Source organism: Paragemmobacter ruber (assembly GCF_009908315.1).
Classification (GTDB): Bacteria; Pseudomonadota; Alphaproteobacteria; order Rhodobacterales; family Rhodobacteraceae; genus Paragemmobacter; species Paragemmobacter ruber.
Genome location: NZ_JAAATW010000001.1, coordinates 735869 through 792832 on the forward strand (window position 1 = coordinate 735869; position 56964 = coordinate 792832).

Genomic DNA, 56964 nt, shown 5'->3' on the forward strand with positions numbered 1-56964 from the left:
GCCTCGCTTGCCGCCGGAAATGGCTGCATCATCAAGCCCGCGCCTGCCACCACCCTATCCACGCTCATCTTCATGGAGGTGTTCGCCGACCTGCCCCGCGGCCTTGTCGCCTGCCTGCCCGGCGGGGCGGATTGCGCGCAGGCGCTGATCAAGTCGCCCCGCACCCATGCCGTGGCCTTCACCGGATCGATCGCCGCCGCGCGCCACGTGGCCATGGCGGCAGCGGGCGAGATGAAACCGGCCGTGATCGAGGCCGGGGGATCGGACCCGATGATCATTACGCGCCATGCCCCCCTCGACGTGGCCGCTGCCGGCGCCGTGACGGCCGCCTTCCACATGTCGGGGCAGGTCTGCACCTCGGCCGAGCGGTTCTTTGTCGAAGACGCGATCCATGACGATTTCGTTGCCCGCTTCGCGCGGGAAACCGCGCGTCTGCGCATCGGCCATGGCCTGAGCCGGGCCGAGATCGGGCCGCTCGTTTCAGAGGCGGCAAGGGACAAGGTCATCCGTCTGGTGGAAGACGCCCGCGCCAAGGGCGCCACCGTCATCACCGGGGGCCGCATCCCGCCCGACCAGCCCGTGGGTTGGTTCTACGAACCCACGATCCTGACGGGCTGCACCCCCGACATGGATATCCTGCGCGAGGAATGTTTCGGCCCCGTCGCCGCCATCTGCCGCGTGCCGGATTTCGACACGGCCATCACGATGGCGAACGCGTCGGATTTCGGCCTTGGCGCGTCGATCTTCACCACCGCGCTGGACGAGGCGATGGACGCCGCCGAACGGCTGGAGGCGGGGATGGTCTGGGTCAACAACCCGCTGATCGACAATGACGCCCTGCCCTTCGGCGGGTGGAAGAAATCCGGGATCGGGCGCGAGCTGTCGCGCCTCGGGCTGGACACGTTCCGCCGATCCAAGATGGTGGTCATCGACCACAAACCCACGATCCAGGGGTGGTGGTACCCCTATCCCGACGACTGGTTCCACGATTCCGTCGGGCGCAGCCATGTCTGAATGGCGGCGGGGGGGCGCAAGCGCCCCCCCGCACCCCCCCGGCCCTTCGGATCAGCGGGTGAACTTCTTGTACTTCACCCGCTTCGGCTCTACCGAATCCGGGCCGAGGCGGCGGATCTTGTCTTCCTCGTAATCTTGGAAATTGCCTTCGAACCATTCCACATGGGCATCGCCTTCGAAGGCGAGGATATGGGTGCAAAGCCGGTCAAGGAAGAAACGGTCGTGGCTGATGATCACCGCGCAGCCCGCGAATTCCTCGATCGCCGCTTCCAGCGCCTGCAGCGTTTCCACGTCCAGATCGTTGGTCGGTTCGTCCAGCAGCAGGACGTTGCCGCCGGATTTCAAGAGCTTGGCCATATGCACCCGGTTGCGCTCCCCGCCCGACAGGATGCCCACCTTCTTCTGCTGGTCTGATCCCTTGAAGTTGAAAGAGGAACAATAAGCGCGAGAGTTCACCTCGGCATCGCCCAGAACCACGATATCCAGCGCGTCGGTGATCTCTTCCCAGACGTTCTTGTTGGGGTCCAGCGCATCGCGCGACTGGTCCACATAGGACAGCTGCACCGTATCGCCCAGCGTGATCGTCCCGCTGTCGGGCTTTTCCTGCCCGGTGATCATCTTCATCAGCGTGGATTTCCCCGCGCCGTTCGGCCCGATCACGCCCACGATCCCGCCGGGGGGCAACGAGAAGCTGAGGTTCTCGATCAGCTGCTTGTCGCCCATCGCCTTGGACACGTTCTCGAACTCGATGACCTTCGATCCAAGGCGCGGACCGTGCGGGATGATGATCTGGGCCTTGCCCACCAGTTCCTTGACCGATTCATCCGCCATCTTCTCATAGGCCTGGATACGGGCCTTGGATTTGGCCTGCCGCGCCTTGGCGCCCGCGCGGATCCATTCCAGTTCCTTTTCCAGAACCTTCTGCTTGGCCTTGTCCTCGCGCGCTTCCTGCGCCAACCGCTTGGCCTTGGCATCCAGCCACGACGAATAGTTGCCCTCATGCGGGATGCCGCGCCCGCGTTCCAGTTCCAGGATCCAGGTCGTGATGTCGTCCAGGAAATAGCGGTCGTGGGTGACCGTCAGGATCGTGCCCTTGTATTCGATCAGGTGCTTTTGCAGCCAGGCGATGGTTTCGGCATCAAGGTGGTTCGTCGGTTCGTCGAGCAGCAGCATGTCGGGCGCCTCAAGCAGCAGCTTGCACAGCGCCACGCGGCGGCGTTCCCCGCCCGACAGGGTTTCGACATTCGCATCATCGGGCGGGCAGCGGAGCGCCTCCATCGCGACGTCGATCTGGCTGTCGAGATCCCAGAGGTTTTCGGCGTCGATCTCATCCTGCAGACGGGCCATCTCTTCGGCGGTCTCGTCCGAATAGTTCATGGCCAGTTCGTTGTAGCGGTCGAGCTTGGCCTGCTTTTCGGCAACCCCCAGCTTGACGTTCTCGCGCACGGTCAGGTTCGGGTCGAGGTGCGGCTCCTGCGGCAGATAGCCGACCTTGGCGCCTTTGGCGGCCCAAGCCTCACCCTGAAAATCCTTGTCCCAGCCGGCCATCACGCGCAGCAGAGTAGATTTCCCCGCCCCGTTCACCCCAACCACGCCGATCTTGACGCCGGGCAGAAAGTTCAGGCGGATGTTTTCAAACACCTTCTTGCCGCCGGGATAGGTCTTTGACACGCCATCCATGTGATAGACGTATTGATACGAGGCCATCGTGCCGCTCCTGCGTGAATCCTTGGGAATGTTGGGGGGACATGTAGCGATAATGCTGGACAGTGGCAACGTGAGGTGATTGGGGCGGAAGGGATTGGGCAGTTGCCCGGATTTGCAGCGGAGGGCGGCGTGCGGGCAGGTTTCCCCGTGGCGCGGAAGGGCATGGTGATCGGGCTTCTGGGCGGCAGCTTCGATCCCGCGCATGGCGGACACGCCCATATCACGCGCGAGGCGCTCAAGCGGATGGGGCTTGACCGTGTCTGGTGGCTTGTCAGCCCCGGCAACCCGCTCAAGGTGCAGGGACCGGCCCCGCTGCCCGACCGCATGGCGCGGGCCCGGGCCGTGATGCGCGATCCCCGGGTGGTGGTCAGTGATCTGGAGGCACGGCTCGGCACCCGCTTCACGGCGGAAACGCTCACGCGGTTGCGGGCGATCTATCCCGGCGTGCGCTTCGTCTGGCTGATGGGGGCCGACAACCTCGGTCAGTTCCACCGCTGGGAACGGTGGGAGGATATCCTGCGCATGGTCCCCGTCGGCGTGCTGGCACGGCCCGGCTGGGGCGTGCGCGCGCGCATGTCCAAGGCCGCCCGCATCTACGGCGGCGATCTGGTGGATCGCGGCGAAGTGCTGCGCAGCAAGCGCGCCCCCGCATGGTGTTTCGTGAACCTGCCCATGGATTCGTCTTCCTCCACCGCGATCCGGGCGCGCGGGGAATGGCGGCGCTGATGTCTCCCTGATGCGGCGCGGCGTTTCTTCCGCTTGCCGCAGGGGCAAGGCTTTGGCTAGGGTTTGCCCCGCAACATCGGGGGGTGGAATGGTATCGCGACGGTTCGTTCTTGGGGGCGTTCTCGCCGGTCTGGCATCACCCGGTCTGGCCGAGGGCCTGCTGCGCAGCCCCCGTCCGATGCCCCGCCCCTCGGGCCAGACCACGCTCTCCACCTCTGGCCCCGAACCGGGCGCGTTGATCGAGGCAGCGGGTCTGGGCGGCGTGGTGGGCTACGCCGTCGCCGATGCCCGCAGCGGCCAGCTGCTCGAGGCGGTCGCAGAGCGCGAGGCGCTGCCACCCGCCAGCACGGCCAAGGCCATCACCGCCCTCTACGGGCTTGAAAAACTGGGAACGGGCCACCGCTTCACCACCCGCATCCTCGTGACCGGCCCGGTCCAGGGCGGGCGGGTGAACGGCGATCTCATCCTCCTTGGCTCTGGCGACCCGGAGCTTGACACCGACCGTATGGGTGACCTCGCCGCGCAACTGGCGGCGACTGGCATCCGTGGCATATCGGGCCGGTTCCTGATCCACGATTCCGCCTTGCCCGCCATCAGTGCAATCACCTCGGACCAGCCGGATCATGTGGGCTACAACCCGGCGATTTCGGGCCTGAACCTCAACTACAACCGCGTGCATTTCGAATGGAAGCGCGCGCAGGGCGGCTGGGGCGTGGCCATGGATGCGCGCGGCGAACGCTTCGCCCCCCCGGTCCGCATGGCCCGGATGGAAGTGGTGAAACGGCAATCGCCCCTCTTCACCTGGCGCGAACGCGCCGGGGCCGAGGAATGGACCGTCGCCAGCGAAGCCTTGGGCAAGGGCGGCAGCCGTTGGCTGCCCGTGCGCAACCCCGGTGCCTATGCGGGAGAGGTGTTCCAATCCCTCGCTCGCGCGCAGGGGATCGACCTGCCCGATCCCGCCCGCACCCCCCGCCTGCCGCAAGGGGCGCAGGTCGTCGCGCAACTGACGGGCGATCCCTTCCCCGATGTGCTGCGCCGCATGCTGCGCTGGTCCACCAACCTGACGGCCGAGGTGGTGGGCCTCACCGCCTCTGGTGCCGGGGGCCTCCGCGCCTCTGGGGATGCGATGTCGGATTGGGTCCGCGCCCGGCTTGGCGCAGACGGGCGCTTTGTCGATCATTCCGGTCTGGGCGGCAACAGCCGGATCAGCCCGGCTGAAATGGTGCGTGCGCTGGTCGCGGCGCAGGCCACGCCCGCAGGCAGCGCGCTGAAGCCAGTCCTGCGCGACATCGGCATGCGCAACGGCGATGGCGAGGAAATCGAAAGCCCCGTCACCGTGATCGGCAAGACCGGGACGCTGAACTTCGTCTCGTCGCTGGTGGGCTATGTGCAACCGCCATCAGGGCGCGAACTGGCCTTTGCCATCTTCTGCGCCGATGCGGCGCGGCGCGACCGCCTGTCGGTCGCCGAACGCGAAGAACCGCAGGGCGGCAAGGCCTGGACCCGCCGCGCCCGCCGCCTGCAAGGCCAGCTCATCGCACGCTGGGCCGGGCTTTACGCCTGACAGGCGCGGCTCAGGGCTTCATATGGCGCACCCTCGCGCCCCATTCGATGGCGGCGGCGTGCAGGCGGTCCACCTTCAACTCTTCCCGCACCTCTTCCAGCATCCGCAACTCCACCTCGTTGTGCTGGCCATCCGATGTCACCACATCGCAGGCCAGCGCATAGGCCGTCTCGTTCAGCCGTTCGGGCAACGCCTCGCGGATCAGGCCGAACAGCGCGTCAAGCCCATCCTCCTCTTCGAACAGGTCAAAGACGATCTGGCTGATGCGGCGGATGCGGTCGGTGTCGTAATCGGCAAAGACCGGCATATGGTTCACCATGCGCTGGATCGCCACCAGTTCGGCCATGCGCATGTTCTGGTCGGATGCCGAACAGGCCACCATGACGGCGATCAGCGCGTCCTGCGGCGACATGGGGGCGGTATCGGACATTCCAAAGCATCCTTGATGTTCGCAGCCCGCATCCCGGGCCTATCTTGTCGCACATTATTGACGTGATGCAGGGGCGGCAATAGAGGACGGGGGTTTGCGGGGGCATGGGGCCCCGGGCAGATGCCAAAGGATGTGAAGCCATGTCTTCCCTGCGCGATGCGGCGATGAAATCGAAAGCCTGGCCCTTTGAAGAGGCCCGCGCCATCCTGAAACGGTATGAAAAGAAGGATCCCGAAAAGGGGTACGTCCTGTTCGAGACAGGCTATGGCCCCTCCGGCCTGCCCCATATCGGCACCTTCGGCGAAGTGGCGCGCACGACCATGATCCGCCGCGCGTTTGAGGTGATCAGCGACATCCCGACCCGGCTCATCTGCTTTTCCGACGATCTCGACGGTATGCGCAAGGTGCCCGAGAACGTGCCTCAGCAGGACATGCTGCGCCAGCATATGCAAAAGCCGCTCACCAGCGTGCCCGACCCTTACGGCGAATATGAAAGCTTCGGCCACCACAACAACGCCATGCTGCGGCGGTTCCTCGATACCTTCGGCTTCCAGTACGACTTCATCTCGGCGACCGACTTCTACGGCTCGGGCCAGTTCGACGCCACGCTGCGCCTTGCGGCCGAGCGCTATGATGCGATCATGAACATCATGCTGGCGTCCCTGCGCGAGGAACGCCAGCAGACCTATTCCTGCTTCCTGCCGATCCACCCCGAGACGGGCCGCGTGCTCTATGTGCCCATGAAGAATGTCGATGCCGCGCGGGGCGAGATCACCTTCGACGATGAGGATGGCCGTGAATGGACCCTGCCGGTGACAGGCGGCCATGTGAAGCTGCAATGGAAGCCCGATTTCGGCGCCCGCTGGGCCGCGCTCGGCGTGGATTTCGAAATGTACGGCAAGGATCACAGCACCAACACGCCGATCTATGACGGCATCTGCGAGGTGCTGGGCGGCCGAAAGCCCAACCACATGACCTATGAGCTGTTCCTCGACGATCAGGGGCAGAAGATTTCCAAATCCAAGGGCAACGGCCTGACCATCGACGAATGGCTGACCTATGCCGCCACGGAAAGCCTGTCCTATTTCATGTATCAAAAGCCCAAGACGGCCAAGCGGATGCATTTCGACGTCATCCCGCGCGCGGTGGATGAATACCACCAGCAGCTTCGCGCCTATCCGACGCAGGATGTGGAGGGTCAGGTCAACAACCCGGTCTGGCATATCCATGGCGGCAACCCGCCGGAATCGAAAATGGTCGTCCCCTTCGGCATGCTCTTGAACCTTGCCAGCGTCGCGGGGGCCAAGGATGCCAAAGGGCTGTGGGGCTATATCCACGCCTATGCGCCCGAGGCCAGCCCCGAAACCCATCCCGATCTGGACGCGGCGGCGGGCTTTGCCGTCCGCTACTTTGCCGACCGCATCGCCCCCACGCGGCAGTTCCGCGCCCCCGACGCCCGCGAACGCGCCGCGATCGAGGATCTGCGCACCCGCCTTGCGGCATGGGATGGCGGCCTTGATGCCGATGCGCTGCAAAGCATGGTCTTCGCCGTGGGCAAGGATCACGGCTTCGAACCGCTGCGCGACTGGTTCAAGGCGCTGTATGAAGTGCTGCTCGGTGCCAGCGAAGGCCCGCGCTTCGGTGGTTTCATCGCGCTCTATGGCGTGGATGAAACCATCGCCCTGATCGACAAGGGGCTGGCCGGCGCACTGCCCGCCTGATCCTCGGCGCGCTTTGCAAAGGGTCAATCCTGCCCTGCGGGATTGACCTGATCCCGCATCGGTCTAGCCTTGGCATTGGGGACGTTTCTCAGCGAGGCCGCCATGCGCCGTACCGCCTTTGGACTTCTGACTGCCCTCTGCCTTGCCCTGCCCGCCTTCGCACAGGAAGATCCGGTCCAGCAGACCATCCTCAACCAGATCGAGGCGTTCAAGGCCGACGATTTCGCTACCGCCTTCACCTTCGCCTCGCCCACCATCAAGTCGATCTTCATGTCGCCCGAAAATTTCGGGATGATGGTCAAGAACGGCTATCCCATGGTCCACCGCCCGGGCGCCGTGCAGATGCTCGAACAGCGCGAGATCGCAGGAAGGCTGTGGCAGAAGGTGATGATCACCGATCAATCCGGCCGCACCCATATCCTCGATTACCAGATGATCCAGACGGAGGAAGGCTGGCAGATCAACGCCGTCCAGCTGCTGCCCGAACCCGGTGTCGGGGCCTGACGGGCTGGCCTCTCGGCGCACGCTCGTCTGACATCCCGTTAACCCTGCCTTGCTACCCGTTTGCCCGTTGTTAACCGGCGAGGGGACAAGATGAACAAGGCAGTGACGGACGGGCTGGTGCTGATGCCTCCGGCTTTTGAGGCGGGGCTGAACCTGTGGTCGCGCGAAGACGGGCTTCCCGGTCAGGGATCTTGGGCCAATCAGCCCAATGCGGCCTTCGTCCCCGCCGATCAGGACTTCAGCGGCTGTCTTGAGGTGCAAAAGACCACCGCCACGCTGAAGCTGCGCAGCTTCCAGCAGATCCCCTGCCGCCCGGGCATGTATCTGCGCGTGACCGCCCGCGTGAAATGCCTCTCCGGTCCCTTTCCTTCGGTGCGCATCGCGGCCTTTGCCGCAGCGGCCAACGGCGCGAATGTTCCCACCGCCGTCCAGATCGGGCCGACCGTCGCGCTGGATCAGTATGGCGAGGTGGTCACCGTTCAGGCACTGGTCGGTTCGGGCAACCGCAGCGGGGTGGACATGGTCTGGGGCACCGCACCCGCCTATGGCCATTTCGGGATTGATCTGACGGGTCCCACCGGCGCAGTGGTGCGCATCGACGACATCACCATCGAAGACGCGACCGACGTCTTCCATCGCAACATGATGACCTGGGTCGATGTGCGCGACTACGGCGCCCGGGGCGATGGCATCACCGACGATACCGCCGCCTTCGAGGCCGCCGATGCCGCCGCAGGACAGCGCTCCGTCCTCGTCTCGGCGGGCACCTACAGGCTGGCGGGCAACGTGACGTTTGAAAGCGATGTGCGCTTCGAAGGCACCGTCACCATGCCGCCCGAGATCCGCCTCACCTGCACCCGCAATTTCGACCTGAACACCTATGCCGCCGCCTTCGGCGGCGAAGAGGCAGGCTTCCGCAAGGCCGTGCAGGCCCTGTTCTTCTTCACCGATCATGTCGAACTTGATCTGTCCGGCCGCCGCATCGCGCTCTCTGCGCCGGTGGACATGGCGGCCCTGTCGGGGCTTATGACCTTCAACCAGCGCCGTGTCATCCGCAACGGCCAGCTTGAGGCCGCCGCCGGCCCGGCATGGGACACCACCACCGTCACCTCCGTCGCCACCTATTCCGTGGCACAGCCCGAAACCCTGACGGGGGTTGCCAACATCGCCAACATCCCTGTTGGCGCACGCATCTCGGGCACCGGCGTGGGGCGCGAGGTCTATGTCCGCGCCGTCAACGTCGCCGCCGGAAGCCTGACCCTGTCGATGCCCCTTTTCGCTGCTGCCGGAACGCGCACCTTCACCTTCCAGCGCTATCGCTATCTCGTCGATCTGAGCGGTTTCGAAAACCTCAGCCGGCTGGAATTCCGCGAGATCGAGTTCGGCTGCGCAGGCACCGCCAGCGGCCTGATCCTGCCCCGCGTCGGCATCGCGCTGCGGGTGGATAACTGCGTCTTCAACCGCCCGCGCGACCGGGGCATCACCTCCATCGGTTCGGGCTGTCAGGGGCTCATGGTCGATCTCTGCCAGTTCCTGTCGAACGAACAGGACGTCCCCGCCCAGAACCGCACCACCATCGCGCTGAACGTGAATGCCAATGACGCCAAGCTGCGCGAGAACCGCATCGTGCGCTTTGCCCATTTCGCGGTGCTGGGGGGATCGGGCCACCTCGTCGTGGCCAACCACTTCTTTCAGGGCGATGATCAGGTCGCCGGTCTGCGGCGCGCAGGCCTCATCTTCACCTCGACCCATGCCCGCAGCGTGGTGACCGGCAACTACATCGACAACTGCTTTGTCGAATGGTCCAACGAACACGACCCCGAGCCGGATTTCAGCAACGAGCTGTCCTTCGGCGGCCTCACGATTTCGGGCAATATCTTCATGGCCATCGACGTGAGCAGCGCCTTCCGCTGGATCGTGGTCACCCCCCGGGGTCCGGGCCATTTCATCAACGGGCTGGTGGTCACCGACAACGCCTTTCGCGTGGTCAATGGCAGCGTGGAGCGGGTCGAGATGGTGGATGACACCTTCGCCACGCTCGATTTCGGGCGGATGCGCAACATCACCTTCGATGCCAATGCCTTCCACTCCGTGTCGCAGATCACCGTGAGCCCGGTCATCATCGAACATTCCCAGACCACCGCCTCTGACACATGGGTTGTCTCGCCTGGGCCCTTCCTGCCCTTTGGCGGCAGGGCGCGGGTGGTGTCGGGTCTGGTGCCTGAGGGCCCGGTGCAGAACGCCGCGAATGTCGCGCAATATGTGCAGCCCCACGTTCTGGTGGAACAGGGCAGCGCGCGCAATCAGGTGCATGTCCGCTGGCCCACGCCCGTGCGCGGGCGCGTCCTTCTCACCGTGCGCGCGGACAATCCCACCTGACCGCCCCCGAAACGGGGCGGCAGATGGGGCCGCCCCGGTTACAGAACGCCCGGTTACAGATCGCCCGGCTGCAGTCGAAACGCCCGCGCAAAGCCGCCATTCAGCAGGGCGGAACGCGGCGTGAAGCAGACAAAGGCGAAATCCGCAAAATCGACATAGAGCTTTGCCTTGGGCTGGATCCGCAGCCATTCCTCGCGCAGCGCCGCATGGCGCGCCTCGTCGCGCGAAACGAAATGCGCCACCGCCTTCACCATCAGCCGGGGATGGGTCAAGGGATCGCCCTTCGCCCCCACCTCGCCCACCATCAGCGCGCAGTCCGGGTTCTGCCGCAGCGCCCCGTAATGCGGCGCCAGCGCCGAGACCAGCGATACCATCTCGCCCGCCTCCGTCCGGCCAAAGGCGATGCGGCTGATCCCTGGCAGGCCATCCGCCGGATCGGTCACCGCCAGCGCCGCCACCCGTGCCGCCTGCAACAGCCCCCGCGCCAGCGCGCGCGCTTCGTCATCGGCGGTGGCAACGGGGTCGGGGCGTTCGGGCATGGCGGGATGATCCGGTGATTGACAGGGGGCAGCAGCGGGCGTTTCCTTGCCGCATAGGCCAATCTGGCTAGCACCGGGATCATGCCCAACACAACCCGCTCCGCACCCGAGCCCGAGTTTCTGCCCAAGATCCTGACGGTCCTGGGCGAAGGCTATCGCGCATCCGACCTGCGCGCCGATGCGCTGGCCGGGCTGACCGTCGCCATCGTGGCGCTGCCCCTGTCCATGGCCATCGCCATCGCCAGCGGGGTAGAGCCGGAACGGGGCCTCTACACCACCATCATAGGCGGCTTCCTCGTCTCGGCCCTTGGCGGATCGCGGTTCCAGATCGGCGGCCCTGCCGGGGCCTTCATCGTGCTCGTCTCGGCCTGCGTCATGGCCATCGGGATCGACGGGCTGATCCTTGCCACCTTCCTGTCGGGTTTCCTGCTGATGGCGGCGGGGGCGCTGCGCCTTGGCACCTATATCCGCTTCATCCCCTATCCCGTCACCGTGGGCTTTACCGCGGGCATCGCCGTCATCATCTTCGCCAGCCAGATCCGTGATCTTTTCGGCCTCACCCTCGCCACCCCCGAACCGGGCGAGATCGTGGAGAAGGTCCACGTCCTCTGGGCCGCGCGCGACACCGTCACCCCCGCCGCCGTTGCCGTGGCGCTGGGGGTCATCGCGGTAATCCAAGGGATCAAGCGCTGGCGCCCCGGCGCGCCGGGCATGCTGATCGCCGTCGCCCTCGCCTCTGTCGCTGTGGCGGCCCTTGCCCTGCCGGTGGAAACCATCGGCACGAAATTCGGCGACCTGCCCCGCACGCCCCCCGCCCCGGCGCTGCCCGTCCCGACGGCCGATGCGCTGTGGCAGGCGCTCCCTTGGGCGGTCAGCTTCACCCTGCTGGGCGCCATCGAATCCCTCCTCTCCGCCGTGGTCGCCGACGGGATGAGCGGCGCCCGCCACCGCAGCAATGCCGAACTGGTGGCGCAAGGGGCCGCCAATGTGGGATCGGCGCTCTTCGGCGGCTTCTGCGTCACCGGCACCATCGCCCGCACCGCCACCAATGTCCGCGCCGGATCGCGGGGGCCGGTCTCGGGGATGCTGCACGCCCTCTTCGTGCTGGCCTTCATGCTGATCGCCGCGCCGCTTGCGGCCTATATCCCGCTGGCCGCGCTGGCCGGGGTGCTGGCCGTGGTGGCATGGAACATGGCCGAGAAAGAGGAATTCTGGCACCTCCTGCGCGCCTCGCGCGCCGATGCGATGGTCCTTCTCGTCACCTTCCTGCTCGTGGTGTTCCGCGATCTGACCGAAGGCATCATCGTGGGCTTCGCGCTGGGGGGCCTCGTCTTCATCGCCCGCATGTCCGAGGCGGCCGAGGTGACCGATGCCGCCGACATGGCGATCTCCACCGCCGATGACGACCGGGTGGTGATCCGCCTGCGGGGCCCGTGGTTCTTTGGCGCGGCGGCGCGGCTGGGATCGGTGCTCGAACGCATCGCCGACCGCCCGCGCGAGTTTGTCATCGACCTGACCGATGTGCCGATGATCGATTCCTCGGGCGCGCGGTCCTTCCTTTTACTCGCGCGGCGCATGGCGCGGCGGGGGGGTATCCTCACCGTCGTGGGCGCCCGCCCGGCCGTGCGCGACACGCTGGAACATCAGGGCCTGCTCCAGCAACCCGTCCGCTTCCTGCCCGATCTCGCCGCGCTGGAACAGGCGTGATCCAAAGGCGCTCACGCGCATGTCTTTTGCCTCGCCTGCGCGCCTGCGCGCTCCGGCGCAAGTGTGGGGGCGCTGCCCGTCAGCCATCGGCTCTTGAACCGATGGCGATCCGATGTCTGACCCCCCGGGGTATTTTTGCCAAGATGAAGCGGCAAGACGATCAGGGATGCCCCACGGTCTTTACGGACCAAACGGATCGTCGGGATAGCCCACCCCGGTCAGATACAGCCCCTGCGGCGGGCAAACCGGCCCGCAGGCCGCGCGATCGCGCGCCGCCAGCGCTGCGGCCACATCCCCGGGTTGCCAGCCGCCCGCCCCCACCCGTTCCAGCGTTCCCACGATGGAGCGCACCTGATTGTGCAGGAAACTGCGCGCCCGCAGCGTGAAGCGGTATTCCACCCCGCCCGGCACCGCCTGTTCGGTGATCGTGATCTCGTCCAGCGTCTTGACCGGGCTTTTCGACTGGCACAGCGTGGATCGGAACGTGGTGAAATCATGCAGGCCGATCAGATGCGCGGCCCCAGCGCGCATCGCCTGCAAATCGAGCGGGTTCAGCACCTGCCACACCCGCCCGCGATCATGCGTCACCGGCGCCCGCCGCGCCACCAGCCGGAACAGATAGCGCCGCTTCACCGCGCTGAAGCGCGCATGGAAATCCTCCGCAACCCGCACCGCCCGCAACACCGCCACCGGATCGGGCTTGAGGTGAAAGTTCAACGCCTCTGACAGGCGGAACGGATCCCAGTCCCGCGTCAGGTCGCAATGCGCGACCTGCCCCGTGGCGTGAACGCCCGCATCCGTGCGCCCCGCCGCCGCGATCGTATGCGGCCCCGGCTCCAGCCGGGCCAGCGCGGCCTCTACCGCCGCCTGCACGGACGGCTGGCCCGCCGCCTGCCGCTGCCACCCGTTGAAGGGCGACCCGTCATAGTCGATCAAAAGGGCATAGCGTGGCATGCCGCCCGGTTAGCAGCAGCCGGGCGGCCCTGTCCAGCCTTCCCCATCCGGCACGGGGCTGGGCGTGGCTACACATCCGCGCGCCCAACCCTTATGTTGGGGGGATAGTCAGGGGAAGAGATTGGTTCTTTCATCCATCACCGACAGCCTCTCCCGCGGGATCGAAGGCGCCACCGCCAGCCTGTCCGAGGCGCTGTTCGAACCCGTGATCCGCTTGGGCGTCACCGGCCTCAGCCGTGCGGGCAAGACCGTCTTCATCACCGGCCTTGTCGCCAACCTGCTGGATCGCGGGCGCATGCCACAACTGGCCGCTCAGTCCGCCGGAAGGATCGACTCCGTCTGGCTGCAGCCGCAACCCGATGTGACCCTGCCGCGCTTCGATTACGAAGGCCACCTCGCCGCCCTCACCGGCGACAGCCCCCGCTGGCCCGACAGCACCCGCGCGGTATCGGAACTGCGCCTGTCCTTCCGCATCCGCCCCGATGGCTGGCTCTCGGGTCTGACCGGCCCGCGCACCGTGCATCTGGACATCGTCGATTACCCCGGCGAATGGCTGATGGACCTTGGCCTTCTCGACAAATCCTATGCCGACTGGTCGGATGAGGTGCTCACCCGCCTGTCCAAACGGCCCGAAGCGGCCGAATTCCTCGCCACCGCCCGGGCGGAGGATGGGTCGCTGCCGCATGACGAACCCCGCGCGCAGGCGCTGGCCGCGCTGTTCACCGCCTATCTGGCCGGCGCGCGCACGGCGGGCTGGGCCGATTGCACGCCCGGTCGCTTCCTTCTGCCCGGCGATCTGGCGGGATCGCCCGTCCTCACCTTTGCCCCGCTGCCCCGCCCCGCCAGCACCCCGCGTGGCAGCCTGTGGCACGAAATGGAACGCCGCTTCGAAGGCTATAAGTCAAAGGTCGTCCGCCCCTTCTTCCGCGATCATTTCGCGCGGGTGGACCGGCAGATCGTGCTGGCCGATGTGCTGGGGGCCATCCATCAGGGACCGCAGGCGCTGGAAGACCTGCGCCGCGTCATGGCCGACGTGCTGGCCACCTTCCGCCCCGGGCGGAACAGCTGGCTCACCGCGCTTCTGGGCGGCAAACGGGTGGAGCGGATCCTGTTTGCCGCCACCAAGGCCGATCACCTGCACCACAGCCAGCACCCCGCGCTGACCGCCATCATGCAGGCCATGCTGCGCGAGGCGCGCGATCGCGCCGAATTCGCGGGCGCCCTGACGGGTGCCATGTCGCTGGCAGGCTTCCGCGCGACGGTGGAGGAAACCGTGATGCGCGACGGCACCCCGCTGGATTGCGTGCGCGGCCGCCTGCCCGACGGGCGTGTGGTGGCCCTCTATCCCGGCCGCCTGCCCGACGATCCCGCCCGCCTGCTGTCGCCCGCCCGCCAGGGGGCCGACCGCTGGCTAGATGCCGAGTTCGGCCTGATGTCCTTTGAACCACCGCTGAAGATGACGCTCAGGCCCGGCGATGGCCCGCCGCATATCCGGCTCGACCGCGCGATGGAATTCCTGATCGGAGACAGGCTGTGACCGCCGACAAACCCTTCCTCGTCGAAGTGACCGAAAGCGCAGACCCCGCGCTCGCCCCTCCCGTGCCGGACCTTCTGCCGGATGGCCGCGCCATGCAGGCCGCGCTGCGCCTTGGCGCCAGCCGCCCGCGCTCTGCGCTGGGGCGCTTTGCCATCTGGTCCTTCGGCGCGCTGTTCACCTTCGTCCTGTCCGTGGCGGTGTGGGACTTCGTCACCGGCCTTCTGACCACGAACACCCTTCTGGGTTCCGTAGCACTCGCCGTTGTGGCGGCGGCCAGCCTTGCCGCCCTCCTCCTCGCCCTGCGCGAAGCCGCCACCTTCGCCCGCCTTGCCAAGCTCGACGGTCTGCGCCAGCGCGTGACTGGCGCCACCACCCTCGCAGAGGCAAAGAAGGCCACAGCCGAACTCACCGCCCTCTATGCACGGCGCCCAGACATGGCCTGGTCGCTCGCCCGGTTCAAGGATCGCAGCGGTGACGTTCTGGATGCCGACGCCACCCTGCGCCTGGCCGAGACGGATCTCATGGCCCCCCTCGACACCGCAGCCCGGGCCGAGGTAGATGCCGCCACCCGACAGGTCGCCACCGTCACCGCGCTGGTGCCGCTGGCGCTGGCCGATGTCGCCATGGCGCTTTTCGCCAATCTCCGCATGATCCGCCGCATCGCCGAAATCTACGGCGGGCGGTCTGGCACGCTTGGCTCCATGCGGCTTCTGCGCCGGGTGTTCGGGCATCTGGTCGCCACCGGCGCGGTCGCCCTGACCGACGATCTGATCGGCTCTGTCGCCGGGGGCGGCGTGCTGTCGCGCCTGTCGCGCCGCTTTGGCGAAGGGGTCGTCAACGGCGCGCTCACCGCCCGGGTGGGCATCGCCGCGATGGAGATCTGCCGCCCCATGCCCTTTGCTGCCCTGCCCCGCCCCGGCGTCAGCCAGACCGTCAGCCGCGCGCTTGCGGGCCTGCTTAATCGGGGCGACGACGGGCGCGGGGAAGACGCGCAGAAGGTTTGATCCCTACAGCCCGTCGGCGATGCGGCGGAACAGGGCGATATTGCCCGCGGCCACGCCTTCCTCTTCGAACCCCCGATCGGCGGCATTCACCGCGATGACGATGTTCCGCGCCCGGTCGATCCAGATGTATTGCCCATAGATGCCCTGCGCATTCACCTCGCCCGGAACGGCGCCCTCGGCAATCCACCACTGATAGCCATAGCCCGCCCCGCCCGGGGCCGACGGCGTGACCGATGCCTCGATCCAGTCGCGCGGAACGATCTGCCGCCCCTGCCAAACCCCGCCTTGCGCGATCATCTGCCCGAACCGCGCATAATCCCGCGTCGTCATGTTCAACCCGCCCAGCACGAAGCTGACGCCATAGCCATCGGTCAGGTAATGGGGCGCGGCCTCCAGCCCCAAGGGCGCAAGGATATGCCGCTCCAGCAGTTCCGGAATATCCTCGCCCGTCGCGCCCCGGATGATCATGCCCAGAACATGCGTATCGATCGACACATAGTGGAACCGTTCGCCCGGCGCGGCGGCGCGCTCGGTCAGGCTCGCGGCGAAACCGTCCATCGACTGGCCCAGCGCCAGCACCCGACCCATGCGATTGATGTCCGACCAGAAGTCCAGATAATCCTCATCAAAGGCCACGCCCGACGACATCGTAAGGATCTGCCGCAGGCTCACCCCGTCATAAGCCGTCCCCGCCAGCGACGGGGCATATTTTGTAACCGGATCATCGAGGCTGTCGATATGCCCTTCGGCCAGAACGATGCCGAACAGGGCGGAAAGAAAGCTCTTCGCCACGCTCCACGAAATGCGCAGGTCCCCGGGCCCGGTCCCCTGGTGATAGCTTTCATGCACCACCTGCCCATCCTTCAGGATGACCAGCGCCGTCACGGTTCGCGCTGCGATCCAGTCTGCCACCTCTGCGGGCAGCGTGGCCTCAGCGCCTGCAGGAAGGGGGCTGACCGGCCCCTCGCCCCGCGACAGCGGGCGGGAAAGGAACAGACGGTCCATGTTGGAAAAGTTCGTGACGATCCGATCCGCCGCGAACAGGCTGTTCACCGCCATCAGGCGCGCGATCTCTTCCCGCTTCCACAGCGCCAGCGCACCGATCAGCAGCAACACCACGATGACGATCCGGCCCAGCCTGCGCATGTCCCCTCCCAGCGTTTCGCCAGCCATGCCATGCGCACCTGCCCCTGCCAAGCGCGTCCTTGCGTCAGCCCGTCCCCGCCCAGCGCACCCAGCGCCCGTGGAAACACACCCGCCCCAAAGCGGCCAGCTCGCCCCCCGGCCACATCCGCAGGGTCAGCGCCGCACCATCGGCCTGCCCATCCGCCTCCAGCGCCAGATGGGCAAGCGGCGCGGCTTCCGTCGCCCGCGCCCCCGCCGCCTCCAGCGCGGCGGTGCAGCGCGCCTGTGTCGCGGGCGGGAAATACTGCCAGGCGATGGTGTGAAACACCACATGCACCCGTCCCGGCAGCGGCCCTGCCAGCCGCCGCTGCAGCCAGTCCGCCGCATCTCCCCGCGTCAGCACGGGGCGCAGGTGCGCCACCTCGACCAGCGCCGCCTCGGTCCGCTCCGCCCGATCCGGCTGATCGGGCCAGAGATAGGCCAGCAGGCGCAAACGGTCCGCCACCGGGTCCAGCGGGTTCAGATCCACCCCGGCGCGCCCTGCGATGGCAAAAGGCACAGACGGCGGCAGTGGTCCGTCCCAGTCGGGATGCAGGAGGATCGGCCCCGCTCCGCGCGCCTCTCCGGGCAAGGTCAGCCGACAGCGATCCCACAACAGGTTCAGCCCCGCCGAACAGCCCAGTTCCGACAATTCCAGCGGCAGCCCGAACCGCGCGGCAATTTCATGTCCGGCCGCCACCAAGGCCGCAGACCGCCGCACCTCATTCGTCTGCGGCGGCTGGTCCAGCCAATCCATCAGATACGCGGCGTGGCGGTCCAGCGCGGCCAAAGCCTCGGCCACCGGCGCGCCGCGCCGATAGGCCGTGGCCAGGGCCGCATCCGCGCCGGTCAGGATCAGCGCATGCAACCCACCCGCCAGACGCAGGGGCACCGCATCGCCCGCCGGGCCTGCCTCGCCCTGCCAGCCCAGAACTCGGTCCGCCACGGGCGACCCGGGCCTCAGCCCATCGGCCAGCCCCGCCAGCAACCGCTCCATCAGTGGCGATCCCAGCCGCCCGCACGCCCGCGCCTGCGACCGGAACGCCGCCCTGACGTGCGCCTCCGTCATCGGAATTTGTCGATCAGTTTCTGCATCGGGCTGCGCTTGTCCTCGGGTGGATTTTCGGCGCCCGGCTGCACATTCGTATGCACGCCCGTATGCACAGCCGTATGCACGTTCTGCTGCACCTTGCCCTGCCTGTCCACGGCCGCCTTCGGCGCTCCTTCGCCCCGACTTTCCGCCTTGTCCGAAGATCGCGGCGGCGCGGTCCGCAACGCCACCGCATTCATGAACCGAGCCCCATCACCATCGGCGAGAAAGGGCGCGCCATCGGAAATCCCGCGCAGCAGGTCATCCAGCCATTCCCGGTCCGCCTTGGCGAAATCGTTCAGCACATAGGCCGCCACCGCATCCTTGTGCCCCGGATGCCCGATCCCCAGCCGCACCCGTCGATAGGCATCGGTCCCCAGATGCTGATGGATCGACCGCAGGCCGTTATGCCCCGCATGACCGCCCCCGTCCTTCACCCGCGCGCGACCGGGGGCGAGGTCCAACTCATCATGAAAGACGACAACATCCGCAGGCGTCAGCTTGTAAAAGCCCATCGCCGCCCGCACGCTTTCGCCCGACAGGTTCATGAAGGTCTGCGGCTTGACCAGCAGCACCTTGTCCGCGCCAAGCCGCCCTTCGCACACCTCGGCCTTGAAGGCGGCCTTCCACGGGCCGAACCCGTGATCCGCCGCGATCCGGTCCAGCGCCATGAACCCGATATTGTGCCGGTTGCCCGCGTATTTCGCGCCCGGATTGCCCAGCCCGACAAAGAGTTTCACGCCACCACCCCCAAGCTGCCCGTCACCGCCACCTCCCTTTGCCGCAGCGCCACCTCCCTTGCAACCCTGACACTGCCAGGCCACCCGGGCAGGGCTTGACGGAACCCCCGCGCTGCACGACCGTCAGCCCCGGCTCCAACAGGGGGATGGGCGTGCGGTACACGGTGGTCTGTTCGGTCAAGGATGAAGGTCCCTTCCTCGTGGAATGGATCTGCTGGCAAAGGCTTCTGGGCTTTACTGACATCGTGATTGTCACCAATGCCTGCACGGACCGTTCGCCCCAACTCCTTGATGCGCTGGCCGCTGCAGGCTGGATCACCCATCTGGTGCATGAGGTGCCGGATGGAAAAGGCATCACAAGTCACAAGCTTGCCGCCGCCAAGGCCCTGCCGCAGGTGAGTGCGGCGGATTGGGTCATGGTCGCGGATGTGGACGAATTCCTGGTCATCCATCCCGACGCGGGCCGCCTGCCCGACCTGCTCGCCACGCCGGGCCGCCCGTTCCTCGGCATGTCGATCCCGTGGCGCGTCTTCGGCACGTCGGGGCGCACCCGGTGGGAGGACGGTCTCACCCACCGCCAATGCCTGCGCGCCGGCGCCATCGGTGCACGCCTGTCCGGCTGGGTCAAATCCATCCACCGCCACCCCGACTGGTTCGCCCGTCTGGGCGAACACAGCCCCAAACGCCTGCGCCCCCGCCACCTCGCCCGCTGGGGCGCAGAGGGGATGATCTGGGTCAACCCCGCGGGGGAAGAGGTGACAGGCTGGACCCCCGCCGATGACAGCCTGCGCATCCTGCCCGAAGCCCTGCAGGGCTGGCAGGTCGCCCAGATCAACCACTACATGCTGCGGTCGACGGAAAGCTTCTCGCTCAAGCGCGGCACGCTCTCGCCCGTTGCAGGCAAGGACCGCTATACCGATGCCTATCACGACCGCGCCGAACAGAACGCGGTCGAAGATCGCAGCGCCCTGCGCCACGCCGCCGCCTTCGATGCCCTGCACGCCGAAGCCATGGCCCTGCCCGGGGTCCGCCATCTGCACCATCTGTGCTGCGCCGATTATGTGCGCAGGCTGGCCGCCAAGGCAGGACAGGCGGCCGCGGATGATCCGCGCCTTGCCCACCACCTCGGCCTTGCAGAGGGCAAATGAAAAGGGCGCGTCAGGTTTCCCTGACGCGCCCCATCGTGCCGGATTCCGGCGCGATCACTCTTCCGAAGCGACCAGCCCGGTCGGGGCCGCGATATTGGCGATCACGAAGTTCCGCGCGATGGTCGGCTTGGCGCCCTTGGGCAGCTTGACATCTTCGATGTGGATCACATCGCCGATCACACGGTCGGTCAGATCCACCGTGATCTTTTCGGGGATGTCGCCGGCCGTGACTTCCAGTTCCACTTCCGGACGCACCACCGTCAGCGTGCCGCCACGCTTCAGGCCGGGGCTGGCCTCGTGGTTGATGAACTCAACATGGATGAACAGGTTGATGCGCGAATCGTCGCCCACCCGCATGAAATCCACATGCGTCGGCAGGTCCTTGACCACGTCACGCTGCACGCCACGGCAGATCACATGGACCTCTTCGCCGCCCTCAACCTTCAGGTTGAACAGCGTCTGCAGGAAACGGCCCTGACGCAGGCGCTTCAGCAGATAGTTGTAGTTCAGATTGATCGGCGTCGGCTCTTTGCCATTGCCGTAAACGATGCCGGGTACGTTGCCCTCACGACGAGCTTGACGAGCGGCCCCCTTGCCTGTCCCCGTCCGTACCGCGGCCATAAGATCGGGGATCTCACGAGCCATTGGTTCTCTCCATAGGTTAGTCCGCCGCCCTCCAAGGGTGTGCGACGCGACCGGGGGGCTATAGCCGCGATTCGCCGTGAAGGGAAGCGGTAATCCCGCCCCTCCCACGGCCCGGTCGCCCCCGGTTTGCCGCCTGTCGCGGGCAGGCTTGCCGCAAATGCGGGGGCAAGCTACCTCCGCGGGGCAGGAGATTTCCAGATGTCCATTTCCACCACCTTGTCCGTGGCGCGCGCCCCGATCGCCGCCTTCGCCGCGATGGGCGTGCTTTGGGGCACCTTCGCCGCCGTCCTGCCGGACCTCAAGACGCAGCTGGACGCCAGCGAATCCGAACTCGGGCTCTTGATCCTGCCCACGCCCCTTGCTGCCGTCACGGCGATGCTCCTTGCCCCCCTGATCGGCGCCGCGCTGGGCCGCGTGGCCCTGCCCATCGCCACGGCGCTGATGGCCGCAGCCTTTGCGCTGCCGGGGCAGGCCGCGCAGGTCTGGCTGTTCCCGCTCGCCATGATGGCCTGCGGCGGGGCAACGGGGTTGACCGACGTGCTCATGAACGCCCGCGTCGCGGCGCTGGAAAACGAGCGGGGCCTGCACCTGATGAACCTCTGCCACGCGGCCTACAGCTTTGGCTATGCGGGCGGCGCCACCGGCACCGGCCTTCTGCGGGGCGAAGGCTGGCCGCCCGGCTGGGTGATGGGGACGATGGCGCTGCTTGCCGGCATATTCGCCCTGATGACATTTGAACGCGACGGCACGATCCACGGTCTGCGCAAACCCAAGGACGGCACCGCCGGACACCTTGGCCTCATCCCGGTGATCGGCGGTGGCATCGTGCTGATCGCCTTCCTGACCGAGAACGCCGCCGAAAACTGGTCTGCCCTGCATATCGAGCAGACCCTCGGCGGCAGCCCGGAAGAAGGCGCGATGGGCCCCGCCGCGCTTGCCCTGACCATGGGCTTCGCCCGGCTGGCCGGACAGGGCATCGTCGCGCGCGTGAACCCGTTCCGCCTGCTGATGGGCGGGGCTGTCCTGTCGGCCTGCGGCGCGATGGGGGCGGCGCTGGCCACCTCGCCGATGATGGCCTATGCCGGGTTCATCGTGATGGGGATCGGCTCTTCTGTCATCGCGCCCACGGCCTTTTCGCTGGTGGGTCGGCTTGCCGAACCGCAGGCCCGCGCCCGCGCGGTGGCCCGCGCCACGCTGTTGGGCTATTTCGGCTATTTCTTCGGCCCGCCCACGCTCGGCTTCCTCGCCGGGGCGTTCGGCCTGCGCTTTGCCTTCGTCTTCGCGGCAGCGATGCTGCTGACCGTCCTGATCCTCGCACCCTTAATGGCCCGCCAGAACCGCGCCCAGATGGCCTGACCCTGACCTTGCTGCCATGGACGCCTGGGCCGGGGGTGCCGGAGACTGCCCCCCCGGCGCGCCCCAGTCTGCGAAAGCTCAAACGTAGTCGCCCTCGAAATCCTTCGGGATCAGCAGGTTATGCCGCCCCAGCGCCGTGACCGACTTCTCCCCGCACAGCGCCATGGTGATGTCCAGCTCCTTGCGGATCACCTCCAGCGCTGCAGTCACCCCGGCCTCGCCCATGGCGCCCAGACCGTGGATATAGGCCCGCCCGATGAACGTGCCCTTCGCGCCCAGCGCCAGGGCCTTCAGCACGTCCTGCCCCGAACGGATGCCGCTGTCCATGAACACCTCCGTCCGGTCACCTACCGCCCGCACGATGCGCGGCAGCATCCGGATGGCCGAAAGCGCCCCGTCCAACTGCCGCCCGCCATGGTTCGACACGATGATCGCATCCGCCCCGAAATCCGCCGCCCGCCGCGCGTCATCCTCATCAAGGATGCCCTTCAGGATCAGCTTGCCGCCCCACTGGTCGCGGATGCGCGCGATCTTTGCCCAATCGAGCTGCGGGTCGAACTGTTCGTTCGTCCAACTCATCAGGCTGGACAGATCGCCCACCCCCTTTGCATGGCCCACGATGTTGCGGAACGTCCGCCGCTTCGTCCCCAGCATTTCCAGCGACCATTGTGGGCGGATCGCCATGTCGAGGATGTTGCGCAGCGTTAGCCGGGGTGGGGCCGACAACCCGTTCTTGAGGTCCTTGTGCCGCTGACCGAGGATCTGCAAATCCAGCGTCAACACCAGCGCGCTGCACCCGGCCTTGCGCGCCCGCTCGATGGCGCTGTCGACGAATTCCTCGTCCTTCATCACATAAAGCTGGAACCAGAACGGCGCCTTGGTATGTGCCGCGATATCCTCGATCGAACAGATGGACATGGTCGACAGGGTGAAGGGCACCCCCGCCTTTTCCGCCGCGCGCGCGGCCTTGATCTCGCCATCCGCGCGCTGCATCCCCGTCATCCCGACCGGGGCCAGCGCCACGGGCATCGAAACCTGCGTCCCGATCATCGTGCTGTCGAGCCTGCGACCCAGCATGTCGACCGCAACCTTCTGGCGCAGGCGCAGCTTGGCGAAATCGGTCGTATTCTCGCGGAAGGTCTGTTCGGTGTAACTGCCGCTTTCGCAATAGTCGAAGAACATCTTCGGCGTCCGGCGCTTGTGCAACCGTTTCAGGTCATCAATGCAGGTGATCACAGGCATGGCGGAGCGCCCCTCAAAATTGGTTACCTTTGCTTACCAATTCTGCAGGCGCGCAGCAAGCCGCTGGTTCCCCCCGCAGGAACGGCACGAAACTTGCAGCACCCGCATGTCCCTGTCCAATGGCGCCGTATTGAATGTCCGACCCGCTGCTTCCGACCCTGTCCCTGCTGGCCGCCGTTTCGGCCGCGCATCATGCCGCCCAGCGCCTGATCGAGGCGCGCCTGCCCGAAGGGTTGAATGCGCCGCAGTTCACGGTCCTCGAACGCCTTGCCTGGCAGGAAGAGGGCCAGACCTCCACCAGCATCGCCGAAGGCTTCGGCTGGCCGAAAACCACCATGTCCCACACGGTCGCCATGCTGGAAAAACGCGGGCTCGTACGGCTGGAACCCAATCCGCGCGACAAGCGGGCAAAGTGCCTATGGCTCACGCCCAAGGGCCGCGCGCTCGCCCTCGCCGGGCGCTGCGCGATCGAGGCGGATCTTGCCCCCATCACCGCATTGGCCCCGAGCGCGGCGCTGAACCGCCTGACCGCGGATATGGAGTCGCTGGCCGCCCGCCTGTCGGATCAGCGCCGCTTTCCTGACGCCGCCTGACGCCGCCCCGCGCACCCTGCCCGGGCGCGCCTACTCAGGCGGCCATGATCACGCGGCCATGATCACGCGGAATGCGCACCCGCCGCCAGCGCGGCCACATTGGCCAGCACCTCGGCCACGGGCTTGCCGGCACCGATATCCTTCACGATGGCCGATCCCACCACACAGCCATCGGCCACAGCGGCGATCTCGCGCGCAGCCTGCGGTGTGGTGATGCCAAAGCCCACGATGATGGGCAGATCGGTCGCCGCCTTGATCCGCGCCACTTCGGGCGCAACATCGCGCGCCTGCGCCGCAGCGGCCCCCGTGATCCCGGTGATCGACACATAGTAGACGAACCCCGACGTATTCTGCAGCACCTTGGGCAGACGCTTTGCATCGGTGGTCGGCGTCGCCAGCCGGATGAAATTGATGCCCGCCTTCTGCGCCGGGATGCACAATTCGTTATCCTCTTCGGGCGGCAGATCCACGACGATCAGCCCGTCGATCCCCGCCTCCTTGGCGTCAGACAGGAACCGCTCTACCCCGCGCGAATAGATCGGGTTGTAATAGCCCATCAGCACGATGGGCGTGGTGGCATCGCCTTTGCGGAAGGCGCGGACCATGTCCAGCACCGCATCCATCGTCATATGGCCTTCCAGCGCGCGCTGGCCGGCCAGTTGCACGGTCGGGCCATCGGCCATCGGATCGGTGAAGGGCATGCCCAGTTCGATGATGTCAACGCCAGCGCCGGGCAGGCCCTGCATCACCGCCAGCGACGTGGCGGCATCCGGATCGCCGCCCATGATGTAGCTGACAAAGGCCTTTTTCCCTTCGCGCTTCAGCCGCGCGAACGTGTCGTCGATTCTCGTCATGGCCTTGCCCCGCCCCTTCTGCTCCGCGCCCCGCGTTTTGCAGGAGCGGATGCCAAAGATCAATGGCCCGGCAGGCCATCGCACAGGGCATAAGGCACGGAATCTGCACGCCCGACCCGCCCCATCGCTTGCGAAGCCGCGCCACCCGCCCTAGAAGCCCAGCGACAGTCACGAAAGGGCATGCGTCATGGGGTTCAAGATGGGGATCGTGGGTCTGCCGAATGTCGGCAAATCCACCCTGTTCAATGCGCTGACGCGGACAGCGGCGGCGCAGGCGGCCAACTTCCCCTTCTGCACCATCGAACCCAATGTGGGCGAGGTCGCGGTCCCCGACACCCGGCTCGACAAGCTGGCCGCCATCGCGCAATCGCGCCAGATCATCCCCACGCGGATGACCTTTGTCGATATCGCGGGCCTCGTGCGGGGCGCGTCGAAGGGCGAAGGTCTGGGCAACCAGTTCCTCGCCAATATCCGCGAATGTGACGCCATCGCCCATGTCCTGCGCTGCTTCGAGGATGGCGACATCACCCATGTGGAAGGCCGGATCGACCCGGTCGCCGATGCCGAGACGATCGAGACGGAACTGATGCTGGCCGATCTCGAATCCATCGAGCGCCGCCGTGCCAACCTGGGGCGCAAGCTGAAGGGCGGCGACAAGGAGGCCGCTGATCAGGACCGTCTGCTCGCCCTCGCCCAGACCGCGCTCGAGGCCGGCAAACCCGCCCGCACCGTCAAGGTGGCCGCTGATGACCAACGCGCCTGGCGCCTGCTGCAGCTGCTGACATCCAAGCCGGTGCTGTACGTTTGCAACGTGGAAGAGGCCTCTGCCGCCAACGGCAACAGCCAATCGGCCCGCGTGGCCGACATGGCCCGCGCGCAAGGCGCGGCGACCGTGGTGATCTCGGCCCGGATCGAGGAAGAGATCAGCCAGCTTCCGCAGGACGAGGCCGCGATGTTCCTCGAAGAGATGGGCCTGCACGAGGCTGGTCTCGACCGGCTGATCCGCGCGGGATATGAACTGCTGGGTTTGCAGACCTACTTCACCGTCGGGCCCAAGGAGGCCCGCGCTTGGACGATCCCCAAGGGCACGCTGGCGCCGCAGGCGGCAGGTGTGATCCACGGCGATTTCGAAAAGGGGTTCATCCGGGCCGAGACGATCGCCTATGACGACTACATCGCTGGCAACGGTGAAGCGGGGGCGAAAGAGGCGGGCAAATTCCGCATCGAAGGCAAGACCTACGAGGTGAAGGACGGCGATGTCCTCCACTTCCTCTTCAACGCCTGAGGCACCACCACCGCTTTCCCCTTGCCCCCACCCGGCACCCCCGCTAAACGGGTCAGCGGAGACGTGGCCGAGTGGTCGAAGGCACACCCCTGCTAAGGGTGCAGACGGGAAACTGTCTCGAGGGTTCGAATCCCTTCGTCTCCGCCATCAACCCCCAAAAGATAAAAGAAAATGCGCGCGGGTTTTCGTCTACGCGCAACGCAGCCAATTATGGTCAAACGCCTTGGCGCACGGATATCAGGGATATTCCGCAAAGGTCGTCGCCGCCGAGTCCGACAACTTACCCTCGTTGTGCGGTGACGATGCTAGTTGGCATTCCTTCACGTCGAAGGTGTGACGTTCCTTGGCACTTTGGGGATGGCTTACCGGCAGCGGACTGAACGGGTCACGCATTTCACGCAGAATGACGGTTTCATCTGACGTTGCCCCCAACCATCCTCCCGCGCGCGTGACACTCCATGTTTGGGCTATGCTAGTCTGGGCGGGTGGGTCAACGGCGGATGTCGGCCACGCTTGCTTGACCTTGCGCCGGCTTGCCAACCGACCCCAAGCGGGAGCCACGTTCACATCCGGTTCGAAGCGTTCGCAAGGAGCCGATCCGTGATATCGGCCACGATCCGCGGCAGATCGTCGAAAGCATACGGCATGTAGACCCGCTCGAGCCGCTGGTGGAATTCTCGCCCCCAAGGGCCGATATTCACCATCGGGCAACGGATCGCATCTGGAGGCGGCCGGTCGACAAGGCGCTCATGCGGCGTGTTCGCGGCTACAACACTGGATCCGTTACCTGAGGGTTGGCCAAAGAAACTCATATCCGAAATGCCGGTGAAGTAAGGCCGCCAGGCCAAGCGGCGGGCAGGATCGTCAGCGAGCGTGGCAAGGGTGTCCGAGATCGCCTTGTGCAGCGCCGCATCATCCGGGTGCGCCAGATCCAGCTGCGTTGCGGGGTAGTTCAGGCTTGCGAAACCGATGATCACGGCAGGGCCTGACACCCGTGCGACCGCAACAAGCCAGTTCGTCAGTTCCCGACTGACCGCGAGAGGATTGTCAACATCGGCAAGCTCCGCCTGCTTTTTCTGCATTTCTGCCGGGAACGCCGCCCCCATCTGACGCGACGCCTCCGCCTTCAAATCGGCATAGGTCCAGATCTGGGGCGCGGCCGGGCGCGCGCCGGTCGTACTGCCACTTTTGCGTGCATAGTTCTCGGCATGCTGCGCCAGGCGCTCGACGGCCGCTGCAGCACCCGCGCGTACCTCATCCGCGAAGCGGGCGAAGAGTTCCTCTGGCGTCCATGAGTGGTAAAGCCAGTTGAATGCGAGCCATGTGCGCTCGGGCGTTGTCACCTCATAGACATCCCGCAAGTCGCGTGCCTCAAGACAGATCGGAGAGGGCGAGGTTGTTCCCAGACCATCATCTGCAAGTCCCGCATTCGCCTCGATCCGCAGCATGATCTCAGATGCGATCAGTTGCGCGCTGACCCCTTCATAAGGGTAACTCGCATGCGTGCTTTTCCCGACAATCAGCGCGAAGGGCATCAGCTTTCCGATCGTGCCGGTATAGACAGCGCGACCCTCTGACCCGTCTCCCTGATCCGAGGTCACGTCAAGATTGATCGCGGCAATCGGTTCCAGCCCGAGTTCGACCATCAGCTTTGGCAACGCATCCCGAAGCGCCCGCATGCCGCGACTGTCGCGTTCCTCGTCGGGCGACACGCACAGAACGAGATTGCCGTGCCGTCCCTCGATGCGTGAAAATCTATCAAGCACCGCGACGGCAGCAGCGATCCCGCTCTTCATATCCAGCATCCCGCGACCGGGAAGGAAATCCCCGGTGCGAAGGTCGGCAAGGGCGCGCACCTCCTGTTCTGTCAGCGACCTCTGGCAGAGATCGGCAAGAAGGGCCTGTTTCAACGCATCCGGCTGGCAGGACAGATGCCTCAGGTCATGATAGTTCTCGATTGAGACGGTGTCATAGTGGCCGGCCACCAAGACGGCCTTTCGACCGCCACCCCGCAGGATGGCCACCACGTTCATGGTCATAGGGTCGCCGTGGCTTGGAATCAGGCGCACATCCTCAGGATGGTCACGAAAATAGGGAAGCTCCTGCAGAATAGCGGCAAGGTGCTCTGCGAAAGCAGCCTCGTCAGACGTGCCCGTTACGCTGGGTATTTGCACGAAGCGACGGGCGAGATCCCCGACAAGCGGCGCCGGATCCCATTCAGCGTCGAACGGAGGATGTTTCAGACCCTTTTCCTGCACTTGGTTCATGCAAATCCCCGTCGCGTCCAGATGCCACAGCCCGCATCGACAAAAAGGTTGGTCGAAGACTGGGGCAAGAACCAGTTCAGATACTGTAAAAATTCTCTGGATAATGTCAGAATTAGCTGCTCGACTGCCAAAATCGTCAATCGGAGCGATAAAGCATGGATGATCTGGACCGCAGGCTGATCTCCGAACTCAGGATCAACAGCCGTGCTTCACTCCCTCGGTTGGCAGAGTTGCTCGGTGTGGCAAGAGGCACCGTGAAGGCACGCCTCGACAAGCTTGTATCGTCCGGGACCATCCGCAGTTTCACGATCCGGGTCGGGGATGACTCTCCTGATATGCTTCGGGCCATCATGGTCATTGAACTGATGGGAAAGAACATTCGTGCCACAGTATCGACGATCAAGCGCATCCCCGGCATCGTGACTGTGTCGAATACCAACGGCGTTTGGGATCTGGTGGCCGAAATCGAGACCGCCAACCTGACCGAGATGAACGGGATCATAAGCGAAGTCCGCAGCCTGAACGGAGTATCGAAATCCGAAACATTCATCTTGCTGGGTGCTGCTTGACGGTTGGCCCGGGGTGGGCGCCAGACCCACCCTTTCTGCCACCTCATCGCCCCCGAAATTTAACCGTCTTCGTCCGCGCACCGCGAAGCAGAAAGGTTTGCGCAACCCGAACTCCGACATGTTCCCGGTACAGGGGGGCATAACCTTCGGCAATTCGGGCAAGGCCACGACGCCGCATCAGGCATTTTCCGGGGCTCGCGCGGGCAAAAGCCACACGATCATCCCAAGGACCGATGTCAGGAGCAAGACGATGCCGAAGGTGGCACTTGCTGCAAAGCCTTCGGCCCCGGTCGCACCGGCGAGCGGGAAAAGCACCACCGCTGCCCCTTCGCGCAGTCCCCATCCACCGATCGTCAAGGGGATGAGCATGGTAAACAGAACAAGCGGCAGGATCACCAGCATCGCCCCGGGCGAAAGGATCACCCCGACCGCAGCCGCGCAGGCCGCAAAGGCCAGCAGGTTGGCCGCGACCGTACCAAGGCTCAGCATCGCCTGCGCCCCCCGGACATCGCGCGCGAACAGCGCCTGCCAAGCAGCCCGCCGCCAGGCTTGAACGCGCGGCCAGCGCGGCCCCACACGCAACATCGCCCAGCCCGCGGCAACCAGCCCCACTGCCACCAGCCCAAGCATGGCCTGCATGGCCACCGGCAGATCAATCCCGCCCGGCCACAGACCCACGACCAGCGCGCCCACCAGCGTGACCGCCACCAGCGCGGCCTGACCGGCCATCCGTTCGAACAAGACCGCCTGTCCAGCCCGTTCCAGCCCGACGGCGCCGCGCGCGCGCACCGCCCGCCCGGCATCCCCCACAACGCCCCCGGGCAGCGCGAGGTTCACCATCTGCGCCAGAAAATACTCACGCACCGCGTGCAGGAAGCCCATCTCCTGCCCCAGCCGTGCCGCCGTCAGCCGCCAGCGGATGGCCGACAGCAGGGTCTGCCCGATCAGCAGCGCCACCGCCACGGCAACCCAACCGGGGCGCACCCCTTGCAGCCGCGCGACCACATCCGCCCCATCGACAAGCCGCCAGACCAGCACGATCAAGACCGCTGCCAGCCCGATCCGCAGCGCGCGCGCCCAAGATGCCATCACGGTGCCACCCCGGTCGAAAAGCTGCGCACGAAAAGATCACGCATCGCTTCCATGGGCAGCGGCACCTGCGACGCGGGCGGGATCAGGCCGGGTGCGAAACCCCACTCCGCCGCACGTTCAACCAATGGCGCCGGACCGATCAGATGGATCGGCACATCGAACCGATCCTCCTGCGCGACAAAACCCGCCGCCTGATGATCGCCCACGATGACGATCAGCGGCATCTCTTCCGCCGTTCGCAAGGCATGACCGAAGACCGCTTCAAGCGAATAGCCAATCGCTTGCCTGTACTGATCGCGCACCCGGTCACGATCGCGCCAGACCACATCCGGCGGATCACCCTGAACCGCCATGGTGTTGAACACGGTCCCATCACCGACAGCGTCCCAGTCAATCATCTGCGGCACCGGCACCCATGGCGCATGGGACGAGATCAGCACCACCTGCGCAAACAATCGCCCCGCCTGCCGCCCGGCGGACTTGCGCAGCAGCCGGTCAAAGGCCGCAAGCGTGTACTGATCCGGCATCGTCACCCAGTTGAACGGCAGCCCACGATAGCCAAGGTCCGCAGCCGCAAAGATCTGGTCAAAGCCCTTCTGCGCGCCTTCCGGCCAGTCCATCGTGATTGCCGGCATCACGGTCGCTGTCTCGAATCCCGACCGCTGCGCGATGTGGAACAGCCCTTCCCGACCGCTCAACAGCAGCGCCCGATAGCGCACCTGATCGTTGATGCGCAACCCGCTGGCAAAGGTCGCATGGGCAAGCCAGCTCTGCCCGCCGCGCGTCGATGAGGTCAGGTAACCTGACCGCATGGCAAAGCCTTCTGCGGCAAGGGCGCGCGCAGCCGGTTCCAGCACATCCCTTGTGGTCGCAGCATAAAGCGGCCCCTCGATGCTGGCCCGGCCATAGCTTTCGATGAAGACAACGATCACGTCCCGGTCGATTTGGTCCAGCAGGCCGTCCACCCCGCGGAACGGGTCCGCCGCTGCGGCCACGCGGAACCGTCGCATATCTTCGAGCGTGCGCAGAACCAACCGTACGCGCTCTGCCGCGACACGCGCCGTGAAGGCCGCCCCCGGAGGATCGACCGGCATCTGCCAACGGTTCATGATCGCTGCCGCTTCATAGGTCGCTGCCGCCGCAACCGCGAGGGCCACCCCCGCCGCCATGCGCCGCACCCCGGGGCCGGCCTGAGACAGCGGCAGTCGCGCCCATACCCCCAACGCCCACCACAACGCGGCGGCCAGCGCCACCAGCGCCGCAGCCGCCGCCACGTAAACCAGAACCGCGCCAACCCGTCCCACAGACCCCGAGAGCAGGTTGTATCCCGCACCTGCCAGATTGATGTCGCCCACCGGGTTGAAGCCCCGGCCAAAGGCCGTGAACATCGCAAGGTCCGCGCCTTTCAGCAGCACGATCAAGACAAGCACCGCCACCAGAACGCCGCGCAGCCATCGCCCCAGCCGTCCGTCACCGATCAGGGGCAACCCCAGCAGCAGGACCGGCAGTTCCAGCGGAAACAGCCCGAGCGCCCCCCATGTCATCGCGCCGGGATGGTTGGGCTGGATCAGGACAAGATACAGCAGGATCGCCGCCAGAATGACGGTCATGACGGGCCGCATCGGCAGGCCTGCCCGGCGCATCATGCCCGATGCCTCCATAGCCAAAGCACGTCCCGCCCGAAAGACCAGACCAGCGCCCCCACCGCGCCCCAGGCCACCGCCCGCGCTGCCATGGGCGGTAGTTCGGGCACCTGCAGCACGATCAGGGCGCCGATCTGCACCACGCAAACAACCTTGCGGCCAAAGCGAACGGGCAAGGGCGCGGCCAGCCACGGGCAGGGCCAGAAGGCCGCGACAAAGGCATAGCGCATCGCCCCGAGCAAAAGCACTTCGGGGCCAGTCATGCCGCCCAGCCAGACATGGCCCGCCAGAACCAAGGCCAACGCCGCATCCGTTTCCATGTCGAACCGCGCCCCGAAATCCGAGGCAAGCCCGCTGCGCCGCGCAAACCAGCCATCCACCCCATCCAGCGACAGCGCCACAGCCGCAACGGCCAGCACGTCCCATCCCTGCGGGCCAGACCAGATCATCCCGAACAGCCCGGCCGTCATCGCCGCGCGCGCCTGCGTCACCGCATTGCACAGGCCAAAGCGCGGATGCGGGTAGTGCTGCGGCAACATCCGTAGGACGAAGGCCAGCATCGCCAGCGTCCCTGCAAAAGACACCGCAACCGCCATCCAGCCGCCGTCGGGGCGCAGGATCATCGGCAGAAAGGCCAAGGCCACCGCCAGCGCGGCCGCCGGGCCCACACCTGCGGGCAAGCCATCCCTTGATCTGTCCTGATGCGCCTCTACTGTCATGGCATCACAGGGAGATGCGTCAGATGCGGGATTCGGCTTCCGGCTACAGCAACGGCCAACGCAGCCTGCACTGGATCATGGCGATCCTCATTTTTCCTATGCTCGTCGTCGGGTTCGTGATGGTGCAGCAGGGCCTCCCGCGTGCGGTGCAGAACAGCATGTTCGTCCTGCACAAGAATATCGGGGTGGTGGTGCTCATCCTTGCGGCCCTGCGCATCGCCCTGCGCCTGCGCCGCAGCCCGCCCCCCCTGTCGGCCAGCCTGCCCGCGTGGCAGCGGCGTGCCGTCCATGCCAGCCACGGGCTGCTCTATGTGCTGATCCTTGTCATGCCCCTGTCGGGTTACATCCGGGTGCGGGCGGGTGGCTTTCCGATCGAGGCGCTGGATCGCCTCGGCCTGCCGACGCTGGTGCCGCGATCCGATGCACTGGCCAATGCGGCGAAGTTGATCCACGAAGTCGGGGCTTATGCCATCGCCGCGCTTCTCGTGCTGCATATCGCGGCCGCCCTGCAGCACGCGCTCATCCTGCGGGATGGCACATGGGCGCGGATCTGGCCGCCGGTGACGCGCCGCTGACATATCGCGCGCCTCAGCGCAGCCGAACGGCGCGCGCCGCTTCGGCCACCCGCGGCGCCGAATGGATCGGCTGCCACGCCTCCGCCGCCCGCGCCGTAAGGGCGCAATCAAACACGACCTCGCGCCCGATGCCATAGGCGCGGGTTTCCGGGCGGATTGCATCGGCCAGCCGCGCCACTGGGCTTTGCAACGTCAGGCCCTGCGGTCCGCCGCCAATCAGCAGGGGCGACACCGCCACCTGCAACCGGTTCAAGAGCCCCGCCTCCAGAAAGCGTGCGATGGTGATCCCGCCCCCCTCGATCATCACGTTCCGCAGGCCAAGGTCATGCAGAGCGGTCACGATATCGCGCGGGTCCAGCCAGCCGTCACGCAGGGGCAGATTGACCACCTCCACGCCCTCAGGGCGGGGGCGCGCGACGCCCTGCACCACGATCCGCCGGGCCCCATCGGCGCGAAACAGGGCCACATCTTCGGTCAGCCGTCCACGCGGATCCACCACGATGCGCGCCGGGTTCGGCCCGCTGCACATCCGCACCGTCAGTTGCGGGCGATCATGAATGGCCGTCCGCACCCCGATCAGCACGCCATCGACAAGCGCCCGCATCCGGTGCAGATGCGCCAATCCTTCCGGCCCCGATACATCGCGCGCATCGCCCGTCACCGTGGCCACCCGCCCGTCCAGCGACTGGCCGATCTGCGCCACCGTCACCGGCCCCAGATCCCGCCGGGCCAGCGGGGCATAAAGATCCAGCGCCGCGCGTTCGCCCGGGGTCCAGCGTCCACAGCAGGCGCAGCCATTCCCTGCCCGGATCGACAGGATCCGTTCCCAGACCCTCGGCGTGACTTCCACGTTCTGCATCGTCAGCCCCTCCGTTCCGAAACCGTCTGTGGCACCGCCAGCAGGTCGCGATGCCCGATCCGGCACAGCCCCTGCCCCACCCACGCCTGCCGTGCCGCACGCCAGGCCGACGCATCCCCCGCAAAGCCCGCCTCTTGGGCGGCCTGCGCGATGCCTGCCAGCAATTCGTCCTGCAACGCGGCCCGATCGGGGCCGAGCTGCCACGGGCTGTCGCCCTCGCGCACGGCATAGCCCGCGGCCTGCAAGCGTTCCGCCAGATACTGCGTTGCCCCCGGCCCCAAAGCCGGGCCAAAGCCTTTGTCACCCACCTGATGGCGGTTGAAGGCTGCGGTGATCTGCCCATCCTCGGGCAGTTCGGGCGTCCAGTCCATGCGGCCGTCATAATTCAGCGCGGCATAGAGGGGCAGGTTCAGCCGCGTCAGCCGGTCCACCAGCCGGTCCACCCAAGGGGCCGATGCCAGATCAAACAGGGCCGAAGCCGTCACCAGCGTTGCCCCGTCCAACGGCAGCGCGTCCACATCGTTGAGATCGAGGCGATGCGCCTCTCCGCCCGCAAGGCGCAGCAGCGCGGCATCGCCGTCCACCATGCGCCAGACCGCACCGCCCAGCCGCGCACCAAAGGCGCGGCGCGTGGACCCCGTGCCGCAGCCCAGATCGACCACCACCGGGCGCGCCCCTGCGACCCGCGCCGCCGCCTCCAGCAGCGCGTCATCCCGCGCCGCGTGGTCGGCGGGTTCACGCAGGGCAAGCCAGTCGGCGGAAAAGCCCATGGCTCAGATGTCCCCTTCGCACCAGGCGCGGGCCATGTGGCTTTCGTGCAGGGTGATGCGCAGCCGCTTTACCCGACCCCCATCCTTCAACGCCCCGGCGCGCAGCCGTTCGGCCATGCCCTTGTGGATCACACCGCAGAGGAACTCGGTCGTGGTGAACTTGCCTTTGAATTCCGGCACTTCATCCAAATTGCGATAGCGCAGCGGTTCCAGCACCGCCGCCAAAGCCTCCACCGCCAGCCCGATATCCACGACCAGACCGTGGTCATCTATGGTCTCTGCGAAGAACGCCGCGTCAACGGTGAAGGTCGCGCCGTGCATCCCCTGCGCCGGGCCGAACACCGGCGAGGGCAGCGAATGGGCGATCATGATGTGGTCACGGACTTCTACAGCGAACATCTGGCTTTCCTTGTTCAATAACGGATGCGGTGGCACAGCGTGCCCGGCGCGGTAAGCACCGCGCCATAAGTGTGGGGCAGGTCGTCAAAGGCGCTTTCCCCGGAAATCAGCGCGTCCACTGCCGGATCCCGCAGCAGGTTCAGCGCCTTTTCCAGCCGCCGCCGATAGGTCCAGCGCGGCGCACGAGCCGGCGGGACCTGCCCCACCTGCGAACTGATCAGGCGCAGCCGCCGGCTGTGGAATGCCCCGCCCAGTGGCACCGGCGTCTCCCCGCTGCCATGCCAGCTTGCCTCGACCACCGTCGCCTCCGGCCCCGCGCAGCCCAGAGCCGTGGCCAGACCCGCCGCGCTTGCGCTGGCATGGATCACCACGTCACAATCCTTGGGCGCGTCCTCCGGTGCGGCAAAGCTGCACCCAAGCGCCCCCGCCAGCGTGCCACGCCCGGCCACAGGATCGACCAGCACCACCTCGGCCCCCGGAAGCCTTGCGCAAAGATAGGCCACAAGCGCCCCCACCACCCCGGCACCGATCACGGCGATACGGTCCCCGGCACCGGCGCGGCTGTCCCACAGGATGTTCAGCGCGGTCTCCATATTGGCTGCAAGCACCGCCCTCGGCCCCGGAACATCGTCCGGCACGGGGATCAGCGCCGCCTCTGGCAGACGAAAGGCGGTCTGATGCGGAAACAGCGCAAAGACGGTTCGCCCCGCAAGCGCGCCCTCTGCTGCCTCGCCCACCATTGCATATCCGTATTTCACCGGGAACGGGAACGCCCCATCCTGAAACGGCGCGCGCATCCGCGCCCATTCGGCCTCGGGCACCCGCCCCTCGGACACCAAGCGCTCTGTCCCGCGGCTGATGCCAGACCAGCGCGCCTGCACCAGGACGCCCTCGCCCAGTGCAGTATCGCGGATCTCGGCCCGGCCCGGGGCAGTGCACCAGAGCGCCCGGGCAATCATGGCAGAAGATGCCCGGATTTCCGCGCCTTGGTCGCCAGATACCCGGCATTCTGCGCTGTCCGACCCACGACCAACGGCACCCGCTCCACCACATGAAGCCCATGCGCATCCAGCATGGCAACCTTGGCCGGGTTGTTGGTCATCAGCCGCACCTTGCCGATCCCCAGCCGCGACAGTAGCGCTGCGCCAATGCGGAAATCCCGCTCGTCATCCTCAAAGCCGAGGTGATGGTTGGCTTCCACCGTATCAAGACCGCGCTCCTGCAGGGCATAGGCGCGCATCTTGTTGGCCAAGCCGATCCCCCGCCCCTCCTGATTGAGGTAGAGCAGGACGCCACCGCCCGCTTCGGCCATCGCAGCCATGGCCGCCTGCAACTGCGGGCCGCAATCGCATTTCAGACTGCCCAGAACATCGCCGGTGAAACAGGCCGAATGAAGCCGGACAAGCACCGGCGCATCGCGCCGGACCGTCCCCACCTCGATGGCGTAATGCTCCTGCCCGCCATCCTCAGGGCGGAAGACATGCACCCTGCCCGCGGCGGATACCGCCATGGGCAGAGCGGCCGCACTGACCGGCAGATGCGGCGACAGAAGCGCGGTTTCGGCCTGCACCTCTTCCACGGTCAACACCGTAAGCCCCTGATCCAGCGCAACCGTCTTGGCATCCGCCATCGGCACGCAGAAAAGCGCGGGCAACAGTTGCGCCGCCTTCACCAGGGCGATGCCCGCAGCCTGTACGGCGCCACCTTCCTTCATTGCCAGCGCCCGGGGTGCCGCCATGCCCGCCTCACGCAGCGGATCGGCCAGTTGCAGCACCTGTGCATGGGACAGCCCGCGCGCCGACAGCCGTACCGTGGCGGCCCCGCCGGCCTCCAGCCCCAGTGCCGTCGCCCGCGCCCCGGTCAGCACAAGTTCGGCGCCGCCCGTCTGCAAGGCGGCGCGGTGGCGCGCTTCGGACAGACCTTCCACCGCCAGAACCAGAACCCCAGGCGCCGTCGATCCCTGACCCGGGCCCTGCAGAACCACGGGCAGGCCAAGGCGCAGATCACAGCGCGCTCGCATCAGCCTTTCGCTGCGAGAGGGGGCGAAAACCTGGGAAACAAAGGTTTCTACGTCTAGCACACGGCTCGTTACAGTCATGGCGATCCCGGTCAATATGGCCCACGTTACTTAGTGTTGCGACTCACGGGGCAAGAGGGATGACACAATTTCGATGCCCAGATCACGTTTCCGTTGGGCTGCGCATCACCTTGAAACTCCGGCTCGACAGAACCGTAAGTCAGCGCATTTGCAGCGCTGGCGTACTGGGTTTGGGACAGGAAAAGGGCGGTTAGAGATGGGCATGCGCAACTGGCTGGGTCTCGCGCGATCGCTGGCGATCTATAACAATCCGCTGCGCACCCTGCCTCTGCGGCGGTTCTATCGCAGCCTGCTGTCACCCGGCGATCTGGCCTTCGACATCGGCGCCCATGTCGGCACGCGCGCCCGCGCGATGCGCGGTGCCGGGGCGCGGGTGGTCGCACTGGAACCGCAGGAACCCTTCGCCAGCTTCCTGCGCCGCACCCTGCCCCGCGACATCCACCTGATCGAGGCTGCCGCCGGCCCGCAGGAAACCGTGGCCGAGATGGCGGTCTCCTCGCTCCATCCCACCGTCTCCTCGCTGCAGCCGGATTTCGCCGCCACCGCCGGGGCCACGCCCGGCTTTGCCCATGTGAAATGGGACCGTCGCCAGCAGGTTCGCGTCACCACACTCGACCGTCTGATCGCCGAACATGGGATGCCCGCCTACGTGAAGATTGATGTCGAGGGGTTTGAACTCGACGTGCTTGCCGGCGTGTCGCGGCCGCTCCCGCTGGTATCGGTGGAATATCTGCCTGATCTGCCCGATCAGACCGTCCGCGTGATCGAAAGGCTGCAAAGCCTTGGCGCTTACCGCTTCAACCCGGTGCAGGGCGAGGCGGGGCGCTTCCTGTGGTCCGACTGGCGCAAGGCGACCGACACGGTCGCCTGGCTGCGCGCCCTGCCGCCGGGCAGCCGATCCGGCGATCTCTATGCCCGGCTGCAATCGGCGAAATAAGGGCCCATCACCGCGTCCAGATCGACCCGCGCTCGCAACCGTGAAGCCAGCAGATAGAGCCCGCCGAATTTGCGATGCAGGAACAGCACCTCGGGCGGTGGCACGTGCCACAGATCGGGGTCCATGCCCAAGGCCATCGCCCGATCACGCAACTCCATGACCAGATCGCGCTGCCCGAAATCAAAGATGCCGCCCTTCCGCAACGGCCCAAAGGCCAGCTCGGCAAGCTCCAGCACCGCCCGTCTGTGGCCATCGGTCAGGCCATCTGGCAGATAGCCCATCTCCACCATGGCGCGCAGCATCGCCTCCGGCTCGCCCGCGATCCCGGTCTGCACCACCGCGCGCAGGCGCGGCGCCAGCCCCGGCGAAAAGCTGCGCGCTGCGCCAAAATCCAGAAGCACGATCCGGCCCGTTTCTGCCTGCCAGCGAAAATTGGCAAAGTTCGGGTCGGTCTGCATCAGGTTGAAAACGAACACCTCTTCCAGAACCAGCCCGATAAGCCGCGCCGCCACCCGATCGCGCAGGGACTGTTCGGCGTTCTCGAGGCTCTCAATCGGCTGGCTGTCTAGGTAATCCATCGCCAGCACGTCGTCGCCCGACAGATCGTTCTGCGGCACCGGCACCACGAACCCCGGACGTCCGTCCAACAGCGCCCCGAATCGCCGCATCTGCGCCGCCTCGCGCCGGTAATCCGCCTCTTCGTGCAGCTGCCGCTTCGCCTCGGCCAGAAGCGGCCCCACGTCCAGCCGCCCCGGTACCAAGCCCGACAGCCGCAGCAGCGCCGCCACATTATCCACGTCACTGTCGATGCTGGCCCTTACGCCCGGATATTGCACCTTGATCGCCAGATCGCGCCCGTCCTTCGTCTGCGCCCGATGCACCTGCCCGATCGACGCCGAGGCGACGGGCCGCACGTCAAATCGTCGAAACCGCGACAGCCAGCCCACGCCCCAGGCCCGATCGAGGACCCGCCGCAACTGCACCGGTGGCATCGGCTCGGCATCCGCGCGCAACCGGGCAAGGATGGCCGACAGTTCGGACGGCAGCATCTCGCCCGCATCCATTGACAGAAGCTGCCCCACCTTCATCGCGGCCCCGCGCAGCTGCGCCAGCTGATCCGTCACCCGCCGCGCATTTGCAGGCGTCAGGATCAGGTCACCCAGCCGTGGCCGTTCCCCTTGGGCCAGCCGCAGCGCGCCTTCGGCAAGTACCCGGCCACCGATCCCCGTGGCCAACCCGCCCAGCGCCATCATCCGCCGCACCCGCCCGGCAGGCACCGCCTTGCCCTCGCGCTCATCCATCGCGCAGCACTCCGGCAAAGGTATCGAACAGCGCAGGCACTGCCGCCACCACGGTTCCCGTCGCCCAAGGATCCTCGTCCGGCGTCCAGCCTTCGACCTGTACCCCTGCGGCCGCCATCAGCGCCAGCCCGGCCCCGATATCCCAAAGCTGCAACCGCCGTTCCCAGAACCCGTCCAGCCGCCCCGCCGCGACATAGGCAAGGTCCAGCGCAGCCGCCCCCATCCGCCGCACGCCTGCGCAATGCGGCATAAGTCGCGCGATGTCTGCGGCATGGGCGGCGATATGGGCCATACCGCCGAAGGGGATGCCGGTGCCGAACAGCGCCTCGCGCATCGCATCCGTCCCGGCGGGTCCGACCGTGCGACCGTTCAATGTGATCCCCCCGCCGGGGGCGGTGGCAAAGGTCTCGCCCCTCAGCGGATCGTGGACAACGCCCAGAACTGGCCGCCCCGCCACCTCCAGCCCGATGGACACGCACCAATGCGGCAGCCCGCGCAGAAAATTCGTCGTCCCGTCCAGCGGATCGACGACCCATCGTCGGCCGCCCGCCGCTGCCCCCGTCTCTTCGCCCAGCCAGCCATCCCCGGGCCACCCGCCCAGCAGCCGGGCGCGCAGATGCGCCTCGGCGGCAACATCGGCTTCGGACACGAAATCCCCGGCCCGTTTTGAGGTCACCGTCAACCGCTCACGCGCCCTGTAGTGCGCCAGGAGGATCTCGCCCGCCTCTTCCGCCGCGGCCACCGCTGCCGCAAGTTCCTGCTGAAGATTGGTCATGCCGCCATCTCAGGCTTTCGCAGAACTGCCACCGCGCGTCGCGCAACATCGTCCCAGCCGGGCAGCGCCTCCCCGGCGCGCCGCGCCGCCGCCGCCATCGTGGCGCGACGGGCTTCGTCCGACAGCAAGGACCGCAGCGCCCCGGCAAAAGCGCCCGCATCATCCGCCGCGACCAGCAGACCTGCCCCGCGCGGCACGGTATCGGGCACCGCGCCCGTCCGGCAGCTGACGATGGGCAGGCCCTGCGCCAAGGCTTCGGCGAAGACGATCCCATATCCTTCATATCGGGTGGCCAGCGCGAAGACCGACGCCCTCGCATAAAGCTGATCCCGCTCCGCCATACCGATCCCTTGGGCCAAGCGCACCCTTTCGGTCAGGCCCCACTCGGCGATCTGCCGCTCCAGTTGCGCGACATAGCCTGCATCCCATGGCGTCCCCGCGATCACGGCCTGCCAATTCAGGTCAGGAAGACGCGCCAGCGCGTCGATCAGCACGTCATGCCCCTTGCGCGGATGCAGCAAGCCGACGGACAGGATCAGAGGAGGGGTCGCCTTCTCCTGCACCGCGACAGTCACCCGGTCGAGCCCCGGCACAAGGACGGTGATCTTTTCCTCCGGCACGCGATACTCGGCCACCAGCACCGCCTTGGTATGCGGGCTTGGCACGATCACATGCCGGGCCAGCGCAAGGTTGTCCGCCTCTCTGCGCCGCAGGGCCGTCGCAACACTGGCCTCCAGTGCTGTCTCCAGCGCAAGGGGATGGTGCACCAGCGCAACGATCGGTGCCGCGATCCGCGCCACCGCGTCCGTAGGCAGCGCCCCGAATGCGAGGCCGTCTATGATGACAGGCGTATCGGCAGGCAGGTCCTGCAATTGTGCCACGGCAGTTTGCATGGCCCCTTCATCCGGCTGCGGAAAGCCTTCGGGCAACGTCACCACGGTGATGCCATGCCCCAGCGCCATCAGGCTTTCCACCAGCCTGCGATCATAGAACGATCCGCCCGTCTGCGTGGTCAACGCGCCGGGGACGGCGAAGGCGGCGAAAGGTTTCGAAGGCATCGGGCATCCGCTCCGTCCGGGCGCAGCCAGAACGCGGCCTGCGCGCGTCAGATAGGGGCGCCGGGCCCGACATCAACTGTCACAAACCTGCCGATCCACACGGCGCGCGTGCCATCCTCTGCGACGGGCGGGCAGATCAAACCCGCCTTGCCGGAGATGGGCGCATCCGGGCGGCACCCCCATGCCATAGCCCCGAATGCGCCCATCTCCGGCGGCGGCCTGCAGCCGACCCCCACGGCGCTGCAGACCCGTCCGACCGGTTAGGCCGCTGCCAAGCCCCTATTCGGCCGCGGTCATCCCGGCCGCACAGCGGCGACCCGGAACCTCCTCCACCCGCAGGCTGACAAGGGTGGCATCCGCCCCGCTGCGCGCCAGAAGGTCGCCGATCCGCGGCGTCTCCATGAATCGATGCAGCGCGACGCCCTGATCGGCTGTCGCGATCTCGACCACCCAGACCTTCCTGGTACCGATCAGTTCCTGCCGCCTGCGGCGCGCGCGATCCAACAGACGCTCGCCCGACCGTTCGGCCTGTCGGAAGGCGCCGATGTAGCTTACCTGCGCCCCGGTCATGCCCGGTCCTCCAGCCCCGTCTCCGGCGCACATCCCGGCCCGACCTTCCACAAGGCGACCTCCGCCCCTAGCTTTAACGACATCATCTACCCTTTCCGACCCGTCCGTCGGCGCTGCTGGCGCTTGCCGGAATGTGGCAAAATTCGGGCAATTTCGTGACATAAGAAGGTCTTGCGATCTGCTGGCCAAAGGTCCCGGACCATGCGCGAAAGCGGCCCCGATCTAAGGACGCCCCTTCGCAGCACAGCCAGACAAAGGCAGGTCCGCGCCATATCCCCGCGCGGCAGCGCCGCTGGGGGGCGCCGGCAACCGGTAAGGGCCGTGGGTGCGCCTGTCGCCGGATGTCCCCCTTCCTTGATCGGTCACATCGCGGGATGCGCAGGATCCGTCGGTGGATTTTCCATGGCCCGCAGGTAGACAGCAGATAGACAGGGGTCGAACGTCGCCCCCTCTGCAGACGCAAGCGGAGCCCCGACCTGCTGACGCAATGGCAACCATAACGGCGACCAGACAGGACATAGGGATGGAATTAACCCCAATTTTCTTGATTTTCAGGCAATCTGCGCTCATATCCGTCGGGCGACGTTAACTCTACTCGACTTCTGTCTTCGGATTTTCCGGCCACAGCATCGACCAAGCTGACGGGGCCAGGCCGCCGCACAGTGCGGGCGGCAGACTTTGACAGGAGACTTCACGATGGCCAAGGGCACCGTGAAATGGTTCAATGAAACCAAAGGCTACGGCTTCATCGCCCCGGAAGGCGGCAAGAAGGACGTGTTCGTTCACATCACCGCGCTGGAGCGTGCTGGCCTGCGCGGCCTGAAGGACGGCCAAGCCGTGACCTTCGACATCGAAGCCGGCCGTGACGGCCGCGAATCGGCCACGAACCTCGCGCTGGCCTGATCTTCGGGTTCCGCTCATCACCGTTCGGGCGCAACTGTCACGGTTGCGCCCGTTCGTGTTTCTGACAGCCCGTCCAAGCGCAACGTCTATCCGCGACATGGCGATCGGCCTTATCTGCTAGCCACCGCCCGGTGCGTGCTGCAAGTTCGGGTCATGACGACGCCTGATTACACCCGCCTCATCGACGCATCCACCTGGGACTTCATCCACAGGTCCGAGGCCGCCTATCCCCCCGACACCGCCAGCCTGACCATCGCCGACCAACGCGCCATCTACGATGCGATGTGCCGCGGGTTCCACCGGGGCTACCCGCCCGGGATCACGTCCAAGGATCGGCTCTTTGGCGGGGTGCCCTGCCGTCATTACCCCGGGACAGACGGCACAATTGTCTATTTCCACGGTGGCGGCTTCGTCGTGGGTGGCCTGCACAGCCATGATGATGTCTGCGCCGATCTCTGCGCGGCCACGGGTCTGCATGTCGTCTCTGTCGACTACCGGCTCTGCCCCGAACACCCCCACCCCGCCGCGTTTGACGATGCCTGCGCCGCAACCCTGGCCGTTGCCGCGGAACTTCCCGCACCGCTCCTCCTTGCAGGCGACAGCGCGGGCGGGAACCTTGCCGCCGCCACCGCCCATGCGCTTGGCCGGCATGGCCAGCACGGGATCGCCGGGCAGGTGCTGATCTATCCCGGTCTGGGCGGAGACACCGATCACGGCTCCTACCTCACCCACGCCCATGCGCCCATGCTGACCCGTGATGACGTGCTGTTCTACGGCGGCATCCGCCACGGCAACGCCCCCCCGCCCCCGGCTGATCCAAGTTTCGCCCCCCTCTCCGACCACGATTTTACCGGCCTTCCCCCGACCCTCGCCATCGCCGCCGAATGCGATCCGCTGGCCGACGATGCCGGCGCCTATGCCGCCCGTCTTGCCGCCGCCGGAACCCCCGCCCGCGCCGTCATCGAAACCGGCCTCGTCCATGGCTACTTGCGCGCCCGCACCACCGTGCCCCGCGCTGCGGCCAGCTTTGCCCGCATCACCCGCACCCTGTCCGCCATGGCCCGCGGCACATGGCCCGAAACGGAGGACCACGCATGAACGCCCCGATCCCGAACCTTACCCACTGGCAGGAACGCTGCGACATGGCCGCCGCCTTCCGCTGGACGGCCCGCCTGAACATGCATGAGGCAGTGGCCAACCATTTCTCGCTCGCCGTGAACGCAGAGGGGACGCGCTTCCTGATCAATCCGAACGGTCGCCACTTCAGCCGGATCACCGCCTCCAGCCTGATCGAGATCGACGCCAACGATCCCGCCACCATGGCCCGCCCCGATGCCCCGGACCCCACGGCGTGGGGCCTGCACGGCTCCATCCACCGCGCGCTGCCCCATGCCCGCTGCGTGATGCACGTCCATTCCATCCACGCCACGGTTCTGGCCAGCCTCGCCGACTCTCGCCTTCCCGCGATCGACCAGAACAGCGCCATGTTCCACAACCGCCTTGTCGTCGATGACCAGTACGGCGGCATGGCGTTCGAGGAAGAGGGCGCACGCTGCGCCGCCCTGCTGGCCGATCCCAAGACAACGGTGATGGTGATGGGCAATCACGGCGTGCTGGTCATCGGGCAAACCGTGGCCGAGGCGTTCAACCGTCTCTACTATTTCGAACGCGCGGCCGAGACCTATATCCGCGCCCTGCAGACGGGTCGCCCCCTGCGCGTGCTGCCGGACGCCATCGCCGAAAAGACCGCGCAGGAATGGGAGGCCTACCCCGGCTTTGCCGATGTCCACCTGCGCGAGTTGCGTACGATCCTTGATGAAGAAGCCGACAGCTACGCCCGCTAAGGCACAAGGAAAGGCGCGGCCTTCATCGTGGGTGGCACGGGCACGCCCATCCGCGTGAGGATCGACGGGGCGAGGGCGAGTTGGTCCAGAAGCGTGTCCTTGGGCGGCATCGCGCTGTCGCCGAAGTAATAGAAGGCAAAGTCCTGCTGCAACTCGCCCGCGCCGCCATGGTGGCCGCGCTCATCCTGCCCGTGATCGGCCGTCACGATCACCTCATACCCAGCGCGTCTCCAGCGATGGATGAACGGGGCCAGCTGTTCATCCAGAAGATAGCAGGCATGATCCATCGCGTCACAGTCATGGTGAAAGCGGTGGCCCATGCTATCCAGCGTGCAGGAATGATAGAGCCCGTAGTCGATCCCCTTCGCCTCGCACAGCCGCGTCAGCGTGGCGAAGAGGTCGTGATCCGACGGCGTCATCTGGTTGTCATGGCCATAACCCGCCATGGTGTGGAACCGCCCGTGATGGATCGGTCCTGCCTCTTCGTCATATTCGATATCGCGCACCGCATCGAAGGGGGCGCGCTGAAAGAATTCCGACCAGAAGGAATGTGTCACCGCCCCGGTCCGCCGCCCCGCCCGGGCCAATTCGGAAAACACGTCCGGCAGGTCGATCTTGCGCACCGCGTAATTGCCCCAGATGCCATGCACCTGCGGCGGCACGCCCGTGTGGATCGACGCGTAGCACGACGCCGAGGTGGAGGGCAGCACCGCCCGCATCCGCCACACCCGCGCCTCGCCCGATTGCACCCAGCCTTCCAGATTGCCGAACAGCCGCCGCCAGTTGCGATAGGGCACCCCGTCGATGAGGATCAGCAAAAGCTTACGCGCCATCAGTTCCCTGCGCTTTCCATCTTGCGATGGGCCAGCATCTCTTCCAGCCAGCCCAGCCGCATCTCCGGGACAGAGGAGAGAAGCAGATCGGTGTAATCGTCAAAGGGTGGGGTCAGCACATCGGTCTTTGACCCGTAGCGTACGACCTGCCCGCGATACATGACCGCGATCTTGTCGGCGATGGCCTTCACCGTGGCCAGATCATGGGTGATGAACAGATAGGCCACATGCTCCTGCGCCTGAAGGTTCAGAAGCAGCTTCAGGATGCCGTCTGCCACCAGCGGATCCAGCGCGCTTGTGACTTCGTCGCAGATGATCAGCTTGGGCTTTGCGGCCAGCGCCCGCGCGATGCAGACACGCTGCTTCTGCCCGCCCGACAATTCAGCCGGATACCGGTCAATGTAGCCCTTGCCCATCTCGATCTGGTCAAGCAGTTCCTGCACCCGCCTGCGTTTCGCCTCTCCGCCCATGCCAAAGTAGAACTCCAGCGGGCGCCCGATGATCGTACCCACGGTCTGACGCGGGTTCATGGCCGTATCGGCCATCTGATAGATCATCTGCAATTCCCGCAGATCGTCCTTGCTGCGCTCCTGCAGCGCCCCGCTCAGCGCCCGCCCGGCAAAGGTGATCCGCCCCTGCGAGGGCGGCAGCAACCCGGTAATAGCCCGGGCGAGGGTGGATTTCCCCGAACCGCTCTCCCCCACCACGGCCAGCGTCTGCCCGGCGGGCAGATCGACCGTCACGTTCTTCAGCACATCGAAATTCGTGCCCTTGTAACGCGCCGTCACGTTCTGCACCGACAGCACGGCCGGGGCCGCAGCCTTCTCTTCATGGTCGATGGATCGGACGGACACCAGCGCACGGGTATAGTCCTCATGCGGGTCGGTGATGATCTGCCGCACGGGGCCGTATTCCACCTTCTTGCCCTGCCGCAGCACCAGAATGTCATCCGCCACCTGTGCCACCACGGCCAGATCATGGGTGATGTACAGCGCGGCCACCCCCGTGTCGTGGATTGCCTCCTTGATCGCGGCCAGCACGTCGATCTGTGTCGTCACGTCCAGCGCGGTGGTGGGTTCGTCAAAGATCACAAGATCGGGCTTCGGACACAGCGCCATGGCCGTCATAGCCCGCTGCAACTGCCCGCCTGACACCTGATGCGGATACCGGTTTCCGAATGTCTCGGGATTGGGCAGCCCCAGCTTGCCGAACAGCATCACCGCCCGCGCCTCGGCCTCGGCGCGCGCCATAAGCCCGTGCGACAGCGTGGTTTCGATCACCTGCTCCATCAACCGCTTGGCCGGGTTGAACGCCGCCGCGGCCGATTGCGCCACATAGGTCACCTCGCGCCCGCGCAGCGCGCGCAGCCCTGCCGGCCCCATCCCCCGGATGTCGCGCCCGTTCAGGATGATCTGCCCCCCGGTCAGGCGCACGCCGCCCCGACCATAGGCCATGGCCGACAGCCCGATGGTGGATTTGCCTGCCCCGGATTCCCCGATCAGACCCAGCACCTTGCCCTTGGCCACGCTGACCGACACATTATCCACCAGCACGACATCGCGCGGCGGCTCGCCCGGGGGATAGGAGGTCGCCTCGATCCGCAGGTTCCGTATCTCAAGCAGGTCAGCCACCGCGCCCCCCTTTCAGGCTTGTCGTGCGCGACAGGATCCAGTCCGCCACAAGGTTCACCGATATCGCCAGCAGCGCGATGGCGAGCGCGGGCATCAGCGCGGCGGACTTGCCATAGATCAGCCCGTCCTTGTTCTCCTTCACCATCCCGCCCCAATCCGCCAGCGGCGGCTGGATGCCAAGGCCAAGGAAGGACAGGGTTGAGATGAACAGCACCGCAAAGATGAAGCGCAGCCCGAATTCGGCCACCAGAGGCGACAGCGCATTGGGCAGGATCTCGCGGAAGATGATCCACGACTGCCCCTCGCCGCGCAGTTTCGCCGCCTCGACATAGTCCATCACCGTGATGTCCATGGCCACGGCACGCGACAAGCGGAACACCCGCGTCGCATCCAAAAGGCCCATCACCATGATCAGCACGGTCAGGTTGATGGGCAGCACCGACAGCACGACCAGCGCCACGATCAGCGACGGGATCGCCATCATCAGATCGACAAGGCGGCTTACCCCCTGATCAATCCAGCCGCCCTTCACCGCCGCCAGAAATCCAAGAAAGGACCCAAGGCCAAAGGACAGCAGCGAAGATGCCAGTGCCACGAAGATCGTGATCTGGCCGCCATAGATCATCCGGCTCAGGATATCGCGGCCGATCGTATCGGTGCCCAGCCAATGCCGTTCGGACGGCGCCTCCCACACCCCGCCGATGACAGCATCCAGCGGATAGGGCGCGATCCATTGCGCAAAGATGGCGCAGAACAGGAACAGACCGGTCAGGATAAGGCCGATGAGGGCAGAGAGAGGCATCTTCATTTCGGGTGCCTCAAGCGTGGGTTGGAAACGATGCCGATCACGTCGGCCAGAATGTTCAGCCCGATATAGACCGCCGCAAAGATCAGCCCGACGGCCTGCACCACAGGCAGGTCACGTTTGGCCACATGGTCCACCAGATATTGGCCCAGCGCGTTATAGCCGAACACCACCTCGACCACGACCACGCCCACCACCAGATAGGCAAGGTTCAGGACCACGACCGAAACGATGGGCGCGATGGCGTTGGGAAAGGCGTGCTGCCAGATCACCCGCATCGGCGACAGGCCCTTGAGTTCCGCCGTCTCGATATAGGCCGATTGCATCACGTTCAGGATCGCCGCCCGCGTCATCCGCATCATATGCGCCAGCACCACAAGGACCAGCACGATCACCGGCAGGGCCACCGCCTGAAGCCTTTCCCAAAAGCCCATGCCGGGAAAGACCATGGCGACGGGCTGAAAGATCGGAAAGACCTGCGTCAGCAGGAAGATCACGAAATAGGCCGCCACGAATTCGGGCAGCGAGATCGTCGAAAGCGTGACCCCGGAAATCACCTTGTCCGGCCAGCGCCCGTTGTAGCGCGCCGCGATCAGCCCCAGAAGAATGGCCAGGGGGACAGAGATCACCGCCGCGCAGGCCGCAAGGAACAGGGTATTGCCCAGACGTTGCCCGATGGCCTGACCGATATCCTGCCCATTCGTCAGCGCCACGCCGAAATCGCCGGTCAGGATGCCGCCCAGCCAGTCGAAATACCGCACATAGGCCGGCCGGTTCAGCCCCAGCGATTCACGCAGGTTCGCCAGCGCCTCAGGCGTGGCCGACTGGCCCAGGATCGCCTGCGCCACATCGCCGGGCAGCGCCTCGGTGCCGAGAAAGATCAGCAGCGAAACGGCCAGCAGCAGAAGCAGGCCCAGCGCGATACGCTGGGCCACGAGTTTAAGGATCGGGTGCACCTTGCAATGGCCCGATCAGGCGGTCAGCCAGCACTTGGCCAGCGCGCGCCCGTTCATCAGCTCGCCATTCGGATCGGGCAGCCAGCCGCCCACCTCTTCCCGCTTGGCTTCGACGAAATCGTTGAACATCGGGCAGATCAGGCCGCCCTCATCGCGCAGGATGTTGGCCATTTCCGAATACATCGCCTTGCGCTTGGTCGCGTCAAGCTCGGCCCGCGCGGTCACCAGCAATTCGTCGAACCGGGCGTTCTTGAACTTAGTATCGTTCCAGTCGGCGGAGGACAGATAGGCGGTGGAATACATCTGGTCCTGCACAGGACGGCCACCCCAGTACGAGGCGCAGAACGGCTCCACATTCCAGACGTTCGACCAGTAGCCATCATCGGGCTCCACCTTCACCTCCAGCGGGATGCCCGCCGCCGCGGCCGACTGCTGGAACAGTTGCGCCGCTTCCACCGCGCCGGGGAAGGCACCGGGGGCCGTGCGCAGGATGATCGGGCTGCCGTCGTGACCCGAAGCCTTGTAAAGCTCTGCCGCCGCCGCCGCATCGTATTCGCGCTGCGGGATGGTCTCATCAAACAGCGGATAGGCCGCGTTGATCGGGAAGTCGTTGCCTTTGCTGCCATAGCCGCCAAGGATCTTGTCCACCATCTCTTGACGGTTGATCGCAAGCTTCAGCGCGTTGCGCAGGTCCTTGTTGTCGAAGGGCGCCTTGTCGCAATGCATGATGAACACATAATGCCCACGGCCCGCGACATGTTCGATCGTGATGCCCGGCACCCCTTTGAGCAGTTCGATGATCTTCGGGTCCACCCGGTTGATCATATGCACCTGCCCCGCCTGCAACGCCGCCGTCCGGGCGGTGTTGTCGTTGATGACCAGGATTTCAACCTGGTCGGCATGGGCCATGGTGCTGTCAAAATAGTTGGCATGCCGCTCGAACACGTGGCGCACGCCCGGCTCGAACGCCGTCACCTTGTAGGGCCCGGCGCCGATGCCCGCTGCCGGATTGTCCACCCCGCCGCCCGGCTGGATCACAAGGTGATAATCGGCCATAAGGAAGGGCAGGTCGGCATTGCCGGATGCCAGCGTCAGCGTGACCATGTCGCCTTCGGCCTTCATGTCGGAGATGCCCTGCACGATGCCCAGCGCGCCCGATTGCGATTTCTCGTCCGTGTGGCGGCGCAGCGTGGCCACCACATCCTCGGCCGTCACCGTCTTACCGTCATGGAACTCCACCCCCGCGCGGATCTTGAACTTCCACTCCGTGGCATCGGCATTGGCGCTGATCTCTTCGGCGATGCGATAGTCGATCTCGCCCTTGGCGTTCACGTCCACCAGCATCTCGCCCCAGGTCATGTTGACCATGAACGGCACTTCCGACGCCGCCAGCGCCGGGTCGAGCGAGTTGGTCGACTCCCCGCCCGCCATCCCGGCGCGCAGCACGCCCCCCTTCACCGGCCCCTCGGCCCGCGCGGCAGATGCCAGCAGCGTATTGGCCATCGCCGCCGAAATCCCCAGCGCCGAAGCGCGGCCAACAAACTCACGGCGGCTCATCATGCCACGCGCCGCACGCTTGAGCAGGTAGTCAAACTCGCTGTTCATTCCATGGTCTCCCTCTTGGCGACCCAGCCTCTCTGTGCCGGGCGTTTTTGTTGATTACTCAATCAGTAACCCGCGAATCCCTCTGCGGGCAAAGCTTTTTTCCCATCCCGGTGTCACGTTTTTCAGACATGGCGCCGGTCCACCCTGTCATCCCAGTGCCGTTCGAAGACCAGCGCCTCCCCCTCCCAGGCGCGCAGGACCGCCGTCATCCGCAGCGTGTCTGCCGTTCCCGTCATCTCGGCTTCCGCCCGCGTCCGTACAGACCAATCCCCCCGCGACAGCCGCTGCTCCCAGACATGCACCGCCCGCGCCGACAAGGGATCGTCGGGCCGGATTTCCCACCGCTCGCTCATCGTCTCGCCGCTGCACAGCCCATGCGTCAGGTTCTCGGCATCGCCCAGATCATCCTCCACCACCAGCGCGACCGTCCCGGTGATCAAATCCTCTTCGATGCAGCGCCGGGTCTTTCCAGCCCGGATCACGCGATGCTTCCACGGCGCAGCATGTTCGGCGGGCGGCGGCGTCCATTCGTCACCGCTGCCCTGATGCACCGGCAGGGTCAGGCTCCCCCCCGTGAGGGTCAACCGCCCCGCCGCAGGCGAAGGCCAGACAAAGGGCCAATAGCTGTTCGACAGTGCCAGCCGCAGCCTGTGCCCCGGCGCCAGCCGATAGGCCATCTGGTCCAGCCGGAACGCCACCTCCACCGTCTGCCCCGGCACCATCGGCGCAGGCCTCTCCATGCTGCCCCGATGGCACAGGTTCAGCATCCCATGCGCGATCCGCACCGATGCCCCTTCGGGGGCCACATCGCAAAGCCGCGCCACCACAAAACCAAGCGGTCTGTCCGATGACAGTCGCAGCCGCACCTCCGCCGCCCCCAAGAGGTCCAGCCCCGCCTCCAGCACGTCTGCGTCAAAACAGACCGACAGCGCATCATCCTCGCGCTGGTCCCCGGGCATCTCGGCATTCAGACCCATGGGGAAGAACTCCCCCGCCCTCAGCCCCAGATGCTGCGGCGTTGCAATGGTCACCTGCAGATTTCCCGTTTCACCTAGGCCCAAATACCCCTGCGACGTCCCCGCCCCGCGCGACGCCCCAAGGGTCAGCACTTGCCGAGACACGCGCGGCGACGGCCATTCCGCCTCGGCCACCCAATGCCCGGGCCGTGCCTTTGCGCTGGCGTCTGGCGGCGCGCTGTCCATCATCCAGACGCGGTAGGCGGGGTCATCCTCGGCCCCGTTCGGAATACCTTTCAGCCATCGGTCCCACCAGCGCAGCGCCTCTTGCAGGAACCCCACCTGCGGCCCCGGCACCGCCGTATGCGGGTACTGGTGCACCCAAGGCCCCACAATCCCTTTGCAGGGCGCGGGCACGTTCTCCACCAGATGCGCCACGGTGTTCATGTAATTGTCGGCCCAGCCGCCCCAGATCAGCACAGGCGTCTGCATCCGGGCGTAATCCTCGCCCACCGATCCGTGCTTCCAGAACGCCCCCCGTTCCTGCAAAGCGGCCCAGCGCGGGGCAAGCCAGGGCTCGGACTCCAGCCGCTCCATCCACATCCTCCGCCAATCGGGGCGCAGCACGGGGTCCGGCGGGCGGCTGGAAAAGGACAGCATTACCGCCCCCCAGCCGAAATTCTCGCCCAGCAGACAGCCGCCCTTGTAATGGATGTCATCGGCGAAGCGGTCGGTGGTGGAGCACACCGAAATCACCGCCTTCAGCGCGGGCGGCTGGTTGAACGCCGCCTGCAGGCAGTTGAACCCGCCCCAGGACTTTCCCATCATCCCCACCGCGCCGCTGCACCAGGCTTGCTGCGACAGCCAGTCGATCACGGCCACCGCGTCATCCATTTCCTGTTGCGTATACTCGTCGGTCATCAACCCTTCGGAATCGCCATTCCCCCGCATGTCCACCCGCACGCAGGCGTAACCGTGCCCTGCCATATAGGGGTGCATCATCTCGTCCCGCGGCAGGGTTCCGTCGCGCTTGCGATAGGGGATGTATTCCAGCACCGCCGGCACCGGCCGCGCTTCGGCATCCTCGGGCATCCAGACCCGCGCCGACAGGCGGCAGCCATCCGGCAGGACAATCCCCATATCCTCATGCTCCACGATAGGATGGGGAAATTCCGTGCGGATGGTCATGGGCGCGCTCTCCGGGGCTCGGGTCATCTGACGCCACGTCCGCCGCGACTCATGCCTCTCGGGCGGCAATCCATCCGCCATTCGCGACATTGCCTGCGGATGTCGTCCGCAGGGCGGCAAGGGACGCTCTCGCCCTATCCGGCGCTGGGTCGCTCTCCTACTCTGCGGCCATCACCGCAGACGGAGGCCCCGATGACCACCCGCCCCAACATCCTCATCCTCATGGTGGATCAGCTCACCGGCACGCTCTTCCCTGACGGCCCCGCCCCTTTCCTGCACGCCCCCAACCTGCGCAAACTGGCCCAACGCTCCGTCCGGTTTGCCAACAGCTACACTCCCTCGCCCCTCTGCGCGCCCGCCCGCGCGGCCTTCATGTCGGGCGCGCTGCCCAGACGCACCCGCGTCTATGACAATGCTGCCGAATTCGCCTCTGACATCCCCACCTATGCCCATCACCTGCGCCGCGCGGGCTATCAGACCGCGCTGTCGGGAAAGATGCATTTCGTCGGCCCCGATCAGCTTCACGGGTTCGAAGAGCGGCTGACCACCGACATCTACCCCGCCGATTTCGGCTGGACGCCCGACTATCGCAAGCCCGGCGAAAGGATCGACTGGTGGTATCACAACCTCGGGTCTGTCACCGGGGCGGGCGTGGCCGAAATCACCAACCAGCTGGAATATGATGACGACGTGGCCTTTCAGGCCGTCCAGAAACTCTATGACCTCTCACGCGGCCACGACCGGCGCCCGTGGTGCCTGACCGTCAGCTTCACCCATCCACACGACCCCTTCGTTGCGCGGCGGAAATTCTGGGACCTCTACGATGGCGCGCCCGAACTGGAACCGCCACCCGCCATCGCCTACGCAGAACAGGATCCCCATTCACAGCGCCTTATGGATGCCTGCGACTGGCGCGCCTTCGACATCACGGATGCGCATATCCGCCGCGCCCGTCAGGGCTATTTCGCCAACATCTCCTACGTCGATGCCAAGATCGGCGAAATCCTCGACACGCTGGCCGCCACGCGGCAAGAGGCGATCATCCTCTTCCTGTCGGACCATGGCGAGATGCTGGGCGAGCGGGGGCTGTGGTTCAAGATGAACTTCTTCGAAGGCTCCGCCCGCGTGCCGCTGATGATCGCCGCCCCCGGCTTCACCCCGCAGCGCATCGACACGCCCGTCTCCACCATCGACGTGACCCCCACGCTGGCCGCGCTGGCCGGCATCGACATGGCCGAAATCCTGCCCTGGACCGATGGCGAAAACCTCGTCCCCCTCGCCACCGGCACCCCGCGCAACACCGCCGTCGCCATGGAGTACGCCGCCGAGGGCACGATCACCCCGATGGTCTGCCTGCGCGAGGGCGACTGGAAATACATCCAGTGCCCCGCCGACCCCGACATGCTGTTCAACCTTGCCACCGACCCGGCCGAGCGTCGGAACCTCGCCCCGGATCCCGCCCATGCCACGACCCTCGCCGCCTTCCGCGCCAAGGTGCAGGCGCGCTGGAACCTTGCCGCCTATGATGCCGCCGTGCGCGAAAGCCAGGCCCGCCGTTGGGTGGTGTATGAGGCGCTGCGCAACGGTGCCTATTTCCCTTGGGATCACCAGCCCCTGCGCGCCGCATCCGAACGCTACATGCGCAACCACATGGATCTGAACGTGCTGGAGGAAAGCAAACGCTTCCCGCGCGGCGAATGACCGGCGTTTCCGCAGGTCCTGCCGTTGTAGGATGGGTATTTGAGCCAAGATGAAGACCACGGGCTTGCTTCATCTTGGCCCAAATACCCCACTGCAACGCGGCCCCTCGCACCCCGCCACCCCTCGGGTGACCGGTCGCCACCTTCCGTGGCAACGCCGGTGCAGGGGGGTCGATGCCCCCTGCGACGGCACCCCCGCCTGGGATCAACGCGCGTCGGCCAGCACCAGTTCCGCGCCCTTCCAGCCCAGCATCATCGCAGGCGCGTTGGTGTTGCCCGCGATCAGGTTGGGAAAGCTGGAGGCGTCGATCACCCGCAACCCCGCCACGCCGTGCACGCGTAGGCGCGAATCCACCACGCTGGTCGCTGGATCCGGCCCCATCCGGCAGGTGCAGGACGGGTGATAGACGGTGCCCGACCGTTTGCGGAAATCCTCGATCAGCGCCGCGTCCGTCACCACCTCCGGCCCCGGACGCAGTTCTTCGGCGATCAGGCGGGCCAAGGGCGGCTGCGCCGCCAGATGGCGCAGATACTTCACCGCCAGCAACATCTCCTGCACGTCATGGTCGGTTGAAAAGGCATTGGCCGTGATCACCGGGTGGCGGAACGGGTCGGGCGATCCGATGCGGATATGGCCCCGGCTGGTGGGACGGCAGTTCGACAGGCCAAGCGACATGCCGGGAAAGGGATCGGGCGTCAGGATCGGCCGCTCCCCTTCCCGCGGGATGAGGGTGGAGAAGGCCTGCATGTAAAGCTGCATGTTGGGGCGCGCGAGGTCGGGCGAGGTGCGGAAGAAGCCCCCCGCATGGTTGATCGACTTGGCAAGCGGCCCCGCCCCGGCCAGCACGTATTTCATCCCGGCGATCAGCTTGCCCCACCAGGGGCGAAGCTCGTCGTTATAGGTGGGGACGCGCATCTTCCAGGTGTAGTTGATGCCCTGATGATCGCTCAGATGATCGCCCACATTGGGGTTGTCGCGCTGCACGGGGATGCCCATGCCTTGCAGCAACGCCCCCGGCCCGATTCCTGAGAGTTGCAGTAGTTGCGGCGAGTTGATGGCGCCCCCGGACAGGATCACCTCGGCCTTGGCGCGCAGGGTATGGGTCTGCCCGTTCTGCACATAGTCCACGCCCACGGCGCGGCCCTCTTCGATCAGCACCCGCGTCACCATTGCCCCGGTGATCACCCGGCAGTTCGGTCGCTTCATCGCAGGCCGCAGGAAGGCGCGGGCGGCAGAATTGCGCCGCGCCTTGTGGATGGTCATCTGATAGATGCCCGCCCCTTCCTGAACCGCCCCGTTGAAATCCGGGTTATGCGGCAGGCCTGCGCTTTCGCAGGCGGCGACGTAATCCTTCACCAAGGGATGCAGCCCCTTGCGATTGGCCGACACGAACAAAGGCCCGCCCTTGCCGCGCCAGTCATCGCCGCCCGCCTCGGTATCCTCCATGGCCTTGTAGGCGGAGAGCACATCCTCCCAGCCCCAGCCGGGATTGCCCGCCGCCTCCCATTCCTCGTAATCCGCGCGGTGACCGCGGATATAGACCATGGCATTGATGCTGGACGACCCGCCCAGAACCTTGCCGCGCGGCCAGTGGTCGCGCTGCCCGGCAAGCCCGGGGTCGGGTTCGGTCTTGTAAAGCCAGTTCACGGCGGGGTCGTAGAACAGCTTGCCATAGCCCAAGGGGAGCATCACGAAAAAGCGCCGGTCGGTCCCGCCTGCCTCCAGCACCGTCACCCGATGCTTGCCGCTGGCCGTCAGCCGGTCTGCCAGCACGCAGCCCGCCGACCCTGCCCCCACGATGATGTAATCCGTTTCGTCGCCCATGCTGGCCCACCTCTGCTTGCGGCGGAGCCTAGCGCCACATCATGGGGCGGCGTGACAGACAGCGACAGGAAACTGTCGTTTCCGTGTTACTTGCCCTTCCAGACGGGATCGCGCTTCTCGGCAAAGGCGCGGGCGCCTTCGAGCTGATCCTCGCTGGAATAGAGCCTGTCCACCGTCGCCAACTGCCGCTTGGTGATGCGGTTGAGCGCATCCTGAAAACGCAGCGCCTCGGCCTCGCGCACGACTTCCTTGATCGCGGCATAGACCAGCGGCGGGCCGCTTTCCAACAGGCGCGCCAGTTCCCAAGCCTTGGGCAGCAGGTCTTCGGAGGTGGTGATCTCCTTCAGGATGCCCCAGCGCAGCGCCTCTTCGGCATCGAACCAGCGCCCGGTCAGCAGCAGGTCCATGGCGACGTGATAGGGGATGCGCTTGGGCAGCTTGATCGAGGCCGCATCCGCCACGGTGCCCGACCGGATTTCCGGCAAGGCAAAGGTCGCGTTGGCAGAGGCAAGGATCAGGTCGCAGGACAGCGCCAGTTCCAGCCCGCCACCGCAGCAGATGCCGTTGATGGCGCAGATCACCGGCTTGTTCAGGTTGGGCAGTTCCTGCAAGCCGCCAAAGCCCCCCACGCCGTAATCGCCATCCACCGCATCGCCGGCGGCGGCGGCCTTCAAGTCCCAGCCGGGGCAAAAGAACTTGTCCCCTTCGGCCCGCAGGATCGCGACGCGCAAGCTGTCATCATCGCGGAAGTCGCGGAAGGTCAGGCCCATGATCCGGCTGGTGGCAAGGTCGATCGCATTGGCCTTGGGCCGGTCCAGCGTCACCTCCAGCACCGCGCCCTCGCGCCGGGTCCGGATCGGGCCTTCGGTCCGCATATGCATGCCGCTCATTCCGCTTCCTCCCAGATGACCGCATCCACCGCCACGGCACCCGTGGCCGTCAGCATCAGCGGGTTGATCTCGATTTCCTCCAGCGCCGGGCTGGCCTGCATCAGGGCCTGCAAGGCCATGACGGCCTGCACGGCGGCGGCCGTGTCGGCCTTGGCCCGTCCACGGTAGCCATCCAACAGCGGCCAAAGCCGCAGCCGACGCAGGGCCTGCGCCACCTCTTCCTCCGTCACCGGCAGGACGAGGGTCACCGTATCAGCCAGAACTTCCGCCGTGACACCGCCAAAGCCAAGCGT

Annotated in this window: 52 protein-coding genes and 1 tRNA gene (2 of these 53 only partly in view); 21 read left to right on the plus strand and 32 right to left on the minus strand. The window is 66.3% G+C overall.

Annotation, left to right across the window (positions count from 1 at the left end; translation table 11 throughout):
* Positions 1-1014, plus strand: partial view of an aldehyde dehydrogenase family protein gene (locus tag GU920_RS03530; RefSeq protein WP_161765572.1) — the 3' portion only. It extends 495 nt beyond the left edge of the window; 1014 of the gene's 1509 nt are visible here — the last part of the coding sequence; the start codon falls outside the window, past its left edge; its stop codon occupies positions 1012-1014.
* A 51-nt stretch (positions 1015-1065) separates the two neighbouring features.
* Here the strand turns inward: GU920_RS03530 and ettA are convergent, their stop codons facing one another.
* Positions 1066-2721: an energy-dependent translational throttle protein EttA gene (gene ettA / locus GU920_RS03535; protein WP_161765573.1), complete on the minus strand. Its 1656-nt coding sequence runs from the start codon at positions 2719-2721 to the stop codon at positions 1066-1068.
* Between the two features lie 129 nt (positions 2722-2850).
* Here ettA and GU920_RS03540 point away from each other — a divergent pair, with 129 nt between their 5' ends.
* Both GU920_RS03540 and dacB read left to right on the plus strand, forming a co-directional pair.
* Positions 2851-3447 (plus strand): nicotinate-nucleotide adenylyltransferase, encoded by a 597-nt coding sequence (locus tag GU920_RS03540; RefSeq protein ID WP_161765574.1) that lies wholly within the window; start codon positions 2851-2853, stop codon positions 3445-3447.
* Between the two features lie 88 nt (positions 3448-3535).
* A complete protein-coding gene (gene dacB / locus GU920_RS03545; protein ID WP_161765575.1) occupies positions 3536-5011 on the plus strand; it encodes a D-alanyl-D-alanine carboxypeptidase/D-alanyl-D-alanine endopeptidase in 1476 nt (491 codons plus the stop codon).
* A 10-nt stretch (positions 5012-5021) separates the two neighbouring features.
* Here the strand turns inward: dacB and GU920_RS03550 are convergent, their stop codons facing one another.
* Entirely contained in the window at positions 5022-5441 is a 420-nt protein-coding gene (locus GU920_RS03550; protein WP_161765576.1) for a tellurite resistance TerB family protein, read from the minus strand.
* Positions 5442-5581: 140 nt separating this feature from the next.
* Here GU920_RS03550 and GU920_RS03555 point away from each other — a divergent pair, with 140 nt between their 5' ends.
* The 3 genes from GU920_RS03555 to GU920_RS03565 all read left to right on the plus strand — a co-directional run bounded on the left by GU920_RS03555 (position 5582) and on the right by GU920_RS03565 (position 10045).
* Positions 5582-7162, plus strand: coding sequence for a lysine--tRNA ligase (locus GU920_RS03555; RefSeq protein ID WP_161765577.1), 1581 nt, complete (start codon positions 5582-5584; stop codon positions 7160-7162).
* A gap of 102 nt (positions 7163-7264) precedes the next feature.
* Positions 7265-7666: a DUF4864 domain-containing protein gene (locus tag GU920_RS03560; protein WP_161765578.1), complete on the plus strand. Its 402-nt coding sequence runs from the start codon at positions 7265-7267 to the stop codon at positions 7664-7666.
* Positions 7667-7756: 90 nt separating this feature from the next.
* Positions 7757-10045: a glycosyl hydrolase family 28-related protein gene (locus tag GU920_RS03565; protein WP_161765579.1), complete on the plus strand. Its 2289-nt coding sequence runs from the start codon at positions 7757-7759 to the stop codon at positions 10043-10045.
* Between the two features lie 53 nt (positions 10046-10098).
* On the opposite strand, the gene GU920_RS03570 is transcribed toward GU920_RS03565, so the two are convergent.
* Entirely contained in the window at positions 10099-10584 is a 486-nt protein-coding gene (locus tag GU920_RS03570; RefSeq protein ID WP_161765580.1) for a HugZ family pyridoxamine 5'-phosphate oxidase, read from the minus strand.
* Positions 10585-10665: 81 nt separating this feature from the next.
* Between GU920_RS03570 and GU920_RS03575 the strand changes: the two genes are divergently transcribed.
* A complete protein-coding gene (locus GU920_RS03575) occupies positions 10666-12291 on the plus strand; it encodes a SulP family inorganic anion transporter (protein WP_161765581.1) in 1626 nt (541 codons plus the stop codon).
* Between the two features lie 180 nt (positions 12292-12471).
* Here the strand turns inward: GU920_RS03575 and truA are convergent, their stop codons facing one another.
* Entirely contained in the window at positions 12472-13245 is a 774-nt protein-coding gene (gene truA / locus GU920_RS03580) for a tRNA pseudouridine(38-40) synthase TruA (protein ID WP_161765582.1), read from the minus strand.
* 121 nt (positions 13246-13366) lie between these two features.
* Between truA and GU920_RS03585 the strand changes: the two genes are divergently transcribed.
* Positions 13367-14782: a YcjX family GTP-binding protein gene (locus GU920_RS03585; RefSeq protein WP_161765583.1), complete on the plus strand. Its 1416-nt coding sequence runs from the start codon at positions 13367-13369 to the stop codon at positions 14780-14782.
* Complete coding sequence (locus tag GU920_RS03590) at positions 14779-15786, plus strand: YcjF family protein (protein WP_161765584.1); 1008 nt, start codon at positions 14779-14781, stop codon at positions 15784-15786. The genes GU920_RS03585 and GU920_RS03590 overlap by 4 nt, the downstream gene beginning before the upstream one ends.
* 3 nt (positions 15787-15789) lie before the next feature.
* On the opposite strand, the gene GU920_RS03595 is transcribed toward GU920_RS03590, so the two are convergent.
* Genes GU920_RS03595 through pth form a run of 3 tightly spaced genes read right to left on the minus strand, consistent with a single transcriptional unit; the run spans position 15790 to position 18780 of the window.
* Positions 15790-16959, minus strand: a complete 1170-nt coding sequence (locus GU920_RS03595; RefSeq protein ID WP_235933040.1) for a serine hydrolase domain-containing protein — start codon at positions 16957-16959, stop codon at positions 15790-15792.
* Between the two features lie 37 nt (positions 16960-16996).
* Positions 16997-18019 carry a DUF2332 domain-containing protein gene (locus GU920_RS03600; RefSeq protein WP_161765585.1) on the minus strand — a complete coding sequence of 341 codons (1023 nt, stop codon included), beginning with the start codon at positions 18017-18019 and terminating at the stop codon, positions 16997-16999.
* Entirely contained in the window at positions 18016-18780 is a 765-nt protein-coding gene (gene pth, locus GU920_RS03605; protein WP_161765586.1) for an aminoacyl-tRNA hydrolase, read from the minus strand. The genes GU920_RS03600 and pth overlap by 4 nt, the downstream gene beginning before the upstream one ends.
* Before the next feature lie 95 nt (positions 18781-18875).
* Between pth and GU920_RS03610 the strand changes: the two genes are divergently transcribed.
* Positions 18876-19928 (plus strand): glycosyltransferase family 2 protein, encoded by a 1053-nt coding sequence (locus GU920_RS03610; RefSeq protein ID WP_161765587.1) that lies wholly within the window; start codon positions 18876-18878, stop codon positions 19926-19928.
* 54 nt (positions 19929-19982) lie between these two features.
* On the opposite strand, the gene GU920_RS03615 is transcribed toward GU920_RS03610, so the two are convergent.
* Positions 19983-20573 (minus strand): 50S ribosomal protein L25/general stress protein Ctc, encoded by a 591-nt coding sequence (locus GU920_RS03615; RefSeq protein WP_161765588.1) that lies wholly within the window; start codon positions 20571-20573, stop codon positions 19983-19985.
* Positions 20574-20771: 198 nt separating this feature from the next.
* On the opposite strand from GU920_RS03615, the gene GU920_RS03620 reads away from it, so the two are divergent.
* On the plus strand, positions 20772-21929 hold the full coding sequence (locus GU920_RS03620) for an MFS transporter (RefSeq protein WP_161765589.1): 1158 nt from the start codon (positions 20772-20774) through the stop codon (positions 21927-21929).
* A gap of 78 nt (positions 21930-22007) precedes the next feature.
* On the opposite strand, the gene GU920_RS03625 is transcribed toward GU920_RS03620, so the two are convergent.
* Complete coding sequence (locus tag GU920_RS03625; RefSeq protein WP_161765590.1) at positions 22008-23171, minus strand: alpha-hydroxy acid oxidase; 1164 nt, start codon at positions 23169-23171, stop codon at positions 22008-22010.
* Positions 23172-23305: 134 nt separating this feature from the next.
* Here GU920_RS03625 and GU920_RS03630 point away from each other — a divergent pair, with 134 nt between their 5' ends.
* Complete coding sequence (locus GU920_RS03630) at positions 23306-23764, plus strand: MarR family winged helix-turn-helix transcriptional regulator (protein ID WP_161765591.1); 459 nt, start codon at positions 23306-23308, stop codon at positions 23762-23764.
* A gap of 62 nt (positions 23765-23826) precedes the next feature.
* Here the strand turns inward: GU920_RS03630 and trpA are convergent, their stop codons facing one another.
* On the minus strand, positions 23827-24618 hold the full coding sequence (gene trpA / locus GU920_RS03635; RefSeq protein ID WP_161765592.1) for a tryptophan synthase subunit alpha: 792 nt from the start codon (positions 24616-24618) through the stop codon (positions 23827-23829).
* A gap of 187 nt (positions 24619-24805) precedes the next feature.
* Here trpA and ychF point away from each other — a divergent pair, with 187 nt between their 5' ends.
* Complete coding sequence (gene ychF, locus GU920_RS03640) at positions 24806-25903, plus strand: redox-regulated ATPase YchF (protein WP_161765593.1); 1098 nt, start codon at positions 24806-24808, stop codon at positions 25901-25903.
* Positions 25904-25960: 57 nt separating this feature from the next.
* Positions 25961-26050: transfer RNA gene (locus tag GU920_RS03645), tRNA-Ser, on the plus strand.
* Positions 26051-26466: 416 nt separating this feature from the next.
* Here the strand turns inward: GU920_RS03645 and GU920_RS03650 are convergent.
* Positions 26467-28170, minus strand: coding sequence for a M20/M25/M40 family metallo-hydrolase (locus GU920_RS03650; protein ID WP_161765594.1), 1704 nt, complete (start codon positions 28168-28170; stop codon positions 26467-26469).
* A gap of 155 nt (positions 28171-28325) precedes the next feature.
* Here GU920_RS03650 and GU920_RS03655 point away from each other — a divergent pair, with 155 nt between their 5' ends.
* The gene (locus GU920_RS03655; protein ID WP_161765595.1) at positions 28326-28739 is read left to right on the plus strand and encodes an Lrp/AsnC family transcriptional regulator; all 414 of its coding nucleotides are present in this window, start codon (positions 28326-28328) and stop codon (positions 28737-28739) included.
* Between the two features lie 177 nt (positions 28740-28916).
* Here GU920_RS03655 and GU920_RS03660 read toward each other — a convergent pair whose 3' ends face one another.
* The 3 genes from GU920_RS03660 to GU920_RS03670 are packed head-to-tail and all read right to left on the minus strand — an operon-like array spanning position 28917 to position 32154.
* A complete protein-coding gene (locus GU920_RS03660; RefSeq protein WP_161765596.1) occupies positions 28917-29828 on the minus strand; it encodes a lysylphosphatidylglycerol synthase transmembrane domain-containing protein in 912 nt (303 codons plus the stop codon).
* Positions 29828-31477 (minus strand): sulfatase-like hydrolase/transferase, encoded by a 1650-nt coding sequence (locus GU920_RS03665; RefSeq protein ID WP_235933044.1) that lies wholly within the window; start codon positions 31475-31477, stop codon positions 29828-29830. The genes GU920_RS03660 and GU920_RS03665 overlap by 1 nt, the downstream gene beginning before the upstream one ends.
* Complete coding sequence (locus GU920_RS03670) at positions 31474-32154, minus strand: CDP-alcohol phosphatidyltransferase family protein (RefSeq protein WP_235933046.1); 681 nt, start codon at positions 32152-32154, stop codon at positions 31474-31476. The genes GU920_RS03665 and GU920_RS03670 overlap by 4 nt, the downstream gene beginning before the upstream one ends.
* A gap of 62 nt (positions 32155-32216) precedes the next feature.
* Here GU920_RS03670 and GU920_RS03675 point away from each other — a divergent pair, with 62 nt between their 5' ends.
* A complete protein-coding gene (locus tag GU920_RS03675) occupies positions 32217-32768 on the plus strand; it encodes a cytochrome b (RefSeq protein WP_161765598.1) in 552 nt (183 codons plus the stop codon).
* Between the two features lie 13 nt (positions 32769-32781).
* On the opposite strand, the gene GU920_RS03680 is transcribed toward GU920_RS03675, so the two are convergent.
* Genes GU920_RS03680 through ribA form a run of 5 tightly spaced genes read right to left on the minus strand, consistent with a single transcriptional unit; the run spans position 32782 to position 36816 of the window.
* Positions 32782-33627 (minus strand): RibD family protein, encoded by an 846-nt coding sequence (locus tag GU920_RS03680; protein ID WP_161765599.1) that lies wholly within the window; start codon positions 33625-33627, stop codon positions 32782-32784.
* Positions 33628-33629: 2 nt separating this feature from the next.
* Positions 33630-34397 (minus strand): class I SAM-dependent methyltransferase, encoded by a 768-nt coding sequence (locus GU920_RS03685; RefSeq protein ID WP_161765600.1) that lies wholly within the window; start codon positions 34395-34397, stop codon positions 33630-33632.
* 3 nt (positions 34398-34400) lie between these two features.
* Positions 34401-34796, minus strand: coding sequence for a 6-pyruvoyl trahydropterin synthase family protein (locus tag GU920_RS03690; protein ID WP_161765601.1), 396 nt, complete (start codon positions 34794-34796; stop codon positions 34401-34403).
* Between the two features lie 14 nt (positions 34797-34810).
* Positions 34811-35755 (minus strand): zinc-dependent alcohol dehydrogenase, encoded by a 945-nt coding sequence (locus tag GU920_RS03695; RefSeq protein WP_161765602.1) that lies wholly within the window; start codon positions 35753-35755, stop codon positions 34811-34813.
* Positions 35752-36816, minus strand: a complete 1065-nt coding sequence (ribA, locus tag GU920_RS03700; RefSeq protein WP_235933049.1) for a GTP cyclohydrolase II — start codon at positions 36814-36816, stop codon at positions 35752-35754. Before ribA ends, GU920_RS03695 begins: the two co-directional genes overlap by 4 nt.
* A gap of 274 nt (positions 36817-37090) precedes the next feature.
* Between ribA and GU920_RS03705 the strand changes: the two genes are divergently transcribed.
* Positions 37091-37831, plus strand: a complete 741-nt coding sequence (locus tag GU920_RS03705) for an FkbM family methyltransferase (RefSeq protein WP_235933051.1) — start codon at positions 37091-37093, stop codon at positions 37829-37831.
* Here GU920_RS03705 and GU920_RS03710 read toward each other — a convergent pair.
* The 4 genes from GU920_RS03710 to GU920_RS03725 form a co-directional block, all read right to left on the minus strand.
* On the minus strand, positions 37804-39132 hold the full coding sequence (locus tag GU920_RS03710) for an ABC1 kinase family protein (protein ID WP_161765604.1): 1329 nt from the start codon (positions 39130-39132) through the stop codon (positions 37804-37806). The genes GU920_RS03705 and GU920_RS03710 overlap by 28 nt on opposite strands.
* Positions 39125-39907: an inositol monophosphatase family protein gene (locus GU920_RS03715; protein WP_161765605.1), complete on the minus strand. Its 783-nt coding sequence runs from the start codon at positions 39905-39907 to the stop codon at positions 39125-39127. Before GU920_RS03715 ends, GU920_RS03710 begins: the two co-directional genes overlap by 8 nt.
* On the minus strand, positions 39904-40965 hold the full coding sequence (locus GU920_RS03720) for a glycosyltransferase family 4 protein (protein WP_161765606.1): 1062 nt from the start codon (positions 40963-40965) through the stop codon (positions 39904-39906). The genes GU920_RS03715 and GU920_RS03720 overlap by 4 nt, the downstream gene beginning before the upstream one ends.
* A gap of 279 nt (positions 40966-41244) precedes the next feature.
* Complete coding sequence (locus tag GU920_RS03725; RefSeq protein ID WP_161765607.1) at positions 41245-41535, minus strand: hypothetical protein; 291 nt, start codon at positions 41533-41535, stop codon at positions 41245-41247.
* Positions 41536-42231: 696 nt separating this feature from the next.
* On the opposite strand from GU920_RS03725, the gene GU920_RS03730 reads away from it, so the two are divergent.
* The 3 genes from GU920_RS03730 to GU920_RS03740 all read left to right on the plus strand — a co-directional run bounded on the left by GU920_RS03730 (position 42232) and on the right by GU920_RS03740 (position 44282).
* Positions 42232-42438 carry a cold-shock protein gene (locus GU920_RS03730; RefSeq protein ID WP_023665438.1) on the plus strand — a complete coding sequence of 69 codons (207 nt, stop codon included), beginning with the start codon at positions 42232-42234 and terminating at the stop codon, positions 42436-42438.
* A 153-nt stretch (positions 42439-42591) separates the two neighbouring features.
* Positions 42592-43536 (plus strand): alpha/beta hydrolase fold domain-containing protein, encoded by a 945-nt coding sequence (locus tag GU920_RS03735; RefSeq protein WP_161765608.1) that lies wholly within the window; start codon positions 42592-42594, stop codon positions 43534-43536.
* The gene (locus GU920_RS03740; RefSeq protein WP_161765609.1) at positions 43533-44282 is read left to right on the plus strand and encodes a class II aldolase and adducin N-terminal domain-containing protein; all 750 of its coding nucleotides are present in this window, start codon (positions 43533-43535) and stop codon (positions 44280-44282) included. Before GU920_RS03735 ends, GU920_RS03740 begins: the two co-directional genes overlap by 4 nt.
* On the opposite strand, the gene GU920_RS03745 is transcribed toward GU920_RS03740, so the two are convergent.
* The 6 genes from GU920_RS03745 to GU920_RS03770 form a co-directional block, all read right to left on the minus strand.
* Entirely contained in the window at positions 44279-45115 is an 837-nt protein-coding gene (locus GU920_RS03745; protein WP_161765610.1) for an alkaline phosphatase family protein, read from the minus strand. The genes GU920_RS03740 and GU920_RS03745 overlap by 4 nt on opposite strands.
* Positions 45115-46746 carry an ABC transporter ATP-binding protein gene (locus tag GU920_RS03750; RefSeq protein WP_161765611.1) on the minus strand — a complete coding sequence of 544 codons (1632 nt, stop codon included), beginning with the start codon at positions 46744-46746 and terminating at the stop codon, positions 45115-45117. Before GU920_RS03750 ends, GU920_RS03745 begins: the two co-directional genes overlap by 1 nt.
* The gene (locus GU920_RS03755) at positions 46739-47554 is read right to left on the minus strand and encodes an ABC transporter permease (protein WP_161765612.1); all 816 of its coding nucleotides are present in this window, start codon (positions 47552-47554) and stop codon (positions 46739-46741) included. The genes GU920_RS03750 and GU920_RS03755 overlap by 8 nt, the downstream gene beginning before the upstream one ends.
* Positions 47551-48507: an ABC transporter permease gene (locus GU920_RS03760; protein ID WP_161765613.1), complete on the minus strand. Its 957-nt coding sequence runs from the start codon at positions 48505-48507 to the stop codon at positions 47551-47553. The genes GU920_RS03755 and GU920_RS03760 overlap by 4 nt, the downstream gene beginning before the upstream one ends.
* Positions 48508-48522: 15 nt before the next feature.
* Entirely contained in the window at positions 48523-50112 is a 1590-nt protein-coding gene (locus GU920_RS03765) for an ABC transporter substrate-binding protein (protein ID WP_161765614.1), read from the minus strand.
* A gap of 122 nt (positions 50113-50234) precedes the next feature.
* The gene (locus GU920_RS03770; protein WP_161765615.1) at positions 50235-52256 is read right to left on the minus strand and encodes a CocE/NonD family hydrolase; all 2022 of its coding nucleotides are present in this window, start codon (positions 52254-52256) and stop codon (positions 50235-50237) included.
* Between the two features lie 192 nt (positions 52257-52448).
* Here GU920_RS03770 and betC point away from each other — a divergent pair, with 192 nt between their 5' ends.
* Positions 52449-53957 (plus strand): choline-sulfatase, encoded by a 1509-nt coding sequence (gene betC, locus GU920_RS03775; protein ID WP_161765616.1) that lies wholly within the window; start codon positions 52449-52451, stop codon positions 53955-53957.
* Between the two features lie 204 nt (positions 53958-54161).
* Here betC and GU920_RS03780 read toward each other — a convergent pair whose 3' ends face one another.
* The 3 genes from GU920_RS03780 to GU920_RS03790 all read right to left on the minus strand — a co-directional run.
* Positions 54162-55781 carry a GMC family oxidoreductase gene (locus tag GU920_RS03780; RefSeq protein WP_161765617.1) on the minus strand — a complete coding sequence of 540 codons (1620 nt, stop codon included), beginning with the start codon at positions 55779-55781 and terminating at the stop codon, positions 54162-54164.
* Between the two features lie 86 nt (positions 55782-55867).
* Positions 55868-56671, minus strand: a complete 804-nt coding sequence (locus tag GU920_RS03785) for a carnitinyl-CoA dehydratase (RefSeq protein ID WP_394351529.1) — start codon at positions 56669-56671, stop codon at positions 55868-55870.
* A protein-coding gene (locus tag GU920_RS03790; RefSeq protein WP_161765618.1) for an acetate--CoA ligase family protein crosses the window boundary here: on the minus strand, positions 56668-56964 show its final stretch. The gene runs 1701 nt beyond the window's last position; only the last 297 of its 1998 coding nucleotides appear in the window; its start codon lies off the right edge, out of view; its stop codon occupies positions 56668-56670. The genes GU920_RS03785 and GU920_RS03790 overlap by 4 nt, the downstream gene beginning before the upstream one ends.

Bases quoted from the DNA above. Each gene is read 5' to 3' on its own strand.
- GU920_RS03685 (WP_161765600.1), bottom strand. From the start codon at position 34,397: ATGGGCTTTTCCGCCGACTGGCTTGCCCTGCGTGAACCCGCCGACCAC.
- ychF (WP_161765593.1), top strand. From the start codon at position 24,806: ATGGGGTTCAAGATGGGGATCGTGGGTCTGCCGAATGTCGGCAAATCC.
- GU920_RS03705 (WP_235933051.1), top strand. From the start codon at position 37,091: ATGGGCATGCGCAACTGGCTGGGTCTCGCGCGATCGCTGGCGATCTAT.
- GU920_RS03595 (WP_235933040.1), bottom strand. From the start codon at position 16,959: ATGGCTGGCGAAACGCTGGGAGGGGACATGCGCAGGCTGGGCCGGATC.
- GU920_RS03665 (WP_235933044.1), bottom strand. From the start codon at position 31,477: ATGATGCGCCGGGCAGGCCTGCCGATGCGGCCCGTCATGACCGTCATT.
- GU920_RS03570 (WP_161765580.1), bottom strand. From the start codon at position 10,584: ATGCCCGAACGCCCCGACCCCGTTGCCACCGCCGATGACGAAGCGCGC.
- GU920_RS03770 (WP_161765615.1), bottom strand. From the start codon at position 52,256: ATGACCATCCGCACGGAATTTCCCCATCCTATCGTGGAGCATGAGGAT.
- ribA (WP_235933049.1), bottom strand. From the start codon at position 36,816: ATGCGAGCGCGCTGTGATCTGCGCCTTGGCCTGCCCGTGGTTCTGCAG.
- GU920_RS03720 (WP_161765606.1), bottom strand. From the start codon at position 40,965: ATGCCTTCGAAACCTTTCGCCGCCTTCGCCGTCCCCGGCGCGTTGACC.
- GU920_RS03780 (WP_161765617.1), bottom strand. From the start codon at position 55,781: ATGGGCGACGAAACGGATTACATCATCGTGGGGGCAGGGTCGGCGGGC.
- GU920_RS03660 (WP_161765596.1), bottom strand. From the start codon at position 29,828: ATGGCATCTTGGGCGCGCGCGCTGCGGATCGGGCTGGCAGCGGTCTTG.
- truA (WP_161765582.1), bottom strand. From the start codon at position 13,245: ATGCCACGCTATGCCCTTTTGATCGACTATGACGGGTCGCCCTTCAAC.
- GU920_RS03735 (WP_161765608.1), top strand. From the start codon at position 42,592: ATGACGACGCCTGATTACACCCGCCTCATCGACGCATCCACCTGGGAC.
- GU920_RS03755 (WP_161765612.1), bottom strand. From the start codon at position 47,554: ATGAAGATGCCTCTCTCTGCCCTCATCGGCCTTATCCTGACCGGTCTG.
- ettA (WP_161765573.1), bottom strand. From the start codon at position 2,721: ATGGCCTCGTATCAATACGTCTATCACATGGATGGCGTGTCAAAGACC.
- GU920_RS03625 (WP_161765590.1), bottom strand. From the start codon at position 23,171: ATGCCTGTGATCACCTGCATTGATGACCTGAAACGGTTGCACAAGCGC.
- trpA (WP_161765592.1), bottom strand. From the start codon at position 24,618: ATGACGAGAATCGACGACACGTTCGCGCGGCTGAAGCGCGAAGGGAAA.
- GU920_RS03630 (WP_161765591.1), top strand. From the start codon at position 23,306: ATGTCCGACCCGCTGCTTCCGACCCTGTCCCTGCTGGCCGCCGTTTCG.
- GU920_RS03710 (WP_161765604.1), bottom strand. From the start codon at position 39,132: ATGGATGAGCGCGAGGGCAAGGCGGTGCCTGCCGGGCGGGTGCGGCGG.
- GU920_RS03715 (WP_161765605.1), bottom strand. From the start codon at position 39,907: ATGACCAATCTTCAGCAGGAACTTGCGGCAGCGGTGGCCGCGGCGGAA.
- GU920_RS03575 (WP_161765581.1), top strand. From the start codon at position 10,666: ATGCCCAACACAACCCGCTCCGCACCCGAGCCCGAGTTTCTGCCCAAG.
- GU920_RS03695 (WP_161765602.1), bottom strand. From the start codon at position 35,755: ATGATTGCCCGGGCGCTCTGGTGCACTGCCCCGGGCCGGGCCGAGATC.
- GU920_RS03565 (WP_161765579.1), top strand. From the start codon at position 7,757: ATGAACAAGGCAGTGACGGACGGGCTGGTGCTGATGCCTCCGGCTTTT.
- GU920_RS03650 (WP_161765594.1), bottom strand. From the start codon at position 28,170: ATGAACCAAGTGCAGGAAAAGGGTCTGAAACATCCTCCGTTCGACGCT.
- GU920_RS03730 (WP_023665438.1), top strand. From the start codon at position 42,232: ATGGCCAAGGGCACCGTGAAATGGTTCAATGAAACCAAAGGCTACGGC.
- GU920_RS03745 (WP_161765610.1), bottom strand. From the start codon at position 45,115: ATGGCGCGTAAGCTTTTGCTGATCCTCATCGACGGGGTGCCCTATCGC.
- GU920_RS03785 (WP_394351529.1), bottom strand. From the start codon at position 56,671: ATGAGCGGCATGCATATGCGGACCGAAGGCCCGATCCGGACCCGGCGC.
- GU920_RS03725 (WP_161765607.1), bottom strand. From the start codon at position 41,535: ATGACCGGGGCGCAGGTAAGCTACATCGGCGCCTTCCGACAGGCCGAA.
- GU920_RS03740 (WP_161765609.1), top strand. From the start codon at position 43,533: ATGAACGCCCCGATCCCGAACCTTACCCACTGGCAGGAACGCTGCGAC.
- GU920_RS03655 (WP_161765595.1), top strand. From the start codon at position 28,326: ATGGATGATCTGGACCGCAGGCTGATCTCCGAACTCAGGATCAACAGC.
- GU920_RS03675 (WP_161765598.1), top strand. From the start codon at position 32,217: ATGCGGGATTCGGCTTCCGGCTACAGCAACGGCCAACGCAGCCTGCAC.
- GU920_RS03615 (WP_161765588.1), bottom strand. From the start codon at position 20,573: ATGGCTCGTGAGATCCCCGATCTTATGGCCGCGGTACGGACGGGGACA.
- GU920_RS03690 (WP_161765601.1), bottom strand. From the start codon at position 34,796: ATGTTCGCTGTAGAAGTCCGTGACCACATCATGATCGCCCATTCGCTG.
- betC (WP_161765616.1), top strand. From the start codon at position 52,449: ATGACCACCCGCCCCAACATCCTCATCCTCATGGTGGATCAGCTCACC.
- GU920_RS03680 (WP_161765599.1), bottom strand. From the start codon at position 33,627: ATGCAGAACGTGGAAGTCACGCCGAGGGTCTGGGAACGGATCCTGTCG.
- dacB (WP_161765575.1), top strand. From the start codon at position 3,536: ATGGTATCGCGACGGTTCGTTCTTGGGGGCGTTCTCGCCGGTCTGGCA.
- GU920_RS03765 (WP_161765614.1), bottom strand. From the start codon at position 50,112: ATGAACAGCGAGTTTGACTACCTGCTCAAGCGTGCGGCGCGTGGCATG.
- GU920_RS03560 (WP_161765578.1), top strand. From the start codon at position 7,265: ATGCGCCGTACCGCCTTTGGACTTCTGACTGCCCTCTGCCTTGCCCTG.
- GU920_RS03555 (WP_161765577.1), top strand. From the start codon at position 5,582: ATGTCTTCCCTGCGCGATGCGGCGATGAAATCGAAAGCCTGGCCCTTT.
- GU920_RS03550 (WP_161765576.1), bottom strand. From the start codon at position 5,441: ATGTCCGATACCGCCCCCATGTCGCCGCAGGACGCGCTGATCGCCGTC.
- GU920_RS03600 (WP_161765585.1), bottom strand. From the start codon at position 18,019: ATGACGGAGGCGCACGTCAGGGCGGCGTTCCGGTCGCAGGCGCGGGCG.
- GU920_RS03620 (WP_161765589.1), top strand. From the start codon at position 20,772: ATGTCCATTTCCACCACCTTGTCCGTGGCGCGCGCCCCGATCGCCGCC.